Annotated in this window: 59 protein-coding genes and 2 pseudogenes (1 of these 61 only partly in view); 32 read left to right on the forward strand and 29 right to left on the reverse strand. The window is 71.2% G+C overall.

The window, feature by feature from the left end; genetic code table 11:
- Positions 1–217, reverse strand: a 217-nt coding sequence (locus ACFHVL_RS09845; protein ID WP_416627136.1) for a hypothetical protein, incomplete at its 3' end; no start/stop codon positions are given.
- A gap of 17 nt (positions 218–234) precedes the next feature.
- Positions 235–735, reverse strand: a complete 501-nt coding sequence (locus ACFHVL_RS09850) for a hypothetical protein (RefSeq protein ID WP_416627317.1) — start codon at positions 733–735, stop codon at positions 235–237.
- A 222-nt stretch (positions 736–957) separates the two neighbouring features.
- Here ACFHVL_RS09850 and ACFHVL_RS09855 point away from each other — a divergent pair, with 222 nt between their 5' ends.
- Genes ACFHVL_RS09855 through ACFHVL_RS09865 form a run of 3 tightly spaced genes read left to right on the forward strand, consistent with a single transcriptional unit; the run spans position 958 to position 3196 of the window.
- Positions 958–2466: an amidase gene (locus tag ACFHVL_RS09855; RefSeq protein ID WP_416627137.1), complete on the forward strand. Its 1509-nt coding sequence runs from the start codon at positions 958–960 to the stop codon at positions 2464–2466.
- Between the two features lie 51 nt (positions 2467–2517).
- A complete protein-coding gene (locus ACFHVL_RS09860) occupies positions 2518–2790 on the forward strand; it encodes a hypothetical protein (RefSeq protein ID WP_416627319.1) in 273 nt (90 codons plus the stop codon).
- Complete coding sequence (locus tag ACFHVL_RS09865; protein ID WP_416627138.1) at positions 2777–3196, forward strand: DUF5130 family protein; 420 nt, start codon at positions 2777–2779, stop codon at positions 3194–3196. Before ACFHVL_RS09860 ends, ACFHVL_RS09865 begins: the two co-directional genes overlap by 14 nt.
- A gap of 15 nt (positions 3197–3211) precedes the next feature.
- Here ACFHVL_RS09865 and ACFHVL_RS09870 read toward each other — a convergent pair whose 3' ends face one another.
- The gene (locus ACFHVL_RS09870) at positions 3212–4243 is read right to left on the reverse strand and encodes an NAD(P)-dependent alcohol dehydrogenase (RefSeq protein ID WP_416627139.1); all 1032 of its coding nucleotides are present in this window, start codon (positions 4241–4243) and stop codon (positions 3212–3214) included.
- 418 nt (positions 4244–4661) lie between these two features.
- On the opposite strand from ACFHVL_RS09870, the gene ACFHVL_RS09875 reads away from it, so the two are divergent.
- Positions 4662–4886, forward strand: coding sequence for a hypothetical protein (locus tag ACFHVL_RS09875; protein WP_416627140.1), 225 nt, complete (start codon positions 4662–4664; stop codon positions 4884–4886).
- Here ACFHVL_RS09875 and ACFHVL_RS09880 read toward each other — a convergent pair.
- The 3 genes and pseudogenes from ACFHVL_RS09880 to ACFHVL_RS09890 all read right to left on the reverse strand — a co-directional run bounded on the left by ACFHVL_RS09880 (position 4872) and on the right by ACFHVL_RS09890 (position 8355).
- Positions 4872–5986 (reverse strand): annotated as a pseudogene (locus tag ACFHVL_RS09880) (MerR family transcriptional regulator). The gene ACFHVL_RS09875 and the pseudogene ACFHVL_RS09880 sit on opposite strands and share 15 nt — an antisense overlap.
- Positions 5987–6332: 346 nt before the next feature.
- The gene (locus tag ACFHVL_RS09885) at positions 6333–7043 is read right to left on the reverse strand and encodes an SDR family NAD(P)-dependent oxidoreductase (protein ID WP_416627142.1); all 711 of its coding nucleotides are present in this window, start codon (positions 7041–7043) and stop codon (positions 6333–6335) included.
- 4 nt (positions 7044–7047) lie between these two features.
- A complete protein-coding gene (locus ACFHVL_RS09890) occupies positions 7048–8355 on the reverse strand; it encodes a transcriptional regulator (RefSeq protein ID WP_416627320.1) in 1308 nt (435 codons plus the stop codon).
- Positions 8356–8885: 530 nt separating this feature from the next.
- Between ACFHVL_RS09890 and ACFHVL_RS09895 the strand changes: the two genes are divergently transcribed.
- Both ACFHVL_RS09895 and ACFHVL_RS09900 read left to right on the forward strand, forming a co-directional pair.
- Complete coding sequence (locus tag ACFHVL_RS09895) at positions 8886–9245, forward strand: hypothetical protein (protein WP_416627144.1); 360 nt, start codon at positions 8886–8888, stop codon at positions 9243–9245.
- Entirely contained in the window at positions 9230–9862 is a 633-nt protein-coding gene (locus ACFHVL_RS09900; RefSeq protein WP_416627145.1) for a GNAT family N-acetyltransferase, read from the forward strand. The genes ACFHVL_RS09895 and ACFHVL_RS09900 overlap by 16 nt, the downstream gene beginning before the upstream one ends.
- A gap of 40 nt (positions 9863–9902) precedes the next feature.
- Here the strand turns inward: ACFHVL_RS09900 and ACFHVL_RS09905 are convergent, their stop codons facing one another.
- The 4 genes from ACFHVL_RS09905 to ACFHVL_RS09920 form a co-directional block, all read right to left on the reverse strand.
- Positions 9903–10208, reverse strand: a complete 306-nt coding sequence (locus ACFHVL_RS09905) for a helix-turn-helix domain-containing protein (protein WP_278118350.1) — start codon at positions 10206–10208, stop codon at positions 9903–9905.
- Complete coding sequence (locus ACFHVL_RS09910) at positions 10205–10588, reverse strand: type II toxin-antitoxin system RelE/ParE family toxin (protein WP_416627147.1); 384 nt, start codon at positions 10586–10588, stop codon at positions 10205–10207. The genes ACFHVL_RS09905 and ACFHVL_RS09910 overlap by 4 nt, the downstream gene beginning before the upstream one ends.
- Before the next feature lie 128 nt (positions 10589–10716).
- The gene (locus tag ACFHVL_RS09915; protein ID WP_416627148.1) at positions 10717–10989 is read right to left on the reverse strand and encodes a type II toxin-antitoxin system RelE family toxin; all 273 of its coding nucleotides are present in this window, start codon (positions 10987–10989) and stop codon (positions 10717–10719) included.
- The gene (locus ACFHVL_RS09920; protein WP_416627149.1) at positions 10986–11267 is read right to left on the reverse strand and encodes a type II toxin-antitoxin system Phd/YefM family antitoxin; all 282 of its coding nucleotides are present in this window, start codon (positions 11265–11267) and stop codon (positions 10986–10988) included. The genes ACFHVL_RS09915 and ACFHVL_RS09920 overlap by 4 nt, the downstream gene beginning before the upstream one ends.
- 185 nt (positions 11268–11452) lie before the next feature.
- On the opposite strand from ACFHVL_RS09920, the gene ACFHVL_RS09925 reads away from it, so the two are divergent.
- Positions 11453–11623 carry a hypothetical protein gene (locus ACFHVL_RS09925; RefSeq protein ID WP_326552206.1) on the forward strand — a complete coding sequence of 57 codons (171 nt, stop codon included), beginning with the start codon at positions 11453–11455 and terminating at the stop codon, positions 11621–11623.
- Positions 11624–11707: 84 nt separating this feature from the next.
- Here ACFHVL_RS09925 and pepN read toward each other — a convergent pair whose 3' ends face one another.
- On the reverse strand, positions 11708–14260 hold the full coding sequence (pepN, locus tag ACFHVL_RS09930; protein ID WP_416627322.1) for an aminopeptidase N: 2553 nt from the start codon (positions 14258–14260) through the stop codon (positions 11708–11710).
- Positions 14261–14484: 224 nt separating this feature from the next.
- On the opposite strand from pepN, the gene ACFHVL_RS09935 reads away from it, so the two are divergent.
- From ACFHVL_RS09935 to ACFHVL_RS09950, 4 genes are all read left to right on the forward strand, one after another.
- Positions 14485–15111, forward strand: coding sequence for a disulfide bond formation protein DsbA (locus ACFHVL_RS09935; RefSeq protein ID WP_416627151.1), 627 nt, complete (start codon positions 14485–14487; stop codon positions 15109–15111).
- 129 nt (positions 15112–15240) lie between these two features.
- Positions 15241–15471, forward strand: a complete 231-nt coding sequence (locus tag ACFHVL_RS09940) for a hypothetical protein (protein WP_416627152.1) — start codon at positions 15241–15243, stop codon at positions 15469–15471.
- A gap of 109 nt (positions 15472–15580) precedes the next feature.
- Positions 15581–16780 carry a DUF1015 family protein gene (locus tag ACFHVL_RS09945; protein WP_416627153.1) on the forward strand — a complete coding sequence of 400 codons (1200 nt, stop codon included), beginning with the start codon at positions 15581–15583 and terminating at the stop codon, positions 16778–16780.
- Between the two features lie 44 nt (positions 16781–16824).
- Positions 16825–17292, forward strand: a complete 468-nt coding sequence (locus ACFHVL_RS09950; protein WP_416627154.1) for a ribose-5-phosphate isomerase — start codon at positions 16825–16827, stop codon at positions 17290–17292.
- Between the two features lie 56 nt (positions 17293–17348).
- Here ACFHVL_RS09950 and ACFHVL_RS09955 read toward each other — a convergent pair whose 3' ends face one another.
- Together ACFHVL_RS09955 and ACFHVL_RS09960 are read right to left on the reverse strand one after the other, a co-directional pair.
- A complete protein-coding gene (locus tag ACFHVL_RS09955) occupies positions 17349–17825 on the reverse strand; it encodes a hypothetical protein (protein WP_416627156.1) in 477 nt (158 codons plus the stop codon).
- Between the two features lie 66 nt (positions 17826–17891).
- Entirely contained in the window at positions 17892–19127 is a 1236-nt protein-coding gene (locus ACFHVL_RS09960; protein WP_416627158.1) for a GNAT family N-acetyltransferase, read from the reverse strand.
- A gap of 112 nt (positions 19128–19239) precedes the next feature.
- Between ACFHVL_RS09960 and ACFHVL_RS09965 the strand changes: the two genes are divergently transcribed.
- From ACFHVL_RS09965 to ACFHVL_RS09975, 3 genes are all read left to right on the forward strand, one after another.
- Positions 19240–19848: a hypothetical protein gene (locus tag ACFHVL_RS09965; RefSeq protein ID WP_416627159.1), complete on the forward strand. Its 609-nt coding sequence runs from the start codon at positions 19240–19242 to the stop codon at positions 19846–19848.
- 64 nt (positions 19849–19912) lie between these two features.
- Positions 19913–20854 carry a phosphatase PAP2 family protein gene (locus ACFHVL_RS09970; RefSeq protein WP_416627161.1) on the forward strand — a complete coding sequence of 314 codons (942 nt, stop codon included), beginning with the start codon at positions 19913–19915 and terminating at the stop codon, positions 20852–20854.
- 20 nt (positions 20855–20874) lie between these two features.
- Positions 20875–21771, forward strand: coding sequence for a hypothetical protein (locus tag ACFHVL_RS09975; RefSeq protein WP_416627162.1), 897 nt, complete (start codon positions 20875–20877; stop codon positions 21769–21771).
- 105 nt (positions 21772–21876) lie between these two features.
- On the opposite strand, the gene metH is transcribed toward ACFHVL_RS09975, so the two are convergent.
- The gene (gene metH / locus ACFHVL_RS09980; RefSeq protein WP_416627323.1) at positions 21877–25494 is read right to left on the reverse strand and encodes a methionine synthase; all 3618 of its coding nucleotides are present in this window, start codon (positions 25492–25494) and stop codon (positions 21877–21879) included.
- Between the two features lie 325 nt (positions 25495–25819).
- Between metH and ACFHVL_RS09985 the strand changes: the two genes are divergently transcribed.
- The 5 genes from ACFHVL_RS09985 (at position 25820) to fabG (ending at position 29955) form a co-directional block, all read left to right on the forward strand.
- Positions 25820–26356, forward strand: a complete 537-nt coding sequence (locus tag ACFHVL_RS09985) for a hypothetical protein (protein WP_416627164.1) — start codon at positions 25820–25822, stop codon at positions 26354–26356.
- An 83-nt stretch (positions 26357–26439) separates the two neighbouring features.
- Positions 26440–27540 carry a WD40/YVTN/BNR-like repeat-containing protein gene (locus ACFHVL_RS09990; RefSeq protein ID WP_416627165.1) on the forward strand — a complete coding sequence of 367 codons (1101 nt, stop codon included), beginning with the start codon at positions 26440–26442 and terminating at the stop codon, positions 27538–27540.
- 2 nt (positions 27541–27542) lie between these two features.
- On the forward strand, positions 27543–27818 hold the full coding sequence (locus ACFHVL_RS09995) for a MoaD/ThiS family protein (RefSeq protein WP_416627167.1): 276 nt from the start codon (positions 27543–27545) through the stop codon (positions 27816–27818).
- Between the two features lie 20 nt (positions 27819–27838).
- Positions 27839–29113, forward strand: a complete 1275-nt coding sequence (locus ACFHVL_RS10000) for an MFS transporter (protein ID WP_416627169.1) — start codon at positions 27839–27841, stop codon at positions 29111–29113.
- Between the two features lie 83 nt (positions 29114–29196).
- Positions 29197–29955: a 3-oxoacyl-ACP reductase FabG gene (gene fabG, locus ACFHVL_RS10005; RefSeq protein WP_416627170.1), complete on the forward strand. Its 759-nt coding sequence runs from the start codon at positions 29197–29199 to the stop codon at positions 29953–29955.
- 41 nt (positions 29956–29996) lie between these two features.
- Here the strand turns inward: fabG and ACFHVL_RS10010 are convergent, their stop codons facing one another.
- A complete protein-coding gene (locus ACFHVL_RS10010; protein WP_416627171.1) occupies positions 29997–31622 on the reverse strand; it encodes a glycoside hydrolase family 43 protein in 1626 nt (541 codons plus the stop codon).
- Positions 31623–31889: 267 nt separating this feature from the next.
- Between ACFHVL_RS10010 and ACFHVL_RS10015 the strand changes: the two genes are divergently transcribed.
- The 4 genes from ACFHVL_RS10015 (at position 31890) to ACFHVL_RS10030 (ending at position 35917) form a co-directional block, all read left to right on the forward strand.
- Positions 31890–33173 (forward strand): extracellular solute-binding protein, encoded by a 1284-nt coding sequence (locus tag ACFHVL_RS10015; protein ID WP_416627172.1) that lies wholly within the window; start codon positions 31890–31892, stop codon positions 33171–33173.
- A complete protein-coding gene (locus tag ACFHVL_RS10020; RefSeq protein WP_416627173.1) occupies positions 33173–34102 on the forward strand; it encodes a carbohydrate ABC transporter permease in 930 nt (309 codons plus the stop codon). The genes ACFHVL_RS10015 and ACFHVL_RS10020 overlap by 1 nt, the downstream gene beginning before the upstream one ends.
- Positions 34099–34923: a carbohydrate ABC transporter permease gene (locus ACFHVL_RS10025; RefSeq protein ID WP_416627175.1), complete on the forward strand. Its 825-nt coding sequence runs from the start codon at positions 34099–34101 to the stop codon at positions 34921–34923. The genes ACFHVL_RS10020 and ACFHVL_RS10025 overlap by 4 nt, the downstream gene beginning before the upstream one ends.
- Positions 34924–35167: 244 nt before the next feature.
- The gene (locus ACFHVL_RS10030) at positions 35168–35917 is read left to right on the forward strand and encodes an arginase family protein (RefSeq protein WP_416627177.1); all 750 of its coding nucleotides are present in this window, start codon (positions 35168–35170) and stop codon (positions 35915–35917) included.
- Here ACFHVL_RS10030 and atzF read toward each other — a convergent pair.
- From atzF to ACFHVL_RS10070, 8 genes are all read right to left on the reverse strand, one after another.
- The gene (gene atzF, locus ACFHVL_RS10035; protein WP_416627178.1) at positions 35889–37598 is read right to left on the reverse strand and encodes an allophanate hydrolase; all 1710 of its coding nucleotides are present in this window, start codon (positions 37596–37598) and stop codon (positions 35889–35891) included. The genes ACFHVL_RS10030 and atzF overlap by 29 nt on opposite strands.
- Positions 37599–37697: 99 nt before the next feature.
- The gene (locus ACFHVL_RS10040; RefSeq protein WP_416627180.1) at positions 37698–38873 is read right to left on the reverse strand and encodes a BMP family ABC transporter substrate-binding protein; all 1176 of its coding nucleotides are present in this window, start codon (positions 38871–38873) and stop codon (positions 37698–37700) included.
- A gap of 18 nt (positions 38874–38891) precedes the next feature.
- The gene (locus tag ACFHVL_RS10045) at positions 38892–39803 is read right to left on the reverse strand and encodes an ABC transporter permease (protein ID WP_416627181.1); all 912 of its coding nucleotides are present in this window, start codon (positions 39801–39803) and stop codon (positions 38892–38894) included.
- A complete protein-coding gene (locus ACFHVL_RS10050) occupies positions 39800–40858 on the reverse strand; it encodes an ABC transporter permease (RefSeq protein ID WP_416627183.1) in 1059 nt (352 codons plus the stop codon). Before ACFHVL_RS10050 ends, ACFHVL_RS10045 begins: the two co-directional genes overlap by 4 nt.
- Positions 40855–42435: an ABC transporter ATP-binding protein gene (locus ACFHVL_RS10055; RefSeq protein ID WP_416627184.1), complete on the reverse strand. Its 1581-nt coding sequence runs from the start codon at positions 42433–42435 to the stop codon at positions 40855–40857. Before ACFHVL_RS10055 ends, ACFHVL_RS10050 begins: the two co-directional genes overlap by 4 nt.
- Complete coding sequence (locus ACFHVL_RS10060; RefSeq protein ID WP_416627186.1) at positions 42432–43154, reverse strand: GntR family transcriptional regulator; 723 nt, start codon at positions 43152–43154, stop codon at positions 42432–42434. Before ACFHVL_RS10060 ends, ACFHVL_RS10055 begins: the two co-directional genes overlap by 4 nt.
- A gap of 97 nt (positions 43155–43251) precedes the next feature.
- A complete protein-coding gene (locus ACFHVL_RS10065) occupies positions 43252–43530 on the reverse strand; it encodes a DUF664 domain-containing protein (RefSeq protein ID WP_416627187.1) in 279 nt (92 codons plus the stop codon).
- Positions 43530–44183, reverse strand: a complete 654-nt coding sequence (locus tag ACFHVL_RS10070; protein ID WP_416627189.1) for an SAM-dependent methyltransferase — start codon at positions 44181–44183, stop codon at positions 43530–43532. Before ACFHVL_RS10070 ends, ACFHVL_RS10065 begins: the two co-directional genes overlap by 1 nt.
- A gap of 129 nt (positions 44184–44312) precedes the next feature.
- Between ACFHVL_RS10070 and ACFHVL_RS10075 the strand changes: the two genes are divergently transcribed.
- Positions 44313–44894 carry a helix-turn-helix domain-containing protein gene (locus ACFHVL_RS10075; protein WP_416627190.1) on the forward strand — a complete coding sequence of 194 codons (582 nt, stop codon included), beginning with the start codon at positions 44313–44315 and terminating at the stop codon, positions 44892–44894.
- A gap of 8 nt (positions 44895–44902) precedes the next feature.
- Here the strand turns inward: ACFHVL_RS10075 and ACFHVL_RS10080 are convergent, their stop codons facing one another.
- Complete coding sequence (locus tag ACFHVL_RS10080) at positions 44903–46027, reverse strand: sigma-70 family RNA polymerase sigma factor (RefSeq protein WP_416627192.1); 1125 nt, start codon at positions 46025–46027, stop codon at positions 44903–44905.
- A gap of 125 nt (positions 46028–46152) precedes the next feature.
- Between ACFHVL_RS10080 and ACFHVL_RS10085 the strand changes: the two genes are divergently transcribed.
- Positions 46153–46797 (forward strand): maleylpyruvate isomerase family mycothiol-dependent enzyme, encoded by a 645-nt coding sequence (locus tag ACFHVL_RS10085; RefSeq protein WP_416627194.1) that lies wholly within the window; start codon positions 46153–46155, stop codon positions 46795–46797.
- Positions 46798–46871: 74 nt separating this feature from the next.
- Here ACFHVL_RS10085 and ACFHVL_RS10090 read toward each other — a convergent pair whose 3' ends face one another.
- Complete coding sequence (locus ACFHVL_RS10090) at positions 46872–47204, reverse strand: hypothetical protein (RefSeq protein ID WP_416627195.1); 333 nt, start codon at positions 47202–47204, stop codon at positions 46872–46874.
- The gene (locus tag ACFHVL_RS10095; RefSeq protein ID WP_416627197.1) at positions 47197–47733 is read right to left on the reverse strand and encodes a hypothetical protein; all 537 of its coding nucleotides are present in this window, start codon (positions 47731–47733) and stop codon (positions 47197–47199) included. Before ACFHVL_RS10095 ends, ACFHVL_RS10090 begins: the two co-directional genes overlap by 8 nt.
- Before the next feature lie 197 nt (positions 47734–47930).
- Between ACFHVL_RS10095 and ACFHVL_RS10100 the strand changes: the two genes are divergently transcribed.
- Complete coding sequence (locus tag ACFHVL_RS10100) at positions 47931–48722, forward strand: helix-turn-helix domain-containing protein (RefSeq protein ID WP_416627198.1); 792 nt, start codon at positions 47931–47933, stop codon at positions 48720–48722.
- Entirely contained in the window at positions 48713–48904 is a 192-nt protein-coding gene (locus tag ACFHVL_RS10105; RefSeq protein ID WP_278170867.1) for a DUF397 domain-containing protein, read from the forward strand. The genes ACFHVL_RS10100 and ACFHVL_RS10105 overlap by 10 nt, the downstream gene beginning before the upstream one ends.
- A 192-nt stretch (positions 48905–49096) precedes the next feature.
- Here ACFHVL_RS10105 and ACFHVL_RS10110 read toward each other — a convergent pair whose 3' ends face one another.
- On the reverse strand, positions 49097–50497 hold the full coding sequence (locus tag ACFHVL_RS10110) for a PLP-dependent aminotransferase family protein (protein WP_416627200.1): 1401 nt from the start codon (positions 50495–50497) through the stop codon (positions 49097–49099).
- On the opposite strand from ACFHVL_RS10110, the gene ACFHVL_RS10115 reads away from it, so the two are divergent.
- Together ACFHVL_RS10115 and ACFHVL_RS10120 are read left to right on the forward strand one after the other, a co-directional pair.
- Positions 50496–51413 carry a DMT family transporter gene (locus ACFHVL_RS10115; RefSeq protein WP_416627202.1) on the forward strand — a complete coding sequence of 306 codons (918 nt, stop codon included), beginning with the start codon at positions 50496–50498 and terminating at the stop codon, positions 51411–51413. The two genes, ACFHVL_RS10110 and ACFHVL_RS10115, sit on opposite strands and share 2 nt — an antisense overlap.
- Before the next feature lie 189 nt (positions 51414–51602).
- Positions 51603–52307, forward strand: coding sequence for a hypothetical protein (locus ACFHVL_RS10120; protein WP_416627204.1), 705 nt, complete (start codon positions 51603–51605; stop codon positions 52305–52307).
- Positions 52308–52362: 55 nt separating this feature from the next.
- Here the strand turns inward: ACFHVL_RS10120 and ACFHVL_RS10125 are convergent, their stop codons facing one another.
- Both ACFHVL_RS10125 and ACFHVL_RS10130 read right to left on the reverse strand, forming a co-directional pair.
- Positions 52363–52947 carry an ester cyclase gene (locus ACFHVL_RS10125; protein WP_416627205.1) on the reverse strand — a complete coding sequence of 195 codons (585 nt, stop codon included), beginning with the start codon at positions 52945–52947 and terminating at the stop codon, positions 52363–52365.
- Between the two features lie 50 nt (positions 52948–52997).
- Positions 52998–53321 (reverse strand): zinc-binding dehydrogenase, encoded by a 324-nt coding sequence (locus ACFHVL_RS10130; protein WP_416627206.1) that lies wholly within the window; start codon positions 53319–53321, stop codon positions 52998–53000.
- 47 nt (positions 53322–53368) lie between these two features.
- Between ACFHVL_RS10130 and ACFHVL_RS10135 the strand changes: the two are divergent.
- The 3 genes and pseudogenes from ACFHVL_RS10135 to ACFHVL_RS10145 form a co-directional block, all read left to right on the forward strand.
- Positions 53369–53467: pseudogene (locus ACFHVL_RS10135) on the forward strand (TetR-like C-terminal domain-containing protein); the annotation flags it as partial.
- A gap of 116 nt (positions 53468–53583) precedes the next feature.
- On the forward strand, positions 53584–53688 hold the full coding sequence (locus ACFHVL_RS10140) for a TetR-like C-terminal domain-containing protein (RefSeq protein ID WP_416627324.1): 105 nt from the start codon (positions 53584–53586) through the stop codon (positions 53686–53688).
- 129 nt (positions 53689–53817) lie between these two features.
- A protein-coding gene (locus ACFHVL_RS10145) for a Rieske 2Fe-2S domain-containing protein (protein ID WP_416627208.1) crosses the window boundary here: on the forward strand, positions 53818–54708 show its 5' portion. Its footprint extends 447 nt past the window's final position; 891 of the gene's 1338 nt are visible here — the first part of the coding sequence; its start codon is at positions 53818–53820; its stop codon lies beyond the right edge, outside the window.

Here is a 54708-nt window from a genome sequence, read left to right on the forward strand (position 1 = left end):
CAGCCTGCCCAGCCGGCTCAGCCTGCCCAGCCGGCTCAGCCTGCCCAGCCGGCTCAGCCTGCCCAGCCGGCTCAGCCTGCCCAGCCGGCCGCGCCCGGCCGTACGTCGACACCCGGGGGGCGACCGTGTGCGCCGTGGTGCCGGCCGTGCCGACCTGCTGCGCGAACGAGATCAGCCAGCCGCGGCCGCGGCCACCAGGCGACGCGGGACGGGCCACCGGTGGTCGTCGGCCGATCAGGCGCCGTAGTCGGCGCGGCGACGACGCAACGCGAGCAACGCGACGCCCAGGCCCAACGCGACGGCGGCGGTCCCGCCGACCAGGAACCCCGAGCCACCGGTGCCGGTGCCGGCCGATGCGGTGCCGCCCCCGCCGGCGTCCGGTCCACGGGTCGGATGCGCGGTGCCGGTCACCGTCAACGTGTTCACCGCCGTGTTGCCGTTCTGGCACTGCAGGTCGACCGAGTAGCGGCCGGGACGTTTGCTGCCCGGCACCGTCACCTGACCGGTGAGGATGTCCTGGTCGGGTGTGACGATCACCCGCCCGAACGCGTCCGACTCGACGGTCGCCTGGCTGGTGTTGTCGTCTCCGCAGCTGGCCCGGATGGTCACCCGGCCACCGGCGTGCACCGTGCTCGGATCGGCCTCCACGTACGTGGTGCCGGCGTACGCCGGGGTCGCGCCGAGCACGACCACCGCTGTGCCGAACAGCACGGCGGCGGCCAGACTGGCCAGCATCCGGACCGGTTGACTGACTACCCGCATGATCTCCCCCCACCGACGCCCGGCCGGTCTCCGGCTGCGGCCGGCGCCGCGCCCACGGCCGGGGCTCACCGGTCGGACTTCCCCCCGCCGGAGCTGGTAGGCGTCACCCGCTGGGGTGATTTCCGGTGCGGTGGCCGGGTCACTCCGGACCGCCCTGGCCGGCGGGTGTGCCGACGGACCTGCCAGGATCGGCTGATGCCGCAGATCCATGAGCTGACCGCGTTGGAGCAGGCGGGCGCGATCCGTCGGGGCGAGCTGCGCAGCCTCGACGTCGTCGAGCACTACCTGGACCGCGTCGACGCCCACTCGGACACCGTCGGCGCGTTCGTCACCGTCACCGCGGACAGCGCCCGAGCGCAGGCCACGGCCCTCGACGGGACGCCGCCGGGCGCGCGGCACCGCCACCACCCCGGCCCGCTGTACGGCGTACCGCTGGCGATCAAGGACCTGACCCTCACCGCCGGGGTCCGGACCACCTTCGGCTCCGCCGCGTTCGCCGACTACGTACCGACCGTCGACGCCGACGTGGTCCGGCTGCTGCGCGCGGCCGGCACCATCAGCCTCGGCAAGACCACCGCCGCCGAGCTGGGCTGCTCGCTCTACTCCGAAGGCCTGGTCGCCCCGCCGGCCTGTAACCCGTGGGATTTGGACTGCACCGCCGGCGGATCCAGTGGCGGGGCGGCCGCCGCGGTCGCCGCCGGACTGGTGCCGTTCGCCCAGGGCTCCGACGGCGGCGGATCGTGCCGCATCCCGGCGGCGATCTGCGGCCTGGTCGGCTACAAGCCGACCCGGGGACTGGTCTCCGGCGGGCCGCTCGGCGGCGGTGGCTTCGGGCTGCCCAGCCACGGCCCGATCGCCCGGACCGTCGCCGACGCCGCCGCCCTGCTCGACGCGATGGCGGTGCCGGTGCCCGGTGAGCCGTACCTGCCGCCGCCCGCGCCACCCGGCGGATATCTCGCCGCCGCCCGCCGGGCCGATCCCGGCCGGCTGCGGATCGGCCGGTTCACCACCCCGATGCTCGCCGACGAGCCGGTGCACCCCGACTGTGTGACGGCGGTGGACCGCGCCGCCGCGCTGCTCGACGACGCCGGGCACGAGGTGGTCGAGATCCCCGCGCCGCTACGGCCGGATCTGTGGCCACTGTTCGAAACCATCTGGTACGTGCTGGCGCTGGCCCCGGTGCCGCCGGAGCGTCAGGCGCAGCTGTTGCCGCTGACCCGGCTGCTGCGCGAGCGGGGCGGCGCGATCAGCGCGGCGACCCTGGTCGCCACCCTGGCCGAGCTTCAGGTCCAGGTCCGCCGGGCGATGCACGCGGTCGCCGGACTGGACCTGCTGCTCTGCCCGACGCTGAGCAGGCCGCAGGCCCCGGTCGGCTGGTTCACCGAAACGGGTGACCCGGCGCAGGACTTCGAGCGGCAGAGACGCTTTTCGCCGTACTGTGCGGTGTTCAACGTCACCGGGCAACCGTCGGTGTCCGTACCGGTGGCGCAGAGTGCGGCCGGGCAGCCGGTTGGGGTCCTGCTGACCGGCCAGGGCGGCGCGGACGCCACCGTGCTGGCCGCTGCCGCCCAGTTGGAGGAGCGGGCCGGCCAGGCCGGCCGGCACCCGGAGATCTGGCGGGCCGGCGCCTCCGCTACCGTGAAAGCGTCTGAGCGGGAACGGGCTGGCGGAGCGGCCAGGTCCGAGGCTGCAGACGTCCGCTGAGTCCCTTGAACCAACTGCCGGGGGGCGTTGAAATTGTCTGTTACCAGTACGGTGCTCTACTTCGTCGTGATCCCGGCGGTCATCGTGCTCGTGGTGACCGGCCTGGCGATCATCGGCGGGCGCGGCGGGACGGACCGCCGGTACCGACCGGGCCGGCCGTTCGAGTTCACCCCGGTCTGGTTCGTCTCAGCAGGTGACCGGACGGCGGGGACCCGCGCGGCGGCAGTGCCGGCCGGCGCGGAGCTGGCCGCGATCGGTTCGACCGACACCGGTGCCGGGCAGGCCCGGCCGGGAGTGACGGGAGGCGCAAGTGACCGTTGGTGAGCAGGTTCACGAGCAGGCCAGCGAGTCGACGCGGGTGTCCGCGACGCTGCCGGGGCCGTTCGGCACCCGCCAGCTGCTGCGCCTCGACGAGGCGCTGCGGCTGGCCGACGAGGCCACCGGGCTGGCGTTCAGCATCTACGTCGGCGACCTTGCCGAGCCGACCCGGGAGTACGCCGTGACGCTGCACCGGCAGCTCGCCGACCCGGACCACGCGGTGCTCATCGCCGTGTCGCCGAACCAGCGGCTGCTGGAGATCGTCACCGGTGCCGAGGCACGCAGCCGGATCCCGGACCGGGACGCGAAACTTGCCGCGCTGTCCATGGTGGCGTCCTTCGGCGGCGGCGACCTGGCCGGCGGCCTGGTCAGCGGCATCGACCAGCTGGCATCGCGGGCCGGCAAGGCCTGACCGCCCGGTCTGCCACTACGGCACGAGCACGGCGCGGCCGTGGATCTCCCCGTCGCGCAACGCCTGGTACGCCTGCACCGCCTCGGTCAGTGGGAAGGTCTGCACCTCGGCGCGGAGCAGCCCCTGCCGGCCGAGCTCGATCACCTCGGCCAACTCGCCGCGGCTGCCCCAGAACGGGATGACCGCGTTGGTCTCCAACGGCACCGGCGGCGGCCCTGCGGTCGGCGTCATGGGCAGCGTGCCGCCACCCAGGCCGACCATCGTCAGCTGACCGCCGGTCGAGACCACCTGGCGGGCGGTCTCCAGGCTCGCGTCGACACAGACGAAGTCGAGGACCACCTCGGCGCCGTCCGGCGCCGGACCGGTGAGCTGGCGGATCTGCTCGGCCGCGGCCGGGCCGGCCTGCACCGTGTGGTGCGCGCCCATCCGTTTGGCCAGCCGCAACGCGGCATCGCTGGTGTCGACCGCGATGATCGTGGCGGCGGTGGTCACCGAGAGAATCTGCACCGCCATGTGGCCGAGTCCGCCGACGCCGATCACCACGGCGCTGGTGCCGGGCCGCAGGGCGTCGCGGCTCAGGGCGATCGCGTGGTACGGGGTGAGGCCGGCGTCGGTCAGCGGGGCCGCCTGCACCGGATCCAGTCCGCCCAGCGGCAGCAGCCGGGACGCCGGCACCACGACGTGGTCGGCGAGGCCACCGTCGCGGCTCAGCCCGATGCCGCCGACCGGCACCGTGCGGCACTGGTTCTCCAGCCCGCGCAGACAGGCCCGGCAGCGTCCGCAGCCGATGATTCCGTAGACGGCGACCGGATCGCCCTGCGACCAGCCGGTGACGCCGGAGCCGACCTCGGCGACCCGGCCGGCGATCTCATGGCCGAGGGTCATCGGGGTGGGGAAGGAGCCAGCCGGCGCGTCGAGGATGTGCAGGTCCGAGTGGCAGGCGCCGACCGCCGCCGTGGCCAGCAGGACTTCGTCCGGCCCAGGGGTCGGGGTGGGCACATCCACCAGTTCGAGAGTGCCCGGCGCGGTGAGTTGGATGGCACGCATCCTCACATCGTCGACCCGGCCGGCCTGCCACGTCCGCCGAACGGTCCCGGCTCATCCGCCCCGGCTGAGTCGCCCTCGTCCCGTCCGGAGTCGGAGTACTTCCGGGAGGCGTTCCGGATCGCGGCGCTGCGAGCACGTCGTTGGTCGGGGAACTGGGACATGCCGGAGATCGGTTTCGGCGGGCCGGTGAGTGATGACGATGTGCGGGCGGCGGTGGCGCAGGCCGAGGATCGCAGGTACGGCCCGTCCGGCCACGCTGCATGATCCTTGTCGGGGACACCGCCGGGCTGGTGGCCCCGCTCATTGTCGACAATCCTGAACACGAGATCGAGCACATCATCACCCGGAACGTGGACCGCAGGACGGCACACGCTGTGCAGGACTGGCGGAGCGGAACCTGCGGCTCCTGGTCCCGGAGGTGACCGCGACCGTGCCGCGCAGGGCCCGTACGGTCCAGTCGCGGTACGCGGCGCTGCGCCCGGATCTCGCGGACGCGGTGAACGTCGTGTTTGCCGAGCGGTACGAGACGGACGCGGTGTTGCCGCTTGACCGGCGGGACTTCCGGGCTGTCCGGCCATTGAGCAGTCACAAGGCGTTCCGGGCCCTGCCCGACGACCCGCGAAGTGGTTCAGGCTATGAGTAGGCGCAGGCCGAGTTCTGCGGTGTCGAGGGCGACGAGGTCGCGGTTGCGCTCGGCCCACCGGCCTGAGGAGAGGTCTTCGCGGAGTGTGCTGACTGCCCGTTGCTCAGCCTGCGGTCCGACTCTGGTCCACACCAACACCGCGCGGCGGACATGTTCGTCCAGGTACGCCTCGGGCCGGCGCCAGTACGCCTCGAAGAAGCCGTCATTGCAGTCCCACGGAACGAGCACCGGCTCCGCCCGTCCTCCGATCGCGCCGGTCAGATCGGCCAGTGAGGGCCAGCCGAGGAGAAGGTCCGCGAACTCAGGCAGGTAGTCACGGGTGAGCCAGAACCGTTGACGCCAGCCGGTGTCATCGGCGTCGTACGTGAACACCACCACGCGGCGGGCCACCCGCCGCATCTCACGTAGCCCGGCGACTGGGTCCGACCAATGATGGACGGTGCTGACCGCCATCGCGGCGTCAAAGGACTGATCCTCGAACGGCAGACTCTCCGCGGCGGCGGCCACGCACGGTGCCGCGCCCGGGGGACGCTGCGCCCGCATGACCGCCGACGGTTCCACCGCCGTGACCACGCGATCGGGCGGCTCGTAGGAACCGGAGCCAGCCCCGACGTTCAGCACCGTTTGGGCATCCCCCAACGCATCCCAGATTCGCGTGGCGATCCTCGGCTCAGTGCGCCGTGTCGCGGGGTACGCGGATCCGATGGCGTCGTACAGCTGCGCGCCGAACATCTCCAGCTGCTCCTCTGACGTCGTCCTGATTCCCATGGCTCGTGCGGCGAGTTCTCTGTCGATGGCCGTCACCATGGCAGCAGCACGGTCGCGCTGGTCCATCAGCAGGCTACGCAGCCGGCACAGGTGCGCGACTGCGTCAGTTGCCGGATCGTCGACCAGATCTGCGATCTCCCGCAATCCGAAGCCGAGCCGCCGGTAGGCGAGCACCTTCCGCAGTCGTTCCACATCGTCTGCGGAGTAGCCCGGTGTCCCGCTGCGGTCCGCGTGGACGGCTGCAGGAGGCCGACCGCGTCGTAGTGATGTAGCGTGCGGACGCTGACGCTGGCCAGTTCCGCCACGCGCCCCACGGTCAGGTGCTCCTCCACGCCACCAACTATCTGGCATGACGCCACGTGAGGAGCAAGCGAAGCCGGGTCGATCAGAACGACACGATGATGCCGACCATCGGGCGTAGCTGCAGCAGGCGAGGGAACCAGCTTCCTGCCCGATGACGTATCGGCGGGCCAGCAACTCGCGGGCCGGCGCCCTCCCTGCGGTAGGCGGTCAAACTGAGGTACCGCTACGGGCGATCTCATCGACCACGGTCATCGGGACAGCGTAGCGAGCCGTGCCTAGGTCGCGCCCGCATCCTGACATCCAACCTGTGCCGGATGAGGTAGCGAGGGCGGACTCGCTTGGTCTTTGTGACACCGATTGGCTCCCGTCCTTCTGCTACCAGGGGAGTGGATTTCGGTTGTAGAAGAGTTGGCCGGTTGGTCCGTCGTCGGGGAGCGTGGCCAGCCAGGTGAAGGTGTGGGCTGCTTCGTCGGGGGTGTGGTTGGCTTTGCCGTAGGCGAGGCGGGTGTCGACCTTTCCGGGTGATGCTGCGTTGACGAGGATGTTGTGCTCGCGTAGTTCTGCCGCGAGGATTTGGGTGAGCGCGTTGATGCCGGCTTTGGAGACGCGGTAGGAGACGCTGCCGGTGCCCATTTCGGCGGATGTGCCCATGTGGCTGGTGACGTTGACGATCCGGCCGTAGCTGTTTCGCTTCATCTCGGGGATGGCGGCGGTGCAGCAGCGCCAGGTGCCCATGATGTTGGCGTCGAGGGTCGCGGCGACCTTTTCCATGTCGGCGCCGCTCGCGGCCTGGCCTCGGTCGATGGCGATGGCGGCGTTGTTGACCAGGACGTCGAGCCGGCCGTACTGGTAGCCGACGTCGGCCATGGCTCGGGCGACGCTGGCAGGGTCGGTGATGTCGAGCTGGTGACCGGAGACCGACAGGCCGAGCCGGGCCAACTCGGCGGCGGTCCGCTCCGCGGCTTCCTCGCTTCTGGCGGTGACCACGACGTGGAGGCCGGCCCGTGCGAGCTGCTGGGCGATTGCTCTGCCGAGCCCTCGGTTGGCTCCGGTGACGACGGCTACCCGCTGGACGTCCGATGTCATGGTGCTATGCGACCAGACTCCGTACGCGTTCGTCCAACTCGCGGGTGGCAGGGGTGTCGTACTTGGCGAGGCGGGTGTGGATGCCCATCAGCCGGTGGTGGTTCCGTAGCGAGCGGGTCTTCACGACCTCGGGCGCTGCGCGGTGCACGTACGCGCAGGCTTGTTCGACGTCGCCGAGGCTGGCGGTGACGTCCGCTCGCCAGATCAGGTAGGTGGCGCGGTCTCGGCTGCGGGTTGTCGGTTGCAGATTCAAGGCTTGGGCGAGCCAGTGGTCGGCGTTCTGGTGCCGGTCGAGCATCAGGTAGCAGGCCGCGACCTGGGCGCAGTATTCGGCCTGGTCGAAGTAGCCGGCCCAGTCCGGGCTGGGCTCGTCGTCTGCTCGGGCCATGTGCGTTTCGGCGCTGGTGAGACAGCGCTCAGCGGCAGCGGCATCGTTGAGGGCGGCGTGGGCTCGGGCCTTGCGGGTGTAGAACATGGCCAGCACCCGGGCGGGAGCATCCTTCGCGCCGTCAACGGCTGCCGTGGCCAGTGCGAGTGCTTCGTCTGCTCGATCGCTGTCGACTCGCTGCAAGCTCATGCACTTCAGGATGTTCGCGCCCGCAGTCCGATCGTCGGCGAGATGCGCGGTGTGGAGCGCGGCAACCCAGTAGCGCTCGGCGGCGGCCTGGTGCCCAGCATCGAAGCTGGCCCAGCCTGCGATCCGGCCGAGTTCGGTCGCCACCGCGAACATCCGACGGCCGATCTCATCGGAGTAGGAGCTGTTGTTCAACAGGTCGGTGACGAGTTGCAGCTCCGCGTCCACGACGTCACGGACACTTCCGCCGCCGAGGAGCGCGTCGATCTGCCGGAGCGTGGGAAGGCGCTGCTCGAAGCAGCCGACGAGTGAGCTGTCGAGAGGCCCGCCCTCCATGGCGGATCGCAACGGTGGCGGGTCAAGCGTGAGCCACTGCTGCGCGAGTGTTGCCGCTGCGCCGACACCGAGGATCATGAATCCGCGTCTATCAATCACTGCCGCTCCCGCCGTCTCTCTCAACAGCGTCAATCCGCCGTCCATCGTCCAAGGGGTGTCAGTGTCGATCCGTTGACCGACCGGTAGCCAGTGCGGCCAGCCCAGCTCGCGGACCGCCTGTCGCGGTACGCCAAGCTCATCGGCAAGCGCGCACTGTGTTGCCAGGTCGGGCACGACGCCCCAACGCTCCCAGCGCCAGGCTTTCTCGCGTCGGGCGGCGGTGTTGAGCCGCTGGGCGATCTTGTCGACCAGATCCTGCTGGCTCCAATTTCGATCTTGCCGGACGTAGGTCAGCGGGTGCACCAAGATCCGAGACTGGTTCTGGGAAGGATCACTTCTCACAGGTGCCCCTCTCGTCTCGGATCAACTTACCGGAGTGTTCGGCGATCGAGGTGCACCAAAGGGACCATTCATGTTTAGTCGGGTGTGGAGACAACACCAAGACAACAGCTCATGGGTGGATCGACGTGTCGCGCGAGGGCTTTGCTGAGTGGGCGTCGATGCCCTGCCAGAAGCTGATCATGTATTTCGGGGTGGACGCAACATCTTCACAATCTAACGGAAGGGCGTCCGGTGCCTCAGCTACTCCTCTGCTTACTTGCGGGAATCGTCGTTGGCTTCATAGCGGGATTTCTTCTCAACGTTGCGCGTCGACGCTGGTGTCCCGTGTGTGGGGCGACGTTGCGGTGTCCGGACTGTGCGCCTCGGCATTCGATGCGGTTCAGCCCGACGGGTCCGTCCGGGCTGCCCGGTCCGGCGAGGGCTGGTGCGGTTGGGGCTGTGGGTCGGGCGGCCGTGGGTGGCGCTCAGGCGACCCGGGGGCGGTGGTCGCGGTGAGGGAGGAGCTGCGGGACCTGGCCGCCGCTGGTGGTGGGGTGCTGATCGTCCGCCACGATGGGCAACCTCGGGTGGATCCGGTCGGGTGTGCTGCGTACCGCCGCGATCTGGTTGGTGCGGAGCCGGCGATTGGTGGCGGTGGTCATGTGGCGCGGCGGCCGTCGTGGTCGTGTGCCTGCTGCGGGGATGTGTGGCCGTGTGCGGTGGCGCGGGTCGAGCTGGCGTCCGTGTTCGGGCCGGTCGAGTTGGCGACGTACGCGGTGGAGCGGATGACCGAGGCGGCCCTTGATCTGCCCGACGTGACTGCGGCGGAGTTGTTTGATCGGTTTCTGGTGTGGACGTGGCGGCCGTGGTGAGGGTGCGGGCGGCGACGGCAGCTGATGTGGAGCCGCTGGCGGAGTTGTTGGCGCAGGCGAGTGTGCTGGATCCGGTGGTGGCCTGGCTGGTGGGTGACTACGCGCTGCGGTATCTGACGGCGCTTCAGTTCTTCACCGCTGAGGTGGAGTTCGGGGTGCGGCACGGGATTGTGGATGTCGCGGGTGATCTGGATGGGGTGGCGGTGTGGTTTCCGCATCCGTCCGATCGGCTGGTCGGCGCGGAGCATCAGCGGCGGCGGTTGCGGTCGTGTGGTGACCGGCACGGCCCGTACTCGCATTTCGCGTTTACGGCGGGGCGGTTGGAGCCGACAGGTCGGCATCATCATCTGGCATGTCTGGCGGCTGCGCCGTGGATGCGGCGGCGGGGGATCGGGGCGGCGTTGCTGGCGGCGCATCACGCCCGGTTGGACCGGATCGGGATGCCGGCCGTGGTCGAGGCGAGCAGCGCCCGGTCCACGGCGTTCTACGAACGCCACGGATACCGCGTCGTACGGGTGGCCCACCTGCCGGCGGGCGGGCCGCCGTTGTGGGCGATGCGCCGCTCCGGCGACCCGGTCGACCAACCGCCGATGGCCGCCGCCCTGCGCGTCGGCTGAACGGAGCTGGCCTGCGGCCAGGTTGTCGCAGGCCAGCGGGTTACGAGGCGAGCGGGAACTCCGCGCGAGTGCTGGTGCCGGTGATCTTGATGTCCAGCTCGCCTTCCAACGCTCCGGCCAGGCGGTGCAGCAGCGGGAGCGTCGGCGTGACCGCGCCACCTTCCAACCGCGAGATCACGGTCTGCGTGGTGCCAGCCCGAGCGGCGAGCTCGGCCTGGCTCAGGCCGAGAGCGACCCGGCGGTCGTAAACGGCCTGCCCGAGGGCGATGCGGGCGCCGGCCTCGACGTACTCAGGGCTTGCCCGGTGCTCGTCCGGAACCGTCCACCTGGTGTGGTATCCCTTCATGGCCTCATCCTCTCCCGATCGTAGGAATGTGTCGCTGGCTGATGCTGCTCCTCACACACCCGCTGCGCGGCGACAGCGCGCTCGACCTCGCTCGTCTCCCGGGCGCGAGTCTTGCGAAAGACCGTCAGCAGCACGACCCGGCGCGCAGGGGCGAGCCAGTAGGTAACCCGCCACGCGGATCGTCCCAGGTGAAAGCGCAGCTCGCGAACCGCGCCCCGAAGGTGCTTGCTGTACGGCTCACCAAGCGTGGTTGGTGTCTCGGCGAGCCTGTCCGCGTGGTACTCGACTGTCCGATATTCGGGGAGGGATAGCGTGTCCAGCCACGTTCGGACCTCGGGCTCCAACTCGACGTCATACCGACCCCCCATATACGCGAGCATATAGCCGGTCGTGGCTCAGTGCCAGCTGATAGCCCTGGATGGTGGCGGATGGGAAGTGGGGGCGATGCGGCGCCGGCCATAGATGTGCTCGGCGCTGCCAGGTGCTGGTCGCCGCTGATGCCGTCGGGCTACAGCAGGTCGTAGATGTCGCTGCGATGGCCGAGGTGCACCACGAGAACGATCAGCTTGCCATCGTCGATCTGGTAGACCACCCGGTAGTCCCCGACGCGGATTCGCAGGAGCCCAGGGTGGCCGGTCAGGGCTTTGACCCCGTGCGGTCGTGGATCGACGCTGAGGGCGGCGATGGCGGCGACAAGTCGGGACTGGACGGGCCGGTCCAGCTTGGCAGCTTTCGGATCGAGTTGGATCTCGTACGGCGGCTGCCGAGTTGGTCCGGTCACAACCCGAGCTCGGCGCGAAGCTCTGCCAGCGAGACGGGCTTCTCGCCCGCGTCGATGCGGGCCAGCGCCTCGCGGGCCGCCGCGACGTCGGCGGCGTCCTCGGCACGCTCGATCGCCTCGGCCAGGTCGGCAGGGACGATCGCGGCGAGCCGTTGACCCCGTCGAGTGACGTAGGTGATCCGGCCGCTGTAGTGAGCGCGGGACACGATGTCGGCGAGCGCATCCCGGGCGGCCGAAATGCTCAGCTCCTGGTCGGGCCTGATCGGTTCTGCGGTCACGTACAGATCGTACGTCTTGTACAAGTCGTACGCCACCCTGTCGCCAACTCGCTCTCGCGCCTGGCCATGGCCTCCTGGACCTGCCAGTGCATCCCGGCACCTCCGTCTAGTCCGACTAGCCTGCACCTTCTGGTGAGCGTGACACTGCGGGTGACAATGGAAGCCGACGAAGGAGGTCGGTCGAGATGGGCACCGAGGACACGACGGAGCCGGTGACGGACGAGCAGTTCGCTCGACTGCGGCGCGCCAGGTTCGGCGAGCTACCGGCCCGGGTGACGGAGTCGCACGAGACGGTGGACGTAGATCCCGCGCACGAGGAGACCGAGCAGCCTGCGGTGCGCCGGGAGTGGGGCTAGGCCCGGGCTGCCCGGACAGCAGCGACTGTCATGCCGTGGCGACACCGGGTGTCGCCACGGCATGACAGCCGGACGGGGAGTCGCTCAGCGGGCGGCGGCTGCGTCGGTGGCCCGTGCCTGGAGCGCCCGGACCACGCCGTCACGGCCCTCGGCGACCAGTCGCCGCAGCGGCGCCGGGTGACCGTCGCCGGCCAGCCACTCGTCGGTCGCGGCCACCGTCTCCGGCGACACCAGATACAACGGGTACGCCAGCACGACGAACTCCTGCGCCGGCTCGCTGTCGCGGGTGGCCCAGATCCGGCCGGCGACCTCGAAGTACGCCTGCCGGTACGGTTCGGTCAACTCGACCTGGGTGGGGTGCTGGAAGCCCTGCAGCAGTGCCCGGTGCTGCCAGTTCGGCAGGCTGTCCGGCCCGGTCAACTGCGCCCAGATGGCCGCCTTGCTGGCGGCGTCCGGCAGCAGCGCACGGGCCAGGGTGGCTTCCCGCTCGCCGCTGGCCGTCCGGTCGCTGCGCAACTCCGCCTCGATCTGCTTGCCGGTCGCCGCCCCGTTCGCGGCCAACGACTGCAGCACCGACCAGCGCAGCTCGGTGTCGATGGTCAGCCCGGGCACCACGTCGGCACCGTCGAGCCAGCCGCGCAGCACCGCCAGGTCGTCGTCGGAGCGGGCCGCCGCCGCGAAGCTGCGGGCCCAGGCGAGCTGGAAGCCGCTGCCCGGCGGCGCCGACAGCAGCGCCGTCTTCGCGGTGCGGGCCAGATCCGCCCAGCCCTGCGGCGCCCAGCTGGGCTCCGCGTAGAACGACAGGGTGCTGGTGGCCTGGCGCAGCGTGGCGGTCACCAGGTTGATGTCGCGTTCGTTCGGCAGCCCGGCGAGCACCAGACCCACGTAGTCGCGGGCGGCGAGCTCACCGTCGCGGACCATGTCCCAGGCCGCCGCCCAGCACAGCGCCCGCGCCAACGACGACTCGAAGGCGCTGATGTGCTGCACGACGGTGGCCATCGAACGCTCGTCCAGCCGCAGCTTGGTGTAGCTGAGGTCGTCGTCGTTGAGCAGCAGCACGTCGGCGGCGGGCAGCCCGGCCAACCCGGTCAGCTCGGTGCGTTCGCCGCTGATGTCGACCTCGACCCGGTGCCGGCGAACCAGAGCACCGTCGACCAGGTCGTAGAGGCCGACGCCGATCCGGTGGGTGCGCAGCGTCGGATGCCCGGCCGGTGCCTCCTGCCGTACGGTGACCTGCTGGTAGTTGCCGTCCGGGCCGATCGACAGCTCCGGGCGCAACGTGTTGACCTGCGCCGTCTCCAGCCACTGGGCGGCGAACTTGCGCAGCTCCCGGCCGGAGGCCGCCTCCAACTCGGACAGCAGGTCGTCGAAGGTGGCGTTGCCCCAGGCGTGCCGCTGGAAGTAGGTGCGCAGCCCGGCGACGAACGACTCCAGCCCGACGTACGCGACGAGCTGCTTGAGCACGCTGGCGCCCTTGGCGTACGTGATGCCGTCGAAGTTGACCTCGACGGCCTCCAGGTCCGGCATCTCGCAGTAGACCGGGTGGGTGGAGGAAAGCTGGTCCTGCCGGTAGCCCCAGTTCTTGCGGACCGACAGGAAGGTGGTCCAGGCGTCGGTGAAGCGGGTCGCCTCCGAGTTGCACCAGTGGCTGGCCCACTCGGCGAACGACTCGTTGAGCCACAGGTCGTTCCACCAGCGCATGGTGACCAGGTTGCCGAACCACATGTGGGCCAGCTCGTGCAGCACCGTGTTGGCCCGCTGCTCGTACTCGAAGTCGGTCACCTGGGAGCGGAACAGGTAGTGGGCCTCGGCGTGGGTGACCGCGCCGAAGTTCTCCATCGCGCCGGCGTTGAAGTCCGGCACCCAAATTTGGTCGTACTTGGGCAGCGGATAGCGGACCCCGAACCGCTCCTGGAAGAAGTCGAACCCCTGCGCCGTGATCAGGTGCAGGTCGTCGACGTCGAGGTAGTCGGACATGCTCGCCCGGCAGAAGTAGCCCATGTCGACGCCGTCGTGGCTGCGCCGCACCTCGTGGTACGGACCGGCGCACAGCGCGGTGATGTAGGTGCTCATCCGGGCGGACCCGACGAAGTGGACGGTCTTGGCGTCCGCCCCGGTCGGCTGCTCGCCGGCGACCGGCATGTTCGAGATGACCCGCCAGTGCGCCGGCACCACGGCGTGCCAGGTGTAGACGCTCTTGAGATCAGGCTGGTCGAAGCAGGCGTACACCCGCTGCGCGTCGGCGGTCTCGAACTGGCTGTAGAGGTAGGTCTCCCCGTCGACCGGATCGACGCTGCGGTGCAGGCCCTGGCCGCTGGCCGAGTAGAGGAAGTCCGCCTCCACCACGAGGGTGTTCTCCGCTGCCAGCTCCGGCAGGGCCAGCCCGGCCTCCGCCGACCAGCCGGCAGGGTCGAGCTGGCGTCCGTTCAGCGTGGCCGTGTGCAGCCGGTCCGCCGCCACCTCGACGAACGTGCTGGCCCCCGGTTCCGTACATCGGAAGGTGACTTTCGTCACCGAACGAAAGGTCCGGTTCTCCGTGGCACCGCCAGCCGCGGACAGATCCAGGTGGATGTCATACCCGGTCACGTCGAGCAGGCGGGCACGTTCAGCCGCCTCGACCTGGGTCAGGTTGCGCACTCCAGCCACCGTGTGCCTCCGTCCGATTGTCCTGCCGTCGGCGTCGACGGCACCGGGGCCTGCTGGGAATGGCCCCGTTCGGCCAAGTCTTTCACGTCGTGGGCCCTCGGCGAGGGCGGCCCACGGCAGACGCCGGGTGGTTGACGGGCGTCTGATCAGGTAATGGCGAGGTAGACCGGATGAGGCGGCAGGTAGCCGCCGCACGACAGGAACAGAGGAGTCTGATGTCGGACCGTCTGAGCGTGGACATGTACTTCGATCCGACGTGCCCATGGGCCTGGATCACGTCGAGGTGGTTGCTGGAGGTGGAGCAGGTCCGACAGGTCGACGTCCGGTTCAAGGTGATGAGCCTGGCGGTGCTCAACGAGGGCCGGGACCTGCCGCCGGAGTACCGGAGGTTGCTGGATCAGGCATGGGGGCCGGTGCGGGTCGCCATCGCGGTGCAAGAAAAGCACGACGCCGACGCGGTACGCGCGTTCTACGGCGCCGTGGGCACCCGGATCCACCTGGGCAAGCAGAGCATCGACGGGCAGCTGTACGTCGACGCGCTCACCGAGGCGGGCCTGGACCCGGCGCTTGCCGCCGCAGCCGAGGAGCCGGACTGGGACGTGCCGCTGCGGGCCAGCCACGCCGCCGGGATGGCCCCGGTCGGCATGGACGTCGGCACGCCGGTGGTCCACGTACCCGGCCACGACGGCGCGGAGCCGGTCGCCTTCTTCGGCCCGGTCGTCACTCCCGTGCCGCGCGGCGAGGCGGCCGGCAAGCTGTGGGACGGAGTACTGCTGGTCGCCGCGACGCCGGGATTCTACGAGCTGAAGCGGTCTCGGGAAGTGGATCCCAGCTTCGACTGACCGGCGGAAAACCTCCGGCGTGTCGCTGCAGAACGCACGTGACGCGTCGGCGAATCGGGTCGTTTCCCAGGATGTTCACCCCGCCGGCCCGGCACGAGCCGGGTCACATCCGACGCATCGGAGGTCAGCATGCTGGTCGACATCGACTCCGACTACTGGGATCTGCCCGTGTTGCGCGAAGCGATCGCGGCCCAGGTCTGGGGCGTGGCGAGGGAAGACGCCCCGCACCGCCGGGAGCCGCTGTTCCCCGAACGGGAGCCGGCGGTCCGGACCGGCGAGGTGCCGGCGGTCCGGACCGGTTCGGTGCCGGCGGCCCGCACCGGCGAGGGCCGGCACCGTCGTCCCACCCCGGTCGGTTGATCCATCCGTCGACAGCGGTCCGGCCTGGTTGGGCCGGACCGCTGTCCATCCGGTGGACACCGCCGATGTATCGGTCGTCACAGCAGGTGCCGCCGGTAGCGTCCGCGCCATGACGGTCGTACACCCGATTTCCCGCGCCTGGGTCACCACCGGAGACACCGGCGCGCAGAACTACGACGAGTTCGCCAACGACGTCGAGATCACCGCGATCATCGAGGCCAATCCGCGCAGCGCACTGGCGGTGGAGATGCCGCACCGGGCGCCGGAGAGCCTGGGCCGGTCCTTCCTCGACTGCCTGCCGGCCGCCGCACAGCGGCTCGCGCAGGCCCGCGCGGACGGCAGCTACACACCCGCCGAGCAGGTCACCGTGCTGTACCGGGTCAGTGAGCCGGCCAGTGACGCCGCCGCGTACGGGCTGTTCGCGATGGTCGACACCGACCAGATCTCGACCAGCGCCGACGAGCCGGGGCTGGTGATCCGCAACGAGGACGTCTTCATCGCCAAGGTCCGGGAACGGGTGGCGCTCGCCGAGGCGGTCGGCCACCTGCTCTCCCCGGTGCTGCTGCTGCAGACCGGTCGCGGCGAGGAACTGCACAGCGCGCTCGCTGCCGCGTGCGACGCCGCCGGGCCGCCGGCGGCGACCGATCTCGACCAGGCCGGCCGTACGCATGCGATCTGGTCGGTGGGTCCCGGTCCGCTGCAGGACCGGCTCTGCGCGCTCGCCGGCGGTGGTGAACTCGTCGTCGCGGACGGCAACCACCGCAGTCTCGCGGCCCAGACCGGCGGGCTGCCCCGTTTCCTCGCGGTCGTCACCACGCCCGCGTCGGTGGCGATCCAGCCGTACAATCGGCTGGTCAGCGAGCTGACGTCGACCCCGGACGAGGTGCTGGCCGGGCTGCGCGACGCCGGAGCGACGGTGTCCGCGCTCGACGGCGGGCCGACCGTGCCGGCGGCCGGCGGGACCGTGCACCTCTACCTGGCCGGGCGCGGCTACGCGGTGGCGTTGCCGACCGGCGCCGGTGACCCGGTCGACAACCTCGACCACGCGCTGGTGGAGCGGGTGCTACTGCGCGGGGTTCTCGGCCTCGACCCGGGCGACAAGCGGATCACGTACGTCGGCGGCGACTACCCGGCGGGTTGGCTTACCGCCGAGGTCGACGCGGGCCGGGCGGAGCTCGCCGTGCTGATCGCCCCGGTCACCGTCGACGACTTCGTCGCGGTGAATCTGGGCCGGCAGAAGCTGCCCCGAAAGAGCACCTGGTTCACCCCGAAGGCGCGCGGCGGGCTGGTGTTGGCCGAGATCGGCTGACCCGGGTGTGTCGGTGACCCACCTGCGCTGACAGACTGCGCGGTATGCGCGTCTACCTGGCGGCCGATCATGCCGGCTTCGAGTTGAAGGTGCACCTGGCCAACCATCTGGTCAAGCAGGGGTACGAGGTGTCCGACGTCGGACCGCACGAGTTCGACCCTGACGACGACTACCCGGCGTTCTGCCTGCACGCGGGCGCCCGGGTGGTCGCCGATCCGGACAGCCTCGGGGTGGTGATCGGCGGCTCCGGCAACGGTGAACAGATCGCGGCCAACAAGGTCGTCGGGGTACGGGCCGCGTTGGCCTGGAACCTCGAGACCGCCCAGCTGGCACGTACCCACAACGACGCCAACGTCGTGGCGATCGGTGCCCGTCAGCACACCCTGGACGAGGCGACCACTCTGGTGGAGGCGTTCCTGGCCACCGGCTTCTCTGGTAACGACCGGCATGCTCGCCGGATCGACCAGGTCGCCGCGTACGAGGTCGACCGGGAGCTGCCGGCGCTGCCCTGAGCCGGCTCAGCGCCGTCCCGCGCACGGGACGGCGCAGCCGCGCCGCGCGGGTGGCGTCAGCGTCGGGGCAGGTCCTCACGGGGCACCCAGTGCCGGCGGACGATGGTCAACGACTCCTCGGCGGCGGCCAGCTCGGCGTCGCCGGGTCGGGACGCGTCCCGGGCACGCAGCGCAGCCGTCGTGCTGACCTGTGATGTTCCGGATCCCACCAGGCCACGCAGGCCCCGATCGGTGGTGTCCCGGTCGTCGAGCGGGTGACCACCGCCCCGACCGACGGTCTGCCGCCGCGGCCGGTGCGGGGGCACCGGCTCCGGCCCGCGCGGCCCGGGGGTGGGTGGCCCGGGGGTGGGTGGCCCGGGAGCGGGCGGGCGCGGCGTCGCCGGGATCTCCGGCTCGGGGTCGTGCACCGTCGCGGTGACGGCGGTGACTCCCGGTGCCGCCTCGGCGGCCTGCGGCACCGCCGGTTCGACGGCCGGATCGTCCGCAGCCGTACCGTGTCGGTGCCGCCGTCGCCGACGCTCGAAGTCCGCCATCCGCCGACCGTACCGCGATCGGCGCCGGGCCGGGACCGGCCGATCCCGCCGAGCCGGGCCGGGTCGTCAGAAGACTTCGATGCCGGCCGGTGCCCGGTCCCAGCCGAACGCCGTCGAGGCCTCGACCAACGCGCCGTGCCGCAGCTCCCGGACCCGACCGGCGTCGGCCAGGACCCGCAGCGACGGCCCGCCCAGGTACGCCGCCGCGAGGTCGCGGACGTCGCAGGCCAGATCCGCCGGATCGGTGCTGGGTACGCAGCGGGCCCGCTCCCGGTCGCCGGTCAACCGCCAGCTGCCGGTGTTCTCCGGTAGCAGCGGGTCGGTGACGTCGATCACCAGGTCGACCGGGGCGGCGTACCGGCGGGCGGACAACGCCACCGCGACGTCGATCAGCCGTACCCACAAGCCGTCGGCGAGCACTGCGCCGAGCTGCCGTACATTGTCGACCAGGTGGATCAGTGGCTCGTCCGGTGCGGCATACCGCGCGACGACGCTGCGGCTCAGGTCGATGCCGGTCAGGAACCGCCACAACGCGGTGTACGCGGGCACGTCGGCGGCGACCAGCTCGATCACCTGCACCCGGGCGTTGGGGCCGCGGGCGTTCCAGCCGCTGGCCGAACGCCATAGTGCGTAGCCGTCCGGGCCGCCCGGTCCGACGTGCAGCACCGCCCGCAGCGCGGTCTGCCCGGACTGGCGGGCCGGCGTGTCGGCCAGCAGGTACCGCCACCAGCGGTCGTCCCGGCCGGACCAGCCCGGCCGACTCCGGCGTACCTGCTCGTAGATCTTCGCGAGCTCGGGCCGTACCTCGTCGGGGTCGCCGGCGCGCAGGGCGACTGGGTCACGTCGGTCGGGCTCGGCCAGCCGCGCCTGCCGGGGGTCGATGTCGAGTTCGAGGCGCTGCGCCGCCATCCCGTAGCCGAACCGGGGGTAGATGCCGGCCTCGCTCGCCCACAGCACCGCGACCGGTTCGGCCCCGGCGTCGCGTACCTGGCGTAGCTGCCGCCGCATCAGCCGGGTGAGCAGGCCGCGCCGCCGGTGGGTCGGGGCGACCGCCACCATCGTCACGTGCGCGGCGGGCAGCACGGTGCCGGGCACCGTCAATTCCCGGGTGTACGCGCCGGCGTGCCCGACGATCCGGTCACCGTCGGTCGCCAGCAGGGACCGGGCGGGCTCGAAGACCTCCCGTTCGAGTACGAGGAAGTCGGGGTCCGGATTCTGATGGAAGGCCGCCAGCAGCAGCTCGAGCACGGGATCGAAATCCTGTGGTACACCGGCACGGATCGGTAGCGAATCATCGGTCACCAACCGTGTCTAGCCTATCGACGGCGGGGTCGGCGAGCTATTTGCCGGCTCGCTACGCTCGATGGTGGGCGTCTCGCGGTACGGGAGTCCGCCCGCACCATGGGGAGGAAGCATGGCAGATCAGCAAACGCCGTGGGCCGAGCGGACCGTGGAGGTTCCGCCGCAGCAGCAGCAGGCGCCCGGCGCGGCCGACGCGCAGACCGCCGTCGTGGGCGACAGCGATGGCGTGTTCCGACGCGGGGTGGCGCCGGTGGGTCGGGCCGCGCCGCCGCGTACCGCCGAGTTCACCGCGTCGCATGAGCCGACCGGCACCGGTTGGCCGGCGGAGGCCGGTGGGCCCGGCTGGTCCGACGGCCCGATCCAGCCGCCGCGCCCACCGTTGAGCTATCACCTGGCGCAGTTGCGCCGGGGCGGTGAGTGGAGCGTGCTGGGCGGTCTGTTCGCCTTTGTCTGCTGGGGGGTCTGGGCGATCTCGGCCCGAGGCAACCTCGGCAGCCCGGTGCTGACGTTCGTGTTGACGATCCTGGTAGGGGTGGGTCTGTTCGCGTTGTGCCGGGTGATCGGGCGGGTCGTGCTGGAGCGCCAGTTCGGCCGGGTGCGGCGTAGCGCCCGGGCCGCACACATGGTGACCGGGGCATACCTGATCGTCGTCGGCTTCGCGTACCTGCGGCAGACCGAATGGGTGGTCAGCGCGTGGAACTGGGTCGCCGGCTGGTTCTGATCCACGCCGCCTGACTGTGCCGCCTGACTGCGCCGCGTGATAAACCAGGCGATAGCGTGGCGGCATGCGTAGTCGCGGCGGGTTCCTGCTGGCCTGCTGGTGTGTCCTGCTGGCGGCTGCCCAGACGGCGGCTTTTGGGGCGGTCTGGTGGTTCTTCGTGCGCACCTGGCGCGGCCAAACGCTGGACACCATCGCGTTGACCGGCAACTCCATCGGGCAGGACGAGGCCTACGGCCCGGCGAGTACGGTGCTCGGGGTGGTCTCGGTGGCGTCGCTGGCACTGGCCACCGGGGTGATCGGGTTCATCGCGTTGATCCGCGGTCGGGTGCTGCTCGCGGTGGTGGCGACGGCGGTGATCGGCGGGTCCAACCTGACCACCCAGTTGTTCAAGTACGGCACTGCCCGCCCCGCCCTGGGCGTGGATCCGTACGACGCGTTCGCCAACAACAGTCTGCCCAGCGGGCACACCACGGTCGCGATGTCGGTCGCGGTGGCCCTGGTGCTGGTGCTACCGGCGGCGCTGCGCGGCGTCGGTGCCCTGATCGGTGCGGGGTACGCGGCGGCGGCCGGGGTGGCGACGCTGTCCGCCGGCTGGCACCGGCCCAGCGACGCGGTGGCGGCGATCCTGGTCGTCGGGGCCTGGGCGGCTGCCGGCCTGCTGGTGCTGGCTCTGGCCCGACAGCAGCGGCCCGAGACGGACAGGTACGCCCGCCACTCGACGCCACTGGCCCTGCTGGTGGTCGTCGGTGGTGCCCTGCTGGCCGTCGCCGGGTTGGCGATGGTGGTCACCGACGAGGTGACCACCGTGCCGCTGGAGCTGCTCAGCCGCCGGCGACTGTTCGTGGCGTACGCGGGCAGCGCGGCCGCGATCGCGGGCACGGCGGGGCTGACGATGGCGCTGGTGCTGGCGACGGTCCGGTACGCCGCCCCGCCGCGCTCGGTGTCCGATTCCGGTGCCGATCCGCAGACGACCCGGTCCGAGGAAGCGGGAACCGTTTGGGATTGAGCGACGTCTCAGCCGGTATGATGACTTATCGAGGTGTTCGGGTGGCGGCGACCGCCGCCTCCCTGTTGTTGCTCACCACCGCGTGCGCCCAGGCCAGCGGTACGGATTCCGCGGATGATGCCGGCGCTGGTGGGTCCGCGCTCTCGGGGGACGCGCTCGTGCTGCGGGTGGACTACACCGGCGGCTTCACCACCCCGACGGCGCTGGCGACCCGGCTGCCGTTGGTCAGCGTCTACGCCGACGGCCGGGTGATCACCCAGGGGCCCACCGTCATGATCTATCCCGGACCGGCGATGCCGAACCTGCTGGTGCAGGTGATCAGCGCCGAGCAGGTCGACGACCTGGTCAAGCAGGCGTTGGCCGCCGGTGTCGGCTCGGCGCCGGACCTGGGCACTCCGCCGGTGGCCGATGCCACGTCGACCCGGTTCACCGTACGGACCGCCGCCGGCATCGATGAGCTGGAGGTCTACGCGTTGGGCGAGGCGGGCGAGGGGCTCGGCGGTGATACCGGCCTGACCGCCGAGCAGACCGCGGCCAGGGACAAGCTGCGTAGCTTCGCCGACTCGCTGACCGACCTGTCCGGTGGGATCGGCACCTCGGCGGAGGACTCCGAGCCGTACGTGGCCCACGCGATCGCCGCCGTCGCCGAGCCGTGGGCGGCCGTCGACGAATCGGTCGACGTCAGCCAGCCGGAGGTGGCGTGGCCCGGCCCGGCGCTGCCCGGCGCGTCGCTGTCGGAGAATCTCGAACTCGGCTGCGTGACGGTCACCGGGGCAGAGCTGGAGCAGTTGCGGACGGTCGCCAGCGACGCGACCACCGCCACGCCGTGGATGTCCGGGGACAAGCGCTGGACCGTCACCCTGCGGCCGTTGCTGCCGGACGAGGCGGACTGCGCGACCATCGCCGCGGCGCGCTGACCCTCCCCAGCCGGCGTGGCGATTCCGGCCGGGGTACGTGGAGCGGGACTCCACGTACCCCGGCCGGCCTGGCTTCAGCTGTCCACTCAGCCTCGGCTGGCTGACTCAGTCGGTCTCGTAGCCGAGATTCGGCCGTAGCCAGCGCTCCACCTCGGCCAGCGGCATCCCGCGCCGAGCGGCGTAGTCCTCGGTCTGGTCCCGCCCGATCCGGCCGACCGTGAAGTAGCGCGACGCCGGATGGGCGAAGAGCAGCCCACTGACACTCGCCGCCGGGGTCATCGCCGCCGACTCGGTCAGTGCGATCCCCGCCTGCCCGGCGTCGAGCAGGTCGAACAGTTGCCACTTCTCGCTGTGGTCCGGGCTGGCCGGGTAGCCCAGCGCCGGCCGGATTCCCCGGAACCGTTCGGCGTGCAGGTCGGCGATCGCCGGGTCGGCGTCCGGCTCGTACCACTCCCGGCGGGCCCGCAGGTGTAGGTGCTCGGCGAACGCCTCGGCCAGCCGGTCGGCCAGCGCCTTCACCATGATCGCCCGGTAGTCGTCCTGCGCGGCCTCGTAGGTGCCGGCCAACTCCTCGGCGCCGTGGATGCCGACCGCGAAGCCGCCGAGGTGGTCCCCGGCCGGTGCCACGTAGTCGGCGAGGCAGCGGTTGGCCCGACCGGTCGGTTTGGTGGTCTGCTGGCGCAGCATCGGCAGCGGCACCGGCAGCCCCGACCCGTCGGTGATCACCAGATCGTCGCCGTCGGAGCGCGCAGGCCAGAACCCGTACGCGCCGCGCGCCCGCAGCGAACCGTCCGCGATGATCTGGTCGAGCATCTCGGTGGCGTCGTCGAACAGCTCCCGGGCGACCGGCTGGTCGAGGATCGCCGGATACTTGCCCTTGAGTTCCCAGGCGAGGAAGAGGAACTGCCAGTCGATCATCGGCCGTAGCTCTTCGAGGTTGGGCTCGACGTAGCGCACGCCGGTGAACGCCGGTACCGGCAGGTCGTCGAAGGAGACCGGCTCCCGGTTGGCCCGGGCCTGGGCCAGGGTGAGGAGCGGCTGCCGCCGATTGGTGTGCTGCGCACGCAGCCGCTCCTGCTCGGCCCGGTTGTCGCTGTCGTACTTGTCGACCCGGTCGGCGCTGAGCAGGTCGGAGACCACCCCGACCACCCGGGAGGCGTCGAGCACGTGCACCGTGCTGCCCTCGTACGCCGGGGCGATGCGCACCGCCGTGTGTTGCCGTGAGGTGGTCGCCCCGCCGATCAGCAGCGGCAGCTTCAGCCCGCGGCGCTGCATCTCACCGGCGACCGTGACCATCTCGTCCAGCGACGGGGTGATCAGCCCGGAGAGCCCGATCGCGTCGGCGTTCTCGGCGACCGCGGTGTCGAGGATCTTGGCGGCAGGCGCCATCACGCCGAGGTCGATCACCCGGTAGTTGTTGCAGCCGAGTACCACCCCGACGATGTTCTTGCCGATGTCGTGCACGTCACCCTTGACGGTGGCCAGTACGACGGTGCCCGGACCGCGCTCGCCGCTGGGGTCGAACTCGGTGCCGGCGTCGGCGGCGTCCTGGCGGGCCTGCGCCTTCTCCGCCTCCAGAAACGGCTCCAGATAGGCGACCGACCGCTTCATCACCCGGGCGCTCTTGACCACCTGCGGCAGGAACATCTTGCCGGCGCCGAACAGGTCGCCGACGACCTTCATGCCGTCCATCAGCGGGCCCTCGATGACGTCGAGTGGCCGGGCGGCCTGCAGCCGGGCCTGCTCGGTGTCGTCCTCGATGAAGTCGACGATGCCGTGCACCAGGGCGTGTGACAGCCGGTCGGCGACCGGCGCCTCCCGCCAGGACAGGTCGACGGCCCGCTTGGTGCCGGAGCCCGACACGGTCGCGGCGAAGCTGACCAGCCGGTCGGTGGCGTCCGGCCGGCGGTCGAAGAGCACGTCCTCGACCAGCTCCAGCAGGTCGGCCGGGATGTCCTGGTAGACGGCGAGCTGACCGGCGTTGACGATGCCCATGTCCAGCCCGGCGCGGACCGCGTACAGCAGGAACGCCGAGTGCATCGCTTCGCGGACCACGTCGTTGCCGCGGAACGAGAACGACAGGTTGGAGATGCCGCCGCTGGTGCGCGCACCGGGGCAGCGCTGTTTGATCAGCGGCAGCGCGTCGATGAACGCCTTGGCGTACCCGTTGTGTTCGCTGATGCCGGTGGCGACGGCCAGCACGTTCGGGTCGAAGATGATGTCGGTGGGGTCGAAGCCGGCCTTGCCGGTGAGCAGGTCGTACGCGCGGGCGCAGATGTCGACCTTGCGTTGCGTGGTGTCGGCCTGTCCCTGTTCGTCGAAGGCCATCACCACCACGCCGGCCCCGTGTTCGCGAATCTGCCGGGCCTGGTCGAGGAATGCCTCCTCGCCCTCCTTCAAGCTGATCGAGTTGACCACCGCCTTGCCCTGCACGCACGTGAGACCGGCCGCGAGCACGCTCCACCGGGAGCTGTCGATCATGATCGGGATCCGGGCGACCTCGGGTTCGGTGGCGATCAGGTTGAGGAAGGTGACCATCGCCTGCTCGCTGTCGAGCAGGTCGGCGTCCATGTTCACGTCGAGCAGGTTGGCCCCGCCCCGGACCTGGTCCAACGCCACGTCCACGGCACCCTGGAAGTTCCCGGACTCGATCAGCCGGCGGAACTTCGCCGATCCGGTCACGTTGGTCCGCTCGCCGATCATCACGAATCCGGTGTCCGGGCCGATCTCGAACGGCTCCAGCCCGCTGAACCGGCTCGCCTGCGTCGGCTGGGGCACCACCCGGGGCGCGTTGCCGGCGACCGCCTGGGCGATCTCCGCGATGTGCGCCGGGGTGGTGCCGCAGCAGCCGCCGGCGATGTTGACCAGACCGGCGCTGGCGAACTCGCCGACCAGCGCGGCCGTCTCCTCGGGGGTCTGGTCGTAGCCGCCGAACGCGTTCGGCAGGCCGGCGTTCGGATGGGAGGCGACATAGCTGCCCGAGATGCGGGCCAGCTCGGCCACGTGCGGGCGCATTTCGGCCGCGCCCAGCGCGCAGTTGACCCCGACGACCAGTGGGTCGGCGTGTTCGACCGAGCGCCAGAACGCCTCGACGGTCTGCCCGGACAGGGTCCGGCCGGACAGGTCGACGATGGTCACCGAGATCCACAGTGGCAGGTGCGGGACCGCCTCCCGGGCGGCCGCGATCGCCGCCTTCGCGTTCAACGTGTCGAAGATGGTCTCGATCAGCAGCAGGTCCACGCCGCCCTCGGCCAGCGCCGTCATCTGCTCGGCGTACGTCGCCTTGACCTGGTCGAAGGTGACCGCCCGGTAGGCCGGGTCGTCCACCCGGGGCGACAGCGACAAGGTGACGTTGAGCGGGCCGATCGAGCCGGCGACGAACCGTCCGCCGAACTCGTCGGCGGCCTGTCGGGCCAGCTGCGCGCCGCGGACGTTCATCTCCTTGACGTACGCCTCCAGCCCGTAGTCGGCCTGGGCGATGCTGGTCGCGGTGAAGGTGTTGGTGGTGGTGATGTCCGCCCCGGCGGTCAGGTACTGCCGGTGCACGTCGAGGATGACGTCCGGGCGGGTCAGGTTGAGCAGATCCGGGTCGCCGGTGACGTCGCGGGGATGGTCACCGAACCGGTCGCCGCGGTAGTCGTCCGGGGTGAGCTGCGCACCCTGCAACATGGTGCCCCAGGCACCGTCGAGTACCGCGATCCGCTGACCGAGCAATTCCCGCAGTGCGCGCTCGCTGTCGCTGACGGCCCGCCCGCTGTCGCTGGTGCGTGACAAATTTCCCACCTGACCACCTCCGTGAAATCCGGAGGCGCCCTTGACCAGTGAACACGTCCCCATCGACGCGGGCCGTGACCGCGGCCGAGCGTGGCGGGCACCCCGCAGCCCGTCGCAGCGCCTCTCGGCCTCCGTCGGAGTCTACCCGCGGCCGGCCGGACACACCGGCGGCCACGGGTGTTGCGTTGTTCGCACACCTGTCGGGTAGCTTCGTTGACCGGCTGGGCCGCCACCGTGCCGGGGCGGCCACCGGACCGACGGGAGATGTAGCGAAATGGGCAGGAAGACGGTGTACGTCTCCGACTTCACCGGCGCCGTGCTGGAGCCGGACGACGAGGTGGTGCGAGTGGTCGTGCTCGAACACCCCGATCTGGTCGCCGGGCCGGTGCGGCTGGAGGCACGGGCGGACGAGGTGGAGAGCCTCGACGACGCGGCGCTCGACGTCGCCGTGGTGGAGATCCACGACCGGCACGGCGACGGTGAGCCCCGGCGGGTGGTGTTGACCGCCGGGGAGTTCGACGCGCTCGCCACCGACGTGCCGATGGCACAGCTGCTGCGCACCGCCGAGCGGGTCAAGCCGGCCAAGACGGTCCGTAAGGCGACCGACCGGATCGACTACGCGAGTCTGGAGCACGCCGGTAAACCACACCGGGGGAAGATCACCGACGAGGAGGCCCGGCTGGTCCGCGAGCACCTCGACGACATCAACAAGCGGCTGGCCGACGACGGCCTGCGGCAGATCGATCCGACCAACCCCGAGCACGCCGACCGGTACGGCTTTCCCTTCCCCGGCGACGCCGAGTCGCCCTGAACTGTCGGTCCACCTAGGCATACTCCCGGTCGTACGGGCGCAGCGCGCGCCCAGGCGAACCAGCCGACGACCGGGAGGGTGAGATGGAGACCGACCATGCGGGGGCGCTGCTTGCTGTCGGCACCGAGAAGGGCCTGTTCCTCGCGACCAGCGCCGACGACCGGCGCGGCTGGCAGGTCAGCGGGCCACACTTCCCGATGACCGCGGTGTACGCGGTGGCGATCGACAGACGTCCGGCGGTGCCCCGGCTGCTGGCCTCGGTGGCCAGCTCGCACTACGGCCCCAGCGTCGCGACCAGCGACGACCTCGGGCGCACGTGGTCCGAGCCGGAGCAACCCCCGGTCGCCTTCCCCGCTGACACGGAGACCCCGCTGGAGCGGGTCTGGCAGCTCGCCCCGGCGTCGGCCGCCGAGCCTGGGGTGGTCTACGCCGGCACCCAGCCGTCGGCGCTGTTCCGGTCGACCGACGGCGGCGTCAGCTTCGACCTGGTCCGGCCGCTGTGGGAGCACCCGCACCGGCCGGACTGGGACGCCGGCTACGGCGGCCAGGCGATCCACACGATCCTGCCCGACCCGCGGGATCCCGCCACCGTGCTGGTGGCCATGTCCACCGGCGGCGTCTACCGCACCGCGGACGGCGGTGCCAGCTGGGCTCCGGGCAACACCGGCATCCGCGCGTACTTCCTGCCCAACGAATGGCCGGAGTTCGGCCAGTGCGTGCACAAGGTGGCCCGCGACCCGGCCGACCCGGACCGGCTCTACCTGCAGAACCACCACGGTGTGTACCGCTCCGACGACGCCGGGGCCACCTGGACGTCGATCGCCGACGGGCTGCCCAGCGACTTCGGCTTTCCTATCGTCGCCCATCCGCACCGACCCGGGGTGATCTACACTTTTCCGCTGGCCGCCGACGAGCGCCGGTTCCCGGTCGACGAGCGGTGCCGGATCTACCGCTCCGCCGACGCCGGGGGGAGTTGGCAGGCACTCACCGACGGGCTGCCGCAGCATCCCTACTATCCGGCGGTGCTGCGTGACGCCCTCACCGTCGACGACGCGCCGGTGGCCGGCGTCTACTTCGGCACCCGTAGCGGGGACGTCTACGCCAGCCGGGACGAGGGCGACACCTGGCGGGCCGTCGTCACCGGCCTGCCCGACGTGCTCTGCGTCCGGGCCGCGGTGGTGTGACCGTGGTGACGCTGCTGGTGCCGGGGGCGCTGCGAGTTGACAGCGGCGGCCAGTCCCAGCTCACCATCGAGGCGGGCGGCACCCTGCGGGCGGTCCTCGACGAGGTGACCCGGCGGTGGCCGCGGCTGGCCCGCCGCGTCCGCGACGAGCAGGGCCAGGTGCGGCGGTACGTGAACGTCTACGTCGACGGTGTCGACCACCGACACACCGGCGGGCTCGACACTGCGGTGGGTGACGGTGCCCAGGTGCAGGTGATCCCCTCGGTGGCCGGCGGCTGACCTGCGGCATGATGCCGTGAGTGCCCCGCCTTCTGATCGACTTGAGCCCGCTGCGGGCCAGTGCCCCGTACCGCCGGATGTGGCTGGGCACCTCGTTGTCGGCGATCGGCACCGGCCTGACCACCGTCGTGGTCAGCCTGCAGGTCTACGACATCACCGGCTCGACGTTCAACGTCGGCCTGGTCGGCCTGTTCGCGTTCGTCCCGCTGGTCGCGTTCGGGCTGTACGGCGGGTCGATCGCCGACGCGTACGACCGGCGTCGGGTGGTGGTCACCACCTCGACCGGCCTGCTGCTGGTCGGCGTCGGGTTCACCGCCCAGGCCTGGTACGACGTCGGCAGCGTCGCCCTGCTCTACGGCTTGGTCGCCGTGCAGAACGGGCTGTTCGCGGTCAACAACCCGGCCCGGACGGCGATCGTTCCGAGACTGCTACCGATCGGCCTGCTGCCGGCGGCGAACGCCCTCACCGGCCTGTCGATGGGGCTGGCGTACACGGTGGGGCCGCTGCTCGCCGGAGTCCTCGTCGGCTGGTGGGGCTATCCCGGGACCTACCTGGTGGAGGTGACGCTGGTGGCGGTGGCGTTGGTCACTCTGGTGGCGTTGCCGTCGATCCCACCGGAGGGCGAGGTCCGCCGGGCCGGGCTGGCCTCGGTCTGGGAGGGCCTGCGGTTCCTCGGCACCCGGCCCAACGTACGGATGACGTTCCTGGTCGACCTGGCGGCGATGGTGTTCGCGATGCCCCGGGTGTTGTTCCCGGCGATCGGGGCGGTGGCGATCGGCGGCGGGGCGACCACCGTCGGAGTGCTCAGCGCCGCGATCGCCTTCGGCACGGTCGTGGCCAACCTGCTCTCCGGCCGGCTGGGTGCGGTCCGGCGGCAGGGTCTGGCGGTGCTGGTGTCGGTGGCGGCCTGGGGTGCGACGATCGTGGCCTTCGGGCTGGTCGTCGCGGCCTCGCCCGGCCCGGCTGCCGGCGGCGGCGCGCATCCGCTGCTCTGGGCGGCGGTGGCGGTGCTGGTGCTGGCCGGCGCGGCCGACGCGGTCAGTTCGGTGTTCCGGATGACGATCCTGCAGGCGGCCACCCCGGACGCGCTGCGCGGCCGGCTGCAGGGGGTCTTCATCGTGGTGGTCGCCGGCGGCCCGCAGCTGGGCCAACTGCTGCTCGGCGCCACCGCGCAGCTGACCGGGGAGGCGTTGGCGGCGGTCGCCGGCGGGGCGGCCTGCCTGCTGGTGCTGGCGGCGCTGGCCCGCTACCAGCCCGCCTTCGCCCGCTACGACGCCCGGGAACCGACCCCCTGACCGTCGTTCGCCGGTACCGGCACAATGGTCCGCACCGGCGAACATCCCCCGCCGGTGCCCCGCCGCGTCGAAGGAGTCGCTCGATGGACAGGTTCACCAACCGGGTCGCCGTGGTCACCGGAGCCGCGCAGGGCATCGGAGCCGCTACCGCCGGGCGGTTGGCCGGTGAGGGCGCCACGGTGGTGCTGGTCGACCTGACCGTGCAGCGGGCCCAGTCGGCGGTCGACGAGATCGTCGCCGCCGGTGGCGCGGCCGTCGCCGTCGGCTGCGACGTGACCGACCCGGTGGCCGTCGACGCCATGATCGACCGGGTGGTGGCCGAGCACGGTCGGATCGACATCCTGGTCAACAACGCCGGGATCACCCGGGACAACATGCTGTTCAAGATGCCGGTCGACGACTGGGACGCGGTGCTGCGGACGAACCTATCGAGCATGTTCCACTGCTGCCGGGCGGCGCAGCGGCACATGGTCCCGGCCCGGTACGGCAAGATCGTCAACCTGAGCAGCCGGTCCGCGCTGGGCAACCGCGGCCAGGTCAACTACGCCGCGGCCAAGGCCGGGGTGCAGGGTCTCACCGCGACCCTGGCGATCGAGCTGGGGCCGTACGACATCAACGTCAACGCGGTCGCACCCGGCTACGTGGCGACGCCGATGACCGCCGCGGTCGCCGACCGGATCGGCGTCGACCGCGACGAGCACCGCCGGCAGGTGGCCGAGCAGACGCCGCTGCGCCGGGTCGGGCAGCCGGCGGAGATCGCCGCGGTGATCGCCTTTCTCGCCAGTGACGACGCGTCCTACGTCAGCGGTCAGACTCTCTACGTCAACGGTGGCGCCCGCTGAGTCGACGCCGCCGTACCCCGTCGGGCCGCTGGCCCGGCGGCTCACAGCTCCCGGTAGGTGGCGTGGTCGAAGTCGGCGTACCCGCCGTCGTTGCCGATGTCCTGCACCCACAGGCCGACGAACGCGCCGGTGAAACCCCAGGCCTCCGGCTCGCCGTCGGTCATCCGGGCGGCGTACTCGTCGGACAGGATCGTCGCGTCGAGCTCCACCGGAACCTCCTGCCAGTGGTCGCCCAGGTGGTAGCCGAACCGCAGCACCGGGCCGTCGAAGACGACCCGCAGCCCGAGCCGGTCCACGTCGGTGACGTCGATGTGGATCTGCGGGTACGCCCGGCGTCGGCCGCTGTCGCAGCTGAGTAGCTGCAACTCCTGCCGGCCCTCGTCGGTGCGGGTGAGGTAGACGTAGTGCCAGTTCTCGGTGTTGTAGTAGCCGGTGACCCCGGCGAGCTGGCGGGGGGTGGCCGCGCGGAACTCGACGAGGGTCTCGAAGACGCAGTTCGTCGCGGTCACCCGGCGGGCCACCAGGCTGGGGCGTTGCCGGCCGACGGGGGACTGGCCGCCGACGATCCGCAGGTGTGACGGCCGGCTGGTCAGGTCGACCCACTCCGGCCCGGCCGGCCGGCGCAGGGTCGACCAGCGCGGGCCGAGCGCCGGGGCGTCGAAGTCGTCGGTGGTCGGCTCCGCCGGCCACGGGTGCGCCGGTAGGTCCGGGGCGGGCACCTGCTCGGCGGGGATCTGCCCGGCGACCCGTGGCCAGCCGTCGGCCGACCAGTCGACGCGCTGGATGGCAGTCTCCCGGCCGAGCACGCAGCGGCCGAGCGGGGTGTACGGCCGGCCGACCAGATGCGCGAGGTACCACTCGCCGCGCTGGGTCTGCACCAGGCTGCCGTGGCCGGCCTTCTGCAGAGGCAGTTCGGGGTGCCCGGCCGAGGTGATCATCGGGCCCTGCGGGTCGGCCTCGTACGGTCCGTGCAGCGACCGGGACCGGGCGACGGTGACCTGGTGCTTCCAGCTGGTGCCGCCCTCGGCGGTGACCAGGTAGTACCAGCCGTCCTGCTGGTAGATGTGCGGGCCCTCGGTGAGTCCGGTCGGCGTACCGGTGAAGATGGTGACCGCGTCGCCGACCAGGCGTCCGGCGGCCCGGTCGTAGCGCTGGATCTCGATGCCGCCGAACCGGTCGCGGCCCGGCCGCCAATCGGCCGTCATCGCCAGCAGCCAGCTGCTGCCGTCGGCGTCGTGGAACAGCGACGCGTCGAATCCGTGGGCGTGCAAACGCACCGGGTCGGACCACGGTCCGTCGATCGATGCGGCGGTGATCAGGTAGTTCTGCGGGTCCCAGTAGCCGCTGGCGAAGCTGGACACATCACTGTAAACTAGGTGAAAAAGGCCGTGAGCGTGCGTCAGGTCGGGTGCCCACACCCCGCAGGAGTCACCGGCGCCGGTGAGGTCGAGCAGCCGGCGTTCGGTGAGTACGCCCGGCAGCGCACGCCAGTGCACCAGGTCCCGGGAGTGGTGCAGGGTCACCCCCGGGTACCACTCGAAGGTCGACGTGGCCAGGTAGAAGTCGTCGCCGACGCGCAGCACCGACGGATCGGGGTAGAACCCGCGCAGCACGGGATTGGTGATGACCCGGGCCGAGGTGGCCACTTCGGTCGTATCGGTCGGCATTCGGGTCCTCCGTGCGTTGACGACGCCTGTCTTTCGAGAGTTTTCCGGAAAGTATGCCATCGGCAAGGACTTCGCGGGTGGCCGTGACGGACGGTTCAGGACCACAAAGGTTGGGTCTTGACCGGACGTTGCCGCCGTCGTAACGTGCCCAACATCACTGTGATGTTCGTCGATCAAATGGTGAAATTTTCGGGGACAGAGATCTATTCCTTGGCATCCACTGGCGGTACGTCTGCATCCCGTGCCGCCCACCTGAGGGGACGGCACGTGACGACTCCGATACACCTCACCCGTCGGTCGCTGCTCGGCCTCGCCGGCCTTGGCGTCGGCGCGGTCGCCCTCGGCGGGTGCGGCGACTCCGAAGGCGACAGCTCCGCCATCGACTGGTGGCACATCCACAACACCGACCCGATGCTGCCGGTCTGGGCGGCGTTCGCCGAGGAATTCAAAGCGGAGAACCCCGGGACCAGCATCAACATCACCCCGCTGGAGAACGAGGCGTACAAGGCCCGGCTCACCACGGTCACCCAGGCCGGCAACCCGCCGGACATCTACCACACCTGGGGCGGTGGCGTACTGGGTCAGCAGATCGACGCCGGGCTGTGCCAGGACATCACCGACGCGGTCGCCCCGTGGCGGGACATCCTCACCCCGGCCGCGACCTTGCCGTACGAGATCGACGGCAAGTTGTACGGCGTACCGTTCGACATCGGCATGATCGGCTTCTGGTACAACAAGGCGCTGTTCAGCGACGCCGGAGTGGACACCCCGCCCACCACCTGGGCCGAGTACCTGGAGGTCGTCCGCCGGCTCAAGGACGCCGGCGTCACCCCGATCGCGCTGGCCGGTGGCGAGAAGTGGCCCGGTCACTACTACTGGGCGTACCTGGCGATGCGGATCGGCGGAATCGAGGCGCTCACCCAGGCCGGCGAGGACAACAACTTCACCACCCCGACCTTCATCGACGCCGGTCGGCGGCTGGCCGAACTGGCCGCGCTCGAGCCGTTCCAGCCCGGCTTCCTCGGCGCCAGCTACGGTAGCCCCGACGGCCAGGGTGCCGCGATGGGCAACGGCCAGGCGGCGATGGAGCTGATGGGGCAGTGGGCACCGACTGTCCAGGCCGACGCGTCCGGGGTCGACGGCGGGATCGGCGATGATCTGGGCTTCTTCCCCTTCCCGGCGGTCGAGGGCGGCCGGGGACTGGTCACCGACGCCTTCGGCGGCGGCGGCGGGTTCGCGATCGGTCGCGAGGCACCGCCAGCGGCGATCAGGTTCCTCGAGTTCGTCAGCCAGGTCGACAAGCAACGCCGCGCCGTCGCCACCGGGGCGCTCCTGCCGGTCACCATCGGAGCCGAGGACGCCATCGAGGATCCCAACCTCGCCCTGGTCGCCGATACCCTTGCGCAGGCCACCGGCTTCCAGCTCTACCTCGACCAGGCGTACGCCCCCGCCGTCGGGCAGGAGGTCAACGACCGGGTCGCCGAGCTGATCGCCGGCACAGCCACCCCCGAGCAGGTCGCCGATTCTGTCACCACCGTCGCGCAACGCTGATGGACCGCAGCCTGCGGCGGCGCCGGATCACCGACCGGATCACCATCGGCCTGTTCCTGCTCCCGGCCCTGGCGCTGTTCGGGCTGCTGGTGATCACGCCGATCCTGTTGGCCGGCTACACCAGCCTCTTCCGCTGGAACGGCTTCGGCGGTCTGCCCACCGACTTCGTCGGGCTGGACAACTTCGTCCGGCTGCTCGACGACCCGATCTTCCTTGGCGACCTGCGGCGCGGGGCGACCCTGTTGGTGCTGTCGGTCACCGTGCAGTTGCCGCTGGCCCTCGGCCTGGCCCTGCTGCTCAACCAGAAGCTGCGCGGCCGGGCCCTCTACCGGCTGCTGTTCTTCGCCCCGTACGTACTGTCCGAGGTCATCACTGCGGTCCTGTTCACGATGGTCTTCTCCCCGAACCGGGGCCTGGCCAACCAGCTGCTCACGGTGGTGGGCCTCGGGCACCTCAGCTCCACCTGGCTGTCCGACCCGTCGACCGTGCTCTACTCGGTCTTCCTCGTGATGACCTGGAAGTACTTCGGCTTCCACCTGATCCTGCTGCTCGCCGGCCGGCAGAACATCCCCAAGGAGTTGCACGAGGCGGCGGCGACCGACGGCGCCGGTGGCTGGCAGACCTTCCGACACATCACCCTGCCGCTGCTGGCCCCGACCATCCGGATCTCGCTGTTCCTGGCGGTGATCGGCACCATCCAGCTGTTCGACCTGGTCTGGGTGCTCACCGGCGGTGGCCCGCTGCACGCCTCGGAGACCATGGCCGTGACGATGTTCCAGTACGGCTTCCAACGGTTCGAGGTCGGTTACGCCAGTGCGATCAGCATCACCATGTTCCTGATCAGCCTGTTCTTCGCGGTGCTGTACCAACGTTTCGTGCTTCGCCGTGATCTCGAAGGAGCCATGACGAACATGGGGGCCCAGCGGTGAGCGCACGACTCAGGACCCTGTCGTTGCACGTCATCTCGGTCATCGTCGGTCTGGTGATCGTCGTACCGATCGCCTTCGCCGGGCTCGGCGGCTTCAAGGACAACTTCCAACTGGCGAACGACCCGTTCGGCCTGCCGTCGCCGTGGATCCCGGACAACTACGTCGAGATCCTCGGCTCCGGTACGTTCTGGCGCGAGCTGTTCAACAGCACGATGATCGCGGTGGCCACCGCCCTGATCGTGGTCGGTGTGGCGGCGCTGGCGTCGTTCGTCTTCGCCCGCTATGCCTTCCGGGGGCGGGAGCTGCTGTTCCTGTTCTTCACCATCGGGCTGATGTTCCCGTTCGCGGTGGCGATCCTGCCGCTGTTCATCCTGCTTCGCAGCCTGGGTCTGCTGGACAATCCACTCGGGGTGATCCTGCCGCAGGCGGCGTTCGGCCTCCCGGTGACGATCATCATCCTGCGGTCGTTCTTCCGGGCGATCCCGGGGGAGTTGGAGGAGTCGGCGATCCTCGACGGCTGTACGCCGTTCGGCTTCTTCTGGCGGATCCTGCTGCCGATGGCCCGTCCGGCGATCGCCACCGTGTCGGTGCTGGCGATCGTGGCCAGCTGGAACAACTTCATGCTTCCGCTGGTGGTCTTCAACGACCCCAGCTGGTGGACCATCCCGGTCGGCGTGCAGCAGTTCCAGGGCCAGTACGCCGACGAGAGCGCCAAGGTGCTCGCGTACGTCGTCCTGGCCATGGTGCCGGCGCTGGCCTTCTACGCGATCGCCGAGCGGCAGCTGATCGGCGGACTGACCGCCGGCTCCACCAAGGGCTGACCGTTCCGCACCCCGTGCGAATTGATCAACACGAGCTGACGTTCGTCTGCCGGCGGGGACCGGTCGGCGGGACCGCTCAGCCGCCGGACGGTTGTCCGGCCCTCGCGAACCGGCGAAACGCCGGACTGCACGGCTGATACCACCTGGTCAAGCGGGCTGAAACCGTGCTGGGGACCGGGCTGGCACCGGTCTCCTGACCGCGATTGTCCCCTGTGGAGAACAAGGTCCACGGTAGTCTGTCCGGGTGACGAGCATCCTGGTGCCCTACCACCTCGACGAGTACCTGCCCGAGCTGGACGTGCCGGGACCGGCGGAGACGACGGTGATGCTGGCCCTGCCGGACGCTGATCCGTGGACCCGGATGGGCTGGCTGTACGGGGCGGTGGCGGTGACGGTCGGCGGTGCCGTCTCCGCCGGCCGACGTCCGGTGGTCCTCTCCGGTGACTGCACCACGTCGCTGGGGGTCGTCGCCGGGCTGCAGCGCGGCGGTGTCGAACCGTCGGTGGTGTGGTTCGACGCCCACGGCGACCTGCAGTCGCCGGAGACCACGACCAGCGGCTACCTCGGCGGCATGCCGCTGCGGCTGCTGACCGGTCACCGGCCGGAGCTGATCGCGACGACGCTCGGCCTGCGGCCGGTCGCCGAGGAGCACGTTCTGCTCGCCGACGGCCGCGACCTCGACCCGGCGGAGGTCGACCACCTGCGCGGCTCGGCCATCCGCCGCTGCCCAGTGGGTCAGGTGCCCGGACAGCTGCCGGACGGGCCGATCTACCTGCACCTGGACGCCGACGTCGTCGATCCGGTGGACCTGCCCGGGCTGTGCTTCCCGGCAGCTGACGGGCCGCACCTGACCGAGGTCGCCGACGCGGTGACCGCGGTGCTGGACACCGGTCGGGTCGTCGCGGTCGGTGTCGCCTGCACCTGGGATCCGGGGCACGGCGCCGCCGCCCGGCTCGGCCCGCTGGTCAAGGAGATCCTGGGCCGACTGGCCTGACGGCGGCGCGCCAGCCACCGGCGGCGCTCACGTCGACCGCGTCCCGTACGCCGTGCTGCTCGGCGAGGAAACCAGCGACCCGGCTGCCGTCGTCCAACTCGACCGAGCCGAGCCCGAGTGGGGCCGGCACGGTGGCCAGCAGCGCGCCGACCGCCTGGTGCGGCAGTTGCCACACCTCGAGGGCGATCCCGCCGGCCGGTCCGTCACCGGTGCGGACCAGCCCTGGTCGGGGCAGCCCTGGGCCGGCCAGCCGGTACAGCCGGTAGCCGGGCGCGGTGCGGGCCCGGTACGCCAGCCGCCCACCGAGTCCGACCAGCTGTGGGTTGAGCGGCAGGCCGGTCAGGTGCGCGCCGGCCACCGCGACCGCGATCGACCCGGTGAGGTCGTCGGCGGCGTCCGCGACCGGCTCGCCGCACCAGGCGGCGGCGAGGTCGAGCAGCGGGGCGTCGGCGAAGGCCGGCGAGATCAGCTGTACGCCGAACGGCAGCCCGTCCGGTCGTTGGCCGGCCGGCACCGCCACCGCGCACAGGTCGAGCAGGTTGACGAAGTTGGTGAACCGGCCGAGCCGGGCGTTGACCCCGACCGGGTCGGCGGCGACCTCGGCCAGCGTGGGATGGCCGGGGGTGACCGGCAGCAGCAGGGCGTCCACGTCGGACCAGATCGGCTCGGTGCGGCGGCGCAGCGCGGCGAGCCGGTCCAGTCCGGCGAAGACGTCGGCGCCGGGCACGTCCCGCCCTCGACGCACGATGTCGCACACGGTCGGGTCGAGGTGCGGCCCGTCCGGTTCGAGGAGCTGGCCGAAGGCGGCCCACCGGGCGGCCAGCCACGGACCTTCGTAGAGCAGCCGGCCGGCGTCCAGGAACGCGGTGACGTCGACCTCGACGACGTGCGCGGCGACGGCCCGCAGCCGGGTCAGCGCCGTCCGCCAGGCGACCTCGTGTGCCGGATCGAGGCCGAGCGGCCGGTCCGGCACGGCCACCGCCCGCATCCGGGCGGCGATCCCGGCCGGCGGCCGGGCCGGCACCGGCCGTGACCACGGATCGTCCGGGTCGGCCCAGGTCAGCGCGGCCAGCGCCGGTCGGGCCTCGGTGACGGTACGGGTGAAGGTGGTGACGCAGTCCAGCGAGGCGCAGGCCGGCAGCACCCCGGCGGTGGAGATCAGGCCACGGGTCGGCTTCACCCCGACGATGCCGTTGAAAGCGGCCGGCACCCGGCCGGAGCCGGCGGTGTCGGTGCCCAACGCCACCGGCACCAGCCCGGTCGCGACGGCGACGGCGCTGCCCGAGCTGCTGCCGCCGCTGACGTGTGCGGCACTGGCGACGCTGTGGCAGGCGCCGTACGGGCTGCGGGTGCCGACCAGGCCGGTGGCGAACTGGTCGAGGTTGGTCTTGCCGAGAATCACGGCGCCGGCGTCGACCAGGCGGCGTACCGCGGTTGCCGTCGATGCGGCGGGCCGGTCGGCCAGGGCGGGACATCCGGCGGTGGTGGGGTGCCCGGCCAGGTCCAGGTTGTCCTTGACCGCGGCGGTGGTGCCGGCCAGCGGGGCGGCCGGATCGACCCGGGCGGCGGCGTCGGCGACCTCGGCCGGGTCGAGCAGGGTGATCCAGATCGGTTGGTCGGGGTCGGCGGCCCGGTGGACGTCGCGGGTCGCGGCAACCGCGTCCGGTGCGGTCGGTGTCACGGGGGGAGTCCTCCAGCGGCGGGTAGGGATGGCCGGGGGCACGGCTGGCCGGGGCCGGCGCGGGACGCCGCGCCACAACTGCCGTACCCCCGGGGCTGGTCAGGACGAGGGGATCTGCCCGACGACACCATCGACGAAGTAGTCGATCGATTCGATGGTCTGGTAGTCGGGGACGGTGCCGGCGGGCACCCGCACCGTGCCGGCCTGGTCGACGACCGGCCCGGCGAACGGCGAACCGTCCTCGGCGCTGATCTTCACCCTGGCCTGCTCGACCAGCTCCTTGGCTTCGTCGCTGACCGCCGGGCCGTACGCGGACTGCACGAACGGGTTGTCGCCGGTCTTGAGCCCGACCCGGAAGTTGTCGTTGTACTCGCTGCCGGTGAAGTCACCGTCCAGGATGGTCTGCACCATCGTGGTGTAGAGCGGTCCCCAGTCCCACTCGGAGCCGGTGAGCCAGCCGGTGGGCGCCAACTCGGTGGCGTCGGCGTGGTAGCCGACGGTGTAGGCGCCGGCCGCCTCGGTGGTGCGGATGATGGTGGCGGTGCAGTCCTGGTGCTGGCTGATCACGTCGACGCCCTGGGTGATCAAGCTCTTGGCGGCCTCGGCCTGCTTGGCCGGGTCGCACCAGCTGGAGGTGTTCACGACGTATGTCCTGACCTCGGGGTTGACCGAGGCGGCGCCGAGCTGGAACGCGTTGATGTTGTCCAGGGTCTGCGAGATGGGGAAGGCGTAGACGTAGCCCAGCTTGTTGGTCTTGGTGGTCCTGCCGGCGATGATGCCGGCCAGGTAGACCGGCTCGTAGACGGTGCCGAAGTAGGTGCCGAAGTTGGGCGGCAGGTCGCCGTCGACGATGTTGCCCTGCTGCAGCACCACCACGTCGGGGTTGGCGGCGGCGACCTTGAGCGCCGGGTCCTTGTGCCCGTACGAGGTGGCGAAGATGATCTTCGCGCCCTTGCGGATCATGCTCTCCATCACCCGGGTGGCGTTGTCGTCCTCCGGCACGTTCTCGGCGGTCAGCACCTCCAGATCCGGGTAGGCGGCGGCGACGGCCTGGCTGCCCTCGTACGCGGCCTGGTTGTAGCCGTAGTCGTCCTTGGGTCCGACGAAGATGAAGCCGATCGCGGTGCCGCCGGTGCCGGGGGCCTCGGCGGTCTCCCCGGTCGACGCGGCGGTGGTGGTGGTGTTGGTGGCGCAGCCGGCCAGCAGCACGGCGGCCAGCGCGGTGGCTGTCGTGGCGGCCAGCACGCCTCGGCGGGACAGTCTTCGGATGCTCATCTGGGTTCCTCCGGTGATCTATTTGGCGGGGGTCAGTTCGAAGACCCGGGAAAGTCCTTCAGGGGCGGCGTTGCTGCGTCGGCGGCCGAGTAGCACCAGTGCGGCGATCGTCACCAGGTACGGCAGTGCGTCCAGGGCGAACTGGTTGAAGCCCAGGCCCCGGGCCTGCAGGGCGGGGGAGAGGGCGAGGGCGGCACCGAACAGGTACGCCCCGCCGACGGCGCGCAGCGGATGCCAGGCGGCGAAGATGACCAGGGCGACGGCGATGAAGCCCCGGCCGGCGGTCATGTTCTCGAACCAGGCGGTGGCGTACGCAGTCGACAGGTGGGCGCCGCCGACCCCGGCGAGCAGCCCACCGGTCACCACGGCCAGGTAGCGCACCAGTTGCGGCGAGTGCCCGTACGCGGTGAGCACCTCGCCGCGTTCGCCGGCACCCCGGATGGTCAGCCCGACCCGGCTGCGGTACAGCAGCCACCAGATCGCCGGGGCGAGCAGGTAGGAGCCGTAGACGAGGGGGTCGTGCTGGAAGAAGATCGGCCCCAGCCAGGGGATGTCGGCCAGCAGCGGCACCGGGTACGGCTGGAACGGGCTGATCGCCCGGCCGACGTACGCGGCCCCGAACATCGAGGTCAGCCCGAGGCCGAGGAAGAGCACGACCAGGCCGGTGGCCAGCTGGTTGGCGGCCCGGCCGAGCACCATCACCGCGTGCACCAGGGCGAGCAGGCCGCCGGCGGCGGCACCGGCCAGCACCCCGGCCCACGGGCTGCCGGTCTCGGCGGTGACGGCGTAGGCGGCGAGCGCGCCGGTGAGCATGCTCCCCTCGGTGCCGAGGTTGATCACCCCGGCGCGTTCGGCGATGGTCTCGCCGAGGGCGGCGTAGAGGATGGCGGTGCCGCCGCGCACCCCGCCGGTGAGGACGTCGACGATCACTTCTTGCTCCTTCGGGTGAAGCCGAGCACGACCAGCAGCACGATGGCCATCAGTACGTTGACCGAGGCGGCCGGCAGGTTGGCGTCGATCTGCAGGCTGTCGCCGGCCATCGCGATCGCGGCCAGCAGCAATGCGGCTGACGCGACCCGCAGCGGCCGGTGCAGCGCCAGCCAGCTGGCCAGGAAGCCGACGTAGCCGAAGTTGGCGGTCATGCCGGGGCGCAGTTTGAACTCCGTACCGGCGAAGTGGACCAGCCCGGCCAGGCCGGCGAGTGCGCCGCCGACGAGCATCGAGGTGACCAGCAGGGTGCCGACCCGTAGGCCGGCGCGGCGGGCCGCTTCCGGGTTGCCGCCGACGACCCGCAGCCGGAATCCCCAGCCGGTGCGCGCCAGCAGCCACCAGATGGCGACCAGCGCGATGGCGGCGACGACGATGCCGGTGTTGAGGGTGCCGCCGGGCACGAACAGCGGCAGCCGGGCGGTGTCTTCCAGGGGCCGGCTGGCGGGTTGGCCGAAGCCGGAGGCGTCTTTCCACGGGTCGTAGATCAGCAGCAGCATGATGTCGATGGCGATGAAGTTCATCAGCAGCGTGGTGATCGCCTCGTTGACCTTGACGGCGAGCCGCAGGCCGGCGGCGATGCCGGCCCACGCCGCGCCGCCGACCATCGCCGCGACGATCATCAGGGCGAGCACCACCGGGCCGGGTAGGCGTTGGTCGGTGACCAGGCCGACGCCGGCGGCGCAGACCGCGCCGATCACGATCTGACCTTCGCCGCCGACGTTGAGCAGGCCGGCCCGGGCCGGTACGGCGACCGCGAGCGCGGCCAGCACCAGCACCGAGGCCCGCACCAGTACGGTCTGCGCCTGGGCCGGGTCGACCAGCGACGTCACCATGTCGGCGTACATGGCGACCGGGTCCACGCCCTTGGCTGCGGCGAAGGCGCCGAAGATCACCGGAGCGGCGAGTACGGCGACGACGACCCGCAGCCACAGTTTCGCTCGATTGTCGACAGTTTTTGCCTGTTCGGGGGCGGGGCGCACCAACGTGTCGGTCACCTCAGGTCACTCCCGCCCGCAGCGTCGTTGCCGCTGCCACCACCGGCGTGGTTGCCGCCCAGCATCAGTTGACCGATCGCGTACCGGTCGGTGCTCGCCGGTGTCACGACCCCGGCCAGCTCCCCGTTGTGCAGCACCGCGATCCGGTCGCTGATCGCCAGCAGCTCGTCCAGATCCTCCGAGACCACCAGCACCGCCGCCCCCGCGTCGCGCTGCTCCAGCAGCAGCTCCTGGGTCCGCCGGGTGGTGGCGATGTCCGAGCCGCGACTCGGGTACGCGGCCACCAACACCGTCGCCGGCGCGCCCAGCGCCCGGGTCAGCAGCACCCGTTGCACGTTGCCGCCGGACAGCTCGGCCACCACCCGGTGCCCGGCCGCCATCCGCAGTCCGGCCTGCTCCTCCCGCCGCGCCGCGTCGGCCGTCACCGCCCGCCAGTCGATGCCCAGACCCCGGCGGACCGCGCCGAGATCGGCCAACGCCATGTGCTCGGTGACGGTCAACCCGGGCACCACCGCGTCGGTGAGCGGATCCTCCGGCACCCCGACCGCCCCGGCGGCGAGGGCCTGCCGGGGCCGGCCGTGCACCGCGACGGCACCGATGTGGACCGAGCCGGCGGCGACCCGACGCTCGCCGAGGATCACCTCGCACAGCTCGCGCTGCCCGCTACCGGCCACCCCGGCCACCCCGACCAGCTCACCCGGGCGCAGGTCCAGGTCCACCGCGCGCAACGCCGGGGCACCCCGGTCCCCGGTGACGTCGACGCCGCGCAGCCGCACCACCGGTGCCACCTGCGGGTCCGGCGGCTGGCGATGACTGGCCAGGCCCGGCACCGATCGGCCGACCATCGCCTCGACCAGTTCGGCGTCGGTGTGCGCGGTCGGGTCGGCGTTGCGCAGCACCACCCGACCGCCGCGCAGCACGGTCACCCGGTCGGCGATCGCCCGCGCCTCGGCCAGCTTGTGGGTGATGATGACGATCGACAGGCCGCCGGCCCGCAGCGCCCGCACCGCGGCGAACAGCGCGTCGACCTCCTGCGGGGCCAGCACGCTGGTCGGCTCGTCGAGGATCAGCAGCCGCGCCCCGGCCATCAGCACCTTGAGGATCTCCACCCGCTGGCGTTCCCCGATGGACAGGTGCGCCACCAGCGCGTCCGGTTGCACCGGCAGGCCGTACCGCCGGGCCTGCTCGGCGATCCGCGCGGACAGCGCCCGCCGGTTGAACCGCACCCCGCGACCGGGCAGGGCGAGCGCGATGTTCTCGGTGACGGTGAACGCCGGGATCAGCCGCAGGTCCTGGAAGACCATGCCGATGCCGGCCGCGCGGGCCGCCGCCGGCGAGTCGATCGCCGCCGGTACGCCGTCCACCCGCAGCTCACCGGCGTCCGGCCGGTACACGCCGTAGATCAGCTTCATCAGCGTGCTCTTGCCGGCGCCGTTCTCGCCGAGTACGGCGTGCACCTCGCCGGGCGCGACGTCGAAGTCGACGCCGTCGTTGGCGACGACCGCGCCGAACCGGCAGGTCAGGCCGCGTACGGACAGCAACGCGGTCGGGCTGGCCACCGCCAGTGTGGCGGTCATGACAACCCTCTCGTCTCGACGGCCATCATCCGGGTCAGGGCCTGCGCGGCCCGTTGCTCGACAACGGCGACGGATTCCCCCAGGTGCATCGTGAACCTCCGGTGCGCGGTGTCGAGGTCGCCACCGAGGACGGCCTCCAGGATGCCGAGATGCTGCGTGATCGTCCGGTCGATCCGCTCGGCGGAAAGAAAGTCGTGCATCCGGACCACCCGGATGCGTTCGTTGACCACGCCGAGCATCCCGGCGAGAGAGTTGTTGCCGGTGGCCTCGGCCAGCCGGACGTGGAAACTCTCGTCGAGCAGCACGAACCCGGGATCCGGTTCGGGGGTGTCGCGGCGCAGCACCAGCCAGTCGTCGCGTAGCGGCTCGACGACGGCCGGATCGTGTGGTTCACCTGTCTCGACCGGCCGGTGCAGTGCCGCCAGCTCCAACGCGCGGCGCACCTCGTACAGCTGCCGGACCTCGACCAGGTTGGACGCCGCCGGCACGTAGCCGCCGTCCGGCAGGCGTTCGACGAGCCGTTCGGCGTGCAACCGGGCCAGGGCCTGCCGGACCGGGGTACGCGACACCGACAGCAGGGTGGCCAGCCGCTCCTCGCCGAGCCGGATCCGCAGCGGGAAGTCACCGACCAGCAGCCGCCGCTTCAGTTCGGTGTAGGCGTGCTCACCGGCCTGCGTCCGCGGAGGTGTGTCCAGTCTTGTATCCAACGCCGGATCCATGGTCGGACCGTAGGAGCACTGTGCTTCGCTGATGTTTCGCGGCGGTAAGCAGCCCGACGCGACGGCGGGCAAATCGGACCGATCCCGTGCATGTGGGTCAGCGGCCGGTGGAGCCGTCGATCGGCTCACCGAGGAAGTAGAACCGCTCCACGTGACCCAGGTGCTTGATCAGCCCCAACAGGCTGGTGCCGGAGGGCACCCCGGCGGTGCGGACCTGCGGCTCCGGCACGTCGGCGACCTTGCCTGCGATGGAGTCGCGCAGGTAGTCCAGGAAGCTCACCAGGGTGGCCTGCTCACCCGGCGCGGTCCAGGCCGGCCCGGTGTCCTTGCGCCTGCGCCGTGGCCTCGGTGACGTCGGCCGCTCCGTTGCTGGCATCAGCCGTCCCCTTCGGCGCGTTGGATGAGCAGCAGGTTGTCGGTGACCATCGCGGTCTGACCGCCCGGCCCGGTGGCCCGTCGCTGCGGCATGTCCGCGTGCAGCACCCGCCACCGCCCAGGATCGAGATCGAGGCCGTCGGCCACCTCGTTCGGGGTAGGGAAGTGGGCGTCCGGGTCCTGGTTCCACGACCAGGGCGCGGTGGAGCCGTGGTCGACGATCAGCAGCCGGCCGCCGGGCCGCAGGGCCTGCGCGGCGGTACGCAGCACCGCGGCCCGGTCCAGCGCGAACGGCGTGTGGAAGTACTGCGCGTTGACCAGGTCGAACGTGCCGGTCGGGAAGCTGTGCGCCAGATCGTGCCGTTCGCCGGTGACCCGGTCGCCGAGGCCGCGTTCATGGGCGGCCGCCACGACGCGCTCCACCGCTGTGGCGGAGATGTCCACGGCGGTGACCCGCCAGCCACGGGCGGCGAGCCAGATGGCGTCGCCGCCGGCAGCGCACCCCAGATCCAGGGCCATGCCAGGGCTCAGCGATTCGGCGATCTCGACGAGTCGCTGGTTCGGCGGCTTGGCCGAGGCGGCCAGGTTGCGGTGCAGCTCCTCCCAGAACGACTCGGGGCCGGCGTCCAACTGCGGACCCTGCCATCCATCCATCGGTCTTCTCCTTATGCGCAGAACTGTGGTGTGCGGTACAGCTCGAATCCGCCCGTCACCGCTGCGGACAGCCTCCCGAATGCTGTGCGCATGTTGCAAGAGAAGTTGCCGATCCGCATCATGGGTACCATGAACGTCACCGCAGCGGACGTCCTCGCCGGCGTCGGGCCACGGCTGCGCGCCCTGCGCCGGGCACGCGGCGTCACCCTGGCCGGCCTGGCCGAGGAGACCGGTCTGACCACGAGCACGCTGTCCCGCCTGGAGAACGGCAAGCTCCGCCCGACGCTGGAACAGCTGCTGCCGCTGGCGCGGGCACACGGCGTACCGCTCGACGACCTGGTCGCGGCCCCACCCACCGGCGACCCACGGATCCACCTGCGGCCCATCCGCCGCTCCGGGCTGACCATCGTGCCGCTGACCCGGCGGGCCGGCGGCGTCCAGGCCTACAAGGTGATCTACCCGCCGGCCGGTAGGTCACCCACGATGAAACTGCAGACCCACGACGGGTACGAATGGTTCTACGTGCTCAACGGGCGGGTCCGGTTCGTCCTCGGCGACCAGGAGTTCCAGCTCGACCCGGGTGAGGCCGCCGAGTTCGATACCCGTACGCCGCACTGGATCGGTAGTGCCGACGCCCAACCGGCAGAGACGCTCACCCTCTTCGGCGCTCAGGGCGAACGCGCCCACCTGTCGCCGGTGCCGACCAACTGACATCAGGGTCATCGAAGGCGCATCGGGTTGCCGCCCAGCGCAGCGGCACTGGTCTCATCGTCGGGCTCGATCAACTCGCGCCGGACGCCCGCGCCCGCTTCCATCTCTCCGATCCGGCGGCGTAGCTCACGACCGTTGGCACCCCGGGACAGGTACTCCGTCTCGCACCAATCGTCATCGTTTGGCGTGAACAGCGTCAACAGCCGATCGACGTTGAGGTACGTGGTGATGCCGGCGACCTGGCCGTCGAGCACGTCCAGCAGGACCAGGGCGAACGGTACGTGCCCGGCCGGGCCAGGCCGGGTCTGCCAGAACGCCGGCGAGCCGTTCGCGGCGGTCGGCAGCAGCCGCGCGCCGGCACAGCCCGACCGTGGGTCGAGCAACGCGGTCCGGATGTGCTCGCGACCCCGCAGCGACCACCGGAACGGCGGCATGGTCATCGTGGCGTCCTCGCGCAGCAGCGCGACGAGGGCCGAGACGTCATGCTGCTCGAACGCCGTGCAGTAGCGGGTGAGCAGGTCGCGTTGCCGGCTGTCGGCCGGCCGTAGCGGTTCCCCCGGATCGGGGGCGGCGGTACGCAGCGTCGCCCGCGCCCGTTGCAGCGCGCTGGTCACCGACGCGACGCTGCTGTCCAGCAGCTGCGCGACCTCGTCGGCCCGCCAGCAGAGCACGTCGCGCAGGATCAGCACTGCCCGCTGCCGGGGCGGCAGGTGCTGCAGCGCGGCGACGAACGCCAGCCGCAGCGACTCACGCTGCAGAACCACGCTCTCCGGGGACGCGTCGACCGGCACGACCAGGCCGTCCGGGACCGGCAGCACCCAGGCCCGCTCCGGCACGGGCGGGCCGAGGCCACCGCCGGCCTGCGCCGCCGGATCAAGATCCATGGTCAACGCCCGCCGCTGCGTGCTGCGCAGCATGTCGACGCAGACGTTGGTCGCGATCGAGTAGAGCCAGGTACGCAGCGAGGCGCGTCGCCCGTCGTACCGGTCGAACGAACGCCAGGCGCGGACCATCGTCTCCTGGACCGCGTCCTCGGCCTCGAAACCGGAGCCGAGCATGCGGTAGCAGTAGCCGGTCAGCTCGACACGGAACAGCTCCAGCCGCTCCGCGTCGCTGGTCGAGGTCGGTGTCACCCGCCCGACGATACGGGCCGCCGCTCGGCCGGGCAGGTCCGGCGACGACCGATGAGTTCCGCCGGCCCACGCCGTACACCCTCCCGGAGGGCGCGATCGTCGCGTCGGTCACGGAGGGACGAATCATGGACTACACCGACGAGGTACGGGCAGCGGTCGTCGCGCACCGCCGGGACCTGGTGACGCTGCTCGCCGGACTTGGCCCGGGTCAGTGGGACGGGCCGACGCTGTGCGCCGGCTGGCGGGTACGTGAGGTGGTCGCCCACATCACGATGGCCTTCCGTACCTCACCGGGCCGGATGATGCTGGGCCTGGTCCGCGCCGGTGGCCGGTTCGACCGGATGGCCGACCGCAGTGCCCGGCGCGACGCCGCCGCCATGTCGCACGAGCAGTTGCTGGTTACGTTGCGGGACAACGTCACCCACCCGTGGACACCGCCCGGTGGCGGCCCGGCCGGGGCGCTCGCCCACGAGGTCATCCACGGTCTGGACATCACCGTCGGACTCGGGCTCGGTCACCGGGTGCCGCTCGACCGGCTGTCCCTGGTGCTGGCCGGGCTGCGGCCCCGAAACCTGGCCTACTTCGGTGTCGATCTGACCGGCGTCCAGTTGCAGGCCACCGACCTCGACTGGCGGCACGGCACCGGAACGCCGGTGCGTGGGACGGCACAGGACCTGCTGCTGGTGCTGTCCGGCCGTCGCCTCCCGCCGGGCCGACTCGTCGGCGACGTGGCCGACCGGTTCACCGACCGGTCGGCGAACCGGTGCTGACCGGGTAGGCCCCAGGGGCGTCGGGGCCCCGGAACGCGGACCGATCCGGGTTCAGGTCCGCGCCCCGGGGAGCTTCAGGTCCGCGTCCAGCGGTGCGGGTACTGCTCGCGGTTGCGGCGGGCCAGCTCCACCAAACCGGGGTACGGGCCCGGCGGCTGGCCTCTGGCGACGACGCCGGGGCGGCGTAGCGCCTCCTTGACCGCGCGGGCGCTGACCGGCATGCCGTCCCGGTCAGGGCGGTCGCTGGCTTCGGTGCCGACAATGAGGATCCAGTCGCACCAGGGCATGTCGGGGCTGACCTTGGACACGTCGATGGTGAGCGACCGCCGTCCACCCTGGTAATCCGTCGGTGCCAGGGTCACCCGGTCGTCGGCGCGGACCAGCGGCTCCGGATCCGGTTCAGGCACCGTCGGGCGCCTGGTCCGGTTGGGTGGAGTCGCCGCCGTAGCTGTCGCCACCGTCGTCGGGCTCGGGGTCGTCGCCGACGGGCCACAGGCCGGACAGCTGCAGTACGGCGCGGATCCGTCGGGCGCTGGACGGGTCCCAGCGGTCGAGGATGGCCATGGCCCGGAGGAACGGTCGGCATGGTGCGACGATGCCGCCGCATCGGTGGCATTCCCCGGTCGTGCGGTTGGGGATGTGGGTGCGGGCGGTCGAGTTGGCGTCGTGGACCGCCCGGGACAGCTCCGGGGAGCGGGCTGGGCCGTCGTAAACCGGACCGTTGCGGGCACCGGCCGGGGCCGGGGCGGTGGCGCGGGCTCCGGTGAGCTGGAAGCGCTGGTCCTGATCCGGGTCGGTCTCGCCGGGGTTCCGCTTCGGCAGCGGCGGCCGGTTCGGCGTCGGGTCGACGTCGTACCGTGCCCCGTCGCGCGGTGTGCCGATAGATGTGTACCGGGCGAGGCGAGGTGTTCCGCCGATCCCATCGTTCCTGATCACTGATCCCCCTCGAATGGAAGTTGGACCGAGGCTGTACTCCTGTTGCTCTCTACCCTGGACTGTGCTGGTGCGATCGCGGAAGATTAGGCGACCGATCGGATAGGGCGAGTCAGTACAGCGCTTGTCGCGGAGAGAAAGAGGCCCTGTCTGAAGAACCGTCCCATGGTCCTGAGGAGAGCCTGGAGAACATGAAACCGATGAGCCCGAGCGAATACCTGATCATGAGTCTTCGGCGCTTCCGTGAGTCGGCAGGGCTGACACAGGAACAGTGGGGTGCCAGCATCGGATACTCGGCGCAGCATGTCAGTGCTATCGAGCGCGGCAACCGTGCGGCGCTGCCGGACTACCTCGCTAGAGTCGATGGACGTTACGGGACCACCTTTGTGCACCTCTATCAGAACTTCGTGGTCAGTGAATCCGCCCCCGTATGGCTCCGTGAGTGGATCGAGATTGAGCGCGAAGCTGCGGTGCTGCGCTGGTTCGAGCCGAGTCTCATCCCCGGGTTGCTGCAGACCGAGGCGTACGCGCGCGCGGTTCTCTCATGGGGCGGACTGCTGACGGCAGTGGAAATTGAGCAGCGGCTGTCGTCGCGGATGGATAGGCAAGCGGTGTTGTGCCGTGAACCGACGCCTCCCATGGTGTTCTTCGTAGTCGATGAGCAGGCACTCCGGCGGACCGTGGGAAACGCCACGGTGATGCGCGAGCAGTACGAACGTTTGCTGGAGGTGTCAGAAATGCCCCACGTGCACTTACAGGTGATCCCCTCTGAAGCCGGACCGCATGCCGGGCTGGCGGGCGCGTTCATCCTGGCCAGGAGTGCAGAGGGCACTGAAGCCGCCCACATCGATGCGGCCCTGGAGGCAGGGATCACCGACCGACCTAACGACATTGCGGCCCTCCACGCCCGATGGGACGCTATGCGGAGCGAGGCGCTGCCGCACTCAGCGGCGGCGAGGATGATCAAGGAAGTGGCAGAGACATGGACATGACCCGGGAGCCGAGCTGGCGGAAGTCCAGTCGATCCGGCAACGGTGGGTCTACCTGCGTCGAGGTGGCGGACAACCTTCCTGGGCGGGTCCTGGTCCGGGACACGAAGGACCGCGACGGTGGGACGTTGACGTTCGGTTCGGCGGCCTGGTCGGCGTTCGTCGAGCTGGCGAAGGCCCGCTGACCCGACCATCACGGCGACGGCCCCGTACCGGACGCGGTGCGGGGCTCGTCGCTGAGCGACGTGCCTCGGTGCCGGCTCCCGGGGTACATGGTGCCGTCGACGGCTTGATGCCAGAGGTGCATCTTGATGCACCTCTGGCATCAGACTCAACCGGCAGCCCTGACCCCGCAAGGTGCCGGGGCCGTCGGCTGATCACCTGATTGCCGTGGCGAGGCGGCGGACGGCCTCGTCCATCTGGTCGGGTGGGGCGGCGGCGTAGGTCAGGCGCAGGTGCGGTGCCGGTGGTTCGGCCGCGTACCAGGGACGGCCGGGGAAGACGACCACGCCCTCCGTTGCGGCTGCGTCGGCAAGTGCGACATCGACGGTGCCGTCGGGCAGTGTCACCCACAGGTGCAGCCCGCCACCGGGCACTGTGGTCGGAACGAGCTCGGGCAGGTGCCGGCGTAGCGCGGCCAGCAGCGCGTCCCGCCGGGCCCGCAAGGCGGTACGCAGCGTGCGCAGGTGTCGTGGCCAGGCCGGTGCGGTCACCAGCTCCACAGTGGCCTGCTGCAGCGGGCCGGCGACGAAGAGGTCGTCGAGCAGTCGAGCGGCCCGCAGCCGGGCACCGGCCGGGCCGCGCGCGCCGAGCGCGGCCACCCGCAGGCCAGGCGCGGCCGACTTGGTCAGCGAGCGCAGGTAGACCACGTGCCCGTTGACGTCGTCGGCGGCCAGCGGCGGTGGGGCTTCGCCGTCGATGGTGAGGTCGCGGGCGTAGTCGTCCTCGATCAGGAACGCTCCGGCGTCGCGTACCGCCGCCATGACCGCCGCCCGGCGGTGCGCGGCCAGCGTCGCTCCCGTCGGGTTGGCGTGCAGCGGCTGGCAGTAGAACAGCCGCGCGCCGGTCCGGGCGAACGCGGCGGCGAGCTGATCCGGGCGTACGCCATCGGGGTCGGCCGGCACCGGCACCACCCGCAGCCCGTTCGCGCGGGCGGCGGCCAACGCTCCCAGGTACGTGGGGGATTCGACGAGCAGCGTGTCACCGGGGGTGGCGAGGGCCCGCAACGTGGTGGACAGCGCGGCCTGCCCGCCCGAGCAGATGATCATGTCGTCGGTGCGTAGCTGGGTTCCGGCCGCGCGGGCGAACCAGGCGCGCAGGTCTTCCCGCCCTTCGACCGGGCCGCGCTGCCAGGTGGCGGGCTGGCGGGCGGCCCGGGCGAGCGCCGCGCCGAGCGCCGCCGCCGGCTGCAGCTGCGCGTCCAGATAGCCGCCGGTCAGCGCGATCGCACCTGGTCTCGGCAACGCCAGCAACGCCTGCATCTCGTCCTCACCCGGCCGGCGGGCGCCGAGCGCCACCGTCTGCCACGCCAGATCGGGTGCCCCTTCCGGCGTGTGTCGATCGTCGGGCCGGGCGGCGACGAAGGTGCCTCTGCCGGGTCGCGCCTCGATCAGCCCCCGTGCCACCAGGTGCCGGACCGCCTCGGCGACGGTCACCGGCGAGGCGCCGTGCCGGGCGGTCAGCTCGCGTACCGGGGGCAGCCGGGTCCCGGGGGTCGCGGCGGCGACCAACCGGAGCAGATCTTGGATAACGCGATCGGCTGCGTTACCGTCATTCATGAAAGACAAGAGTAGCGCTACTGCTGTCCGGCCGGTAACAGCGGATCGCTTCACCGGGCTCGCCCTCGGCGCGCTGGGGGTGCTCGCGTTCAGCATGTCACTACCCGCCACCAGGGTCGCCGTGCAACACCTCGACCCGTGGTTCGTCGCCTTCGGTCGAGCCGTCGGTGCGGCGCTGCTCGCCTGGGCGTACCTGCGGCTCGTCGGTGCGCCGCGACCCACCCGCAGCCAATGGCGGCGGCTGTCGGTCGTCGCCCTCGGCGTCGTCGTCGGGTTCCCGCTGTTCACCTCCCTGGCGCTGACCACCCAGCCGTCGGCACACGGGGCGGTCGTCATCGCCGTACTGCCGGCCGTCACCGCCGTGTTCGCGGTGTTCCGGGCGGGTGAGCGCCCGCCGCCGCTGTTCTGGGCCGCCGCGACCGGTGGGCTGGCTGCGGTGTTCGGCTTCCTGTTCGCCAGCGGCGCGGTACGCGGCGCGCTGACCGCCGCCGATCTGTTCCTGCTCGTCGCGGTCGTCCTGTGTGGTCTCGGGTACGCCGAGGGTGGTGCGCTGGCCCGTGAACTCGGTGGCGCCCGGACGATCTGTTGGGCGCTGCTGCTGTCGCTGCCGGTCACCGTGGTCGTGACGGTGGCCGCCGCCGCAGCCCGGCCCCCGCGCGCCGACGTGCTCACCTGGTTGGCGTTCGGCTATCTCACCGTGGTCTCGATGTTTCTGGGCTTCTTCGCCTGGTACGCCGGGCTGGCCCGGGGCGGCATCGCCCGGGTCGGTCAGATCCAGCTGGCCCAGCCGGTCCTCACCCTGCTCTGGTCCGCCGCGCTGCTCGGCGAGACGGTCGGCGCAGCCTCGGTGACGACGGCGCTGGGCGTGCTGGCCTGCGTGGTACTGACCCAGTACCAGCGGGGGCGGACCCGTTGAGGCCCACCGCCACCAGATGTTGTCAGGACCCGCCGGTACGCGGTACGAGGTTCGACCGTGCGTCGTCGCGGCTCGTGTTCGCGCGGGACCGCGCTGCGATAATGCGTCCATGAGCGACGGTGCACGCGGCGTACTGGCCACACCGACCGTGCGGTGGTGGTCGATGCTGCGGCTCGGGCTGGTCCTGCTGTGGCTGTTCGCGGCGGTGACGGCCTGGTGGACGGCACCCCGCCAACAGAGCTACGACCAGGCGACGGCGGACATTGCGGCTGGGGGGTGGTGGCGTACCACTGGGGTGAACGCTGGGACGCTGGCCCGCGTGCCTGGTTCAGCCCGGCGGCCCTGCGGTCGTCCGGTCAGCTCGGCCCGGTGTTCGCATGGCGTACCAGCGATGGCCGGGTGCGCTGGACCGATACCGAGGTCTCCGGCGATTTCCCTGTCACGGGCGCCGCCGATCTCGGGAACTTCGCCGGGCCCGGCGCCGCCGCCATCGGGCAGGAGTTGCGCGTCGCCGGACTGGAGGACCGGGTCGGTGGCGTCCAGTCGGTCGGCCGGGTGGGCACCAGGATCGGGTTCGTCCTTGGCGTCGTGTTTCTCGCCATCGTCGTGGGCGGGCCGGCCCCGGTGCGGGGTACGCGGTGGTACTGGTTCTGGCTGGTCTACCTGGTCCCGTTCGGGCTCGGCCTGCTGTTCTGGCTGGCACGCGACCGACCATGGTCGATTCCGTCCGTGGCTCCGCCCGGTGTCGGCGACCTCGGCGGGCAGCGTCGGAATTCCGGCATCCTCGGGTTCGCGGTCGGGTTGCTCGCGGCGATCCTGATCGGCCTGCTGATCCTGCTCCTGCACGGGGTCCTCGGCGACTGGTGGGTGCCGCGCCCGGGCGACCTGTCGTAGGTATCGCGGGCCAGGGCGGGCCGACGGTGCCCGTCGACCCGCCCGCGTGCGTGGATCAGAACGCGTCGAGCTGCTGCATCAGCAGCAGGGAATCGCTGTTGAGCCAGTACTCGACGAACTTGCCACCGTAGATGCGTAGGGTGTCGGTCCCGGTGAAGGTGACGACGGTTCCCGGTGCCGCCTGGGCGCCGGGTAGTCCGCCGGCATAGGTCCCGGTGGCGATCCACCGCAGGGCGGCGTACCGGCCGTCGATCAGCGGGCCGACCTCCACGGTGAACACCAGGTCCGGGAACGCCGCGCGGAGCTCGCCGATCCAGGCCACCATGCCCTCGGGTCCCCGGATGCCGCTGCCGTCGCCGCCGTCCATGAGCGCGGCGTGGACCTCGATGTCCGGGGAGATGATCCCGGGTGCCTTGGCGTAGTCGCCGTTCCACAGCTGCAGCCAGGTGTCGAGCATCGCCTCGGTCTGCTTCGGGCCGCCTCGGGGATCCGGCGCGCTGGCGGCCGGCCGGTTGTCGGTCGGTGACGAGGCGAGGGCGACCCCGGTGGCGGCGGTCGCAGGAAGGGCCACGGCGGCGACCGTGGTGGCGATGAGCAGCCGCATCCGGTTGTGCCGGCTGGGGGTACGGGTGGTGGCCACGATGATTCTCCTTCTGGTTGGGAGTCGATCCGAGCTGGCAGGTCGGACGGTCACGGGGTGAGGACGACCTTGCCGGCGACGGTGCCGGACTCGGCCAGCCGCAGGGCGTCCGCGATGCGGACCAGCGGTAGTTCGGCGGCGATCGTGGCGGTGAGGTCACCGCGTCGCGCGGCGGTGAACACGTCGGTGAGGTCGGCGCGCAGCCGGGCCCGGAACCGGTCTTTGCCGGTGGCCCGACCGGCCCAGAGGTTGTAGAAGTACGCGTGGCGGCGGTTCGGCAGCGCGTTCCACAGCCACACCCGGCCGAGCAGTTTCAGCACCGGCAACTGCTTGGACCCGGTGTCGTCGCGGGTGGCGGCGCTGCCGTACGACACACGCCCTGCGCGGTTGGGCCCTCGCCGACCCGCACCGGTACCTGCTCATCTACGGCACACCGGTTCCCGGCTACCGGGCGCCGGACGACGTCACCGCGATCGCTGGCGAGATCATGGCGGCCCTGCTCGATGCCGGTGCCGCCCTGGCGTCGACCGGCCCGGCGACCCCACTCGACGCGCATCTCGCCGAACACCGGCAGTGGGCCCGCGGGCATCCCGCCCCACCGGCGGCCATGCGCGGGCACTCGCCTTCTGAACCCGGCTGCACGGCGTCCTGTCCCTGGAGCTCGCCGGCCACTTCACCGGCATGGGCATCGACCCGGCCCAACTGTTCGCTGCAGAAGTGGACGGCATCCTGGTGCCCTGAGCGCGGATCGCTCAGGGTCGGCCAACCACACTCGGGATCGAGGGATGCTGCATCTATCGCACTGCCCACATCTGTGCCAGGATTGGATCCAATGCAAGAGTGATCGGATGCCTAGCTGGGAGGGGTGCCATGCTGCGGCGCGAGGAGAACGAGCGGATCACCCGGTCCGGGCCGGGCACGCCGCTCGGCCGGCTGATGCGCGCGTACTGGCAGCCGGCGGCGCTGGTCTCGGAGGTGGACCCGCAGCGGCCGGTCAAACCGGTCCGGCTGCTCGGCGAGGACCTGGTGATCTTCAAACGGCCCGACGGCGGTTGGGCACTGGTCGGGCGGTTCTGTGCGCACCGGGGCGTCGACCTGGCGTACGGCCGGCACGAGGACGGCGGGCTGCGCTGCCTCTACCACGGCTGGCTGTACGGCCCGGACGGGCGCTGTCTGGAGCAGCCCGCCGAGCCACCGCACAGCACCTTCGCCAGCAAGGTGCGCATCCCCAGTTACCCGTGCGTCGAGCGCAACGGCATCGTCTTCGCCTACCTCGGCGAGGGCGACCCGCCACCGATGCCGCACTACGACTGCTTCCAGGCCCCCGACGAGTACACCTTCGCCTTCAAAGGGCTGTGGGAGTGCAACTGGCTGCAGGGCGTCGAGGGCGGCATCGACCCCAGTCACGTCTCCTTCCTGCACAGGTTCATCGAGGAGGATCCGCGCGACGTCTACGGACAGCAGTTCAGTGAGGAGGTCGCCGGCACCGGGCAGAAGCTGTCCAAACTGGTCGGCGACGCGTACCGGCCGGACATCGAGGTCGAGCAGGCCGAGCACGGTCTGCGGGTGTACGCGCTGCGCCAGCTCACCGAGGAGATCCGGCACGTACGCGTCACGAACCTGGTCTTTCCCAACGCGTTCGTGGTGCCCTTCGGCAACAGCAAGGTCTTCTGCCAGTGGCACGTGCCGATCGACGACTTCCACCACTACTGGTACATGATCTTCTACGACTTCGCCGAGCCGACCGACAAGCAGACCCTG

The organism is Micromonospora sp. LOL_023, from assembly GCF_048060115.1.
In the GTDB taxonomy this organism is placed as follows: Bacteria; Actinomycetota; Actinomycetes; order Mycobacteriales; family Micromonosporaceae; genus Micromonospora_E.

Coding starts and splice junctions, on each gene's coding strand:
- ACFHVL_RS09850 (WP_416627317.1), bottom strand. CDS start 735: ATGCTGGCCAGTCTGGCCGCCGCCGTGCTGTTCGGCACAGCGGTGGTC.
- ACFHVL_RS09855 (WP_416627137.1), top strand. CDS start 958: ATGCCGCAGATCCATGAGCTGACCGCGTTGGAGCAGGCGGGCGCGATC.
- ACFHVL_RS09870 (WP_416627139.1), bottom strand. CDS start 4,243: ATGCGTGCCATCCAACTCACCGCGCCGGGCACTCTCGAACTGGTGGAT.
- ACFHVL_RS09885 (WP_416627142.1), bottom strand. CDS start 7,043: ATGACATCGGACGTCCAGCGGGTAGCCGTCGTCACCGGAGCCAACCGA.
- ACFHVL_RS09905 (WP_278118350.1), bottom strand. CDS start 10,208: ATGAAGGGATACCACACCAGGTGGACGGTTCCGGACGAGCACCGGGCA.
- ACFHVL_RS09910 (WP_416627147.1), bottom strand. CDS start 10,588: ATGCTCGCGTATATGGGGGGTCGGTATGACGTCGAGTTGGAGCCCGAG.
- ACFHVL_RS09925 (WP_326552206.1), top strand. CDS start 11,453: ATGGGCACCGAGGACACGACGGAGCCGGTGACGGACGAGCAGTTCGCT.
- ACFHVL_RS09935 (WP_416627151.1), top strand. CDS start 14,485: ATGTCGGACCGTCTGAGCGTGGACATGTACTTCGATCCGACGTGCCCA.
- ACFHVL_RS09940 (WP_416627152.1), top strand. CDS start 15,241: ATGCTGGTCGACATCGACTCCGACTACTGGGATCTGCCCGTGTTGCGC.
- ACFHVL_RS09945 (WP_416627153.1), top strand. CDS start 15,581: ATGACGGTCGTACACCCGATTTCCCGCGCCTGGGTCACCACCGGAGAC.
- ACFHVL_RS09950 (WP_416627154.1), top strand. CDS start 16,825: ATGCGCGTCTACCTGGCGGCCGATCATGCCGGCTTCGAGTTGAAGGTG.
- ACFHVL_RS09955 (WP_416627156.1), bottom strand. CDS start 17,825: ATGGCGGACTTCGAGCGTCGGCGACGGCGGCACCGACACGGTACGGCT.
- ACFHVL_RS09965 (WP_416627159.1), top strand. CDS start 19,240: ATGGCAGATCAGCAAACGCCGTGGGCCGAGCGGACCGTGGAGGTTCCG.
- ACFHVL_RS09970 (WP_416627161.1), top strand. CDS start 19,913: ATGCGTAGTCGCGGCGGGTTCCTGCTGGCCTGCTGGTGTGTCCTGCTG.
- ACFHVL_RS09975 (WP_416627162.1), top strand. CDS start 20,875: ATGACTTATCGAGGTGTTCGGGTGGCGGCGACCGCCGCCTCCCTGTTG.
- ACFHVL_RS09985 (WP_416627164.1), top strand. CDS start 25,820: ATGGGCAGGAAGACGGTGTACGTCTCCGACTTCACCGGCGCCGTGCTG.
- ACFHVL_RS09990 (WP_416627165.1), top strand. CDS start 26,440: ATGGAGACCGACCATGCGGGGGCGCTGCTTGCTGTCGGCACCGAGAAG.
- fabG (WP_416627170.1), top strand. CDS start 29,197: ATGGACAGGTTCACCAACCGGGTCGCCGTGGTCACCGGAGCCGCGCAG.
- ACFHVL_RS10010 (WP_416627171.1), bottom strand. CDS start 31,622: ATGCCGACCGATACGACCGAAGTGGCCACCTCGGCCCGGGTCATCACC.
- ACFHVL_RS10020 (WP_416627173.1), top strand. CDS start 33,173: ATGGACCGCAGCCTGCGGCGGCGCCGGATCACCGACCGGATCACCATC.
- ACFHVL_RS10040 (WP_416627180.1), bottom strand. CDS start 38,873: ATGAGCATCCGAAGACTGTCCCGCCGAGGCGTGCTGGCCGCCACGACA.
- ACFHVL_RS10055 (WP_416627184.1), bottom strand. CDS start 42,435: ATGACCGCCACACTGGCGGTGGCCAGCCCGACCGCGTTGCTGTCCGTA.
- ACFHVL_RS10060 (WP_416627186.1), bottom strand. CDS start 43,154: ATGGATCCGGCGTTGGATACAAGACTGGACACACCTCCGCGGACGCAG.
- ACFHVL_RS10065 (WP_416627187.1), bottom strand. CDS start 43,530: ATGCCAGCAACGGAGCGGCCGACGTCACCGAGGCCACGGCGCAGGCGC.
- ACFHVL_RS10070 (WP_416627189.1), bottom strand. CDS start 44,183: ATGGATGGATGGCAGGGTCCGCAGTTGGACGCCGGCCCCGAGTCGTTC.
- ACFHVL_RS10075 (WP_416627190.1), top strand. CDS start 44,313: ATGAACGTCACCGCAGCGGACGTCCTCGCCGGCGTCGGGCCACGGCTG.
- ACFHVL_RS10085 (WP_416627194.1), top strand. CDS start 46,153: ATGGACTACACCGACGAGGTACGGGCAGCGGTCGTCGCGCACCGCCGG.
- ACFHVL_RS10100 (WP_416627198.1), top strand. CDS start 47,931: ATGAGCCCGAGCGAATACCTGATCATGAGTCTTCGGCGCTTCCGTGAG.
- ACFHVL_RS10105 (WP_278170867.1), top strand. CDS start 48,713: ATGGACATGACCCGGGAGCCGAGCTGGCGGAAGTCCAGTCGATCCGGC.
- ACFHVL_RS10115 (WP_416627202.1), top strand. CDS start 50,496: ATGAAAGACAAGAGTAGCGCTACTGCTGTCCGGCCGGTAACAGCGGAT.
- ACFHVL_RS10110 (WP_416627200.1), bottom strand. CDS start 50,497: ATGAATGACGGTAACGCAGCCGATCGCGTTATCCAAGATCTGCTCCGG.